We start from the raw sequence: 46,676 nt of genomic DNA on the forward strand, positions 1-46,676 counted from the left end.
TTAATTTTTTCTAGTATTTCTGGTACTGTTGCAGTAATATGCTTTTTATAATCTTCATAAGTTGAATTTATACTGTTATAGATTTCTTTATAATCATTTGAAATAAATTTACTTTCTAAATATTCATCCATACCCTTTATATTCCCACTTTCTATCTCTTCAATATTCTCCTTGAGAATATCAAACTTCTTTTGTAAAGTTTCTTCTAGCTGGTGCTTGAATTTTTTTATCATAGACACTCTGTTTCTTAAAAATTCTTCTTGAACACAAGAAGTAAGGATTATTCTGTCTTTTAAGCGACTAATGACTTCTATAAGTTTTTTTCTTTCTGTAATAGATATTTGATAGTAATCTAATAAAATACTTGTATCTAAAAATATAGGTTCATCACCCTGTAGCTTTTCAACTCTTTCTAAATTTTCAGTATAAAGTTTTAAACCTTCATTTACAGATTTGATAGAATAATTAAGTTTAGAGCCAAACCATAAACTTTCTCCTATTTTATTTTCACTCATTTTATTTTTTAGTTTAATAGATAATGTCTTTTAAGAATAGTTTTATAATGCTTTTTTGATAAATATTTTACCCCACCTGACAAACCACACCCAACTGCTCAATATCTCTTACTAAATTACTACTGGGTTCTATCTGTAAGTGATGCGAAACCGTCTTGACAAAAGTACGCCCTTGCTGTGGTGCTTGGTGGAAAAACTCCATTTTTATTTTGCAATCGCCAGCCTTGCAGTCATTGAAAAGATTTTCTAAATCCATTATGAGCGTTTCGTTGAGATTAAGCAAATTGATAGCAATGTTGATACTTGAAATCGGCTTTTGCTTTACATCACTCAAAAGTGAAATATTCTTGATTTTGAGTTCTACTTGGTCTGGATTTTTGTAGCGTTCTTCCATTCTGCCTGTAATCAACAAAAATTCGCCCTGTACTAAAAAACCTTTGTAGTGGTCGTATTCTTTTCCAAAAAGAGCAAATTTGTAGTTACCAGAATAATCTTCTAGCGTAAAGAGTCCAAAATCTCGCCCAGAGGCTGTTTTTCGGTGAGCTACTTCGGTTATCATTCCTCCTACTTTAAGTTCTGCTCCTTTTCTTGCATTTTCTAGGTTAGCAAGTGTAGAAGTACAAGAAGTTTTCATTTCTATCTTGTACTGGTCTAGTGGGTGTCCAGAGATAAAGAAGCCAACAACTTCTTTTTCCTTGTTGAGCTTATCTATTTCTGCCCAACGTTCTATTTCGGCAAGGCGAGGACGCATTACTTCCACTTTTCCATCTGCTCCTCCAAACATAGACACTTGTGCAGAGGCAGCTTCCTCTTTCTGTGCTTTTGAGTAGGCTAAAAGAAGCTCCAAATTTGTTTTTCCTGTATCCGTTTTGGCAAAAATTTGCGCTCTATGCACGTCATCAAAACAGTCAAGCCCTCCTGCAAAGGTTAAGGCTTCGAAGGTTCTTTTATTGATGACAGATAAATCCATTCGCTCCACAAAATTAAAAATATCATTGTATTTGCCATTTTCTTCTCTTTCTTTTATGATATGCGAAACGGCTGTCTCTCCTGCTCCTTTAATGGCTGCCAAACCAAAACGAATTTGTCCTTTATCATTCACACCAAAACGCTCACTACTTTCATTTACATCTGGTCCAAGAACAGGAACGCCAATGCGCTGTGCCTCATCAATGAAGAAAGTAATTTTATCAATACTGCTAATGTTGTTGCTCAAAACGGCTGCCATATATTCGGCTGGATAATGTGCCTTTAAATAACCCGTTTGGAATGCCACCACAGAATAGGCTGCCGAGTGCGAACGGTTGAAACCGTAGGCAGCAAATTTTTCCATTACTTCAAAAACCTCTTCTGCTTTTTTCTTGTCTATGCCGTGTGTTTTCTTTGCTCCCTCTACAAAAATAGATTTTTGTTTTGCCATTTCTTCGGCTTTCTTCTTACCCATTGCACGACGCAAAATATCTGCACCACCAAGCGAATAGCCTCCCATAATCTGTGCTGCCTGCATAATCTGCTCTTGGTAAATCATAATTCCAAAAGTAGGCTCAAGAATGGGTTTCAAAAGTTCGTGAGGATATTCGACGGTTTCTCTGCCGTGTTTTCGGTCGATATAAGAAGGAATAAAATCCATCGGACCGGGACGATAAAGGGCATTCATTGCAATCAAATCTTCAATATTGGTAGGTTGAAGTTCTTTGAGATATTTACGCATTCCATCAGACTCAAACTGGAACGTTCCGACTGTGTCGCCACGCTGATAGAGTTCATACGCTTTTACATCATCTATCGGAATTTCGTCTGGGTCAATCTTTACCCCATGATTTTTTTCAATTAAATCAATGGCATCTTTAATAATGGTCAGCGTTTTCAGACCCAAAAAGTCCATTTTGAGCATTCCAGCATCTTCAACAACTTTTCCATCAAACTGTGTAATGAAAAGTTCGGCATCTTTGGCTGTCAAGACTGGGATATATTCGGTAATATCGTCTGGCGCAATGATAACACCTGCTGCGTGTGTACCTGTATTTCTGACTGAACCTTCCAAGACTTTTGCATTTTGGAGAACCTGTCCTTGCAAATCTTTTCCTCTAAAAATGCGCTCCAAATCTTCTACTTCTGCAAAGGCTTTGTCTAGTGTCGTACCAGGTTTTTCTGGAACAAGTTTGGCAATTCGGTTGGATTCATCTAAAGGAAGTTCCATCACACGAGCAACGTCTTTAATAGACATTTTGGCTGCCATCGTACCATAGGTTACAATTTGTGCTACTTGATTTCTTCCATATTTTTTAACCACATAATCAATAACTGACTGTCTTCCAACGTCGTCAAAATCCACGTCAATATCTGGCATCGATACACGTTCTGGATTCAAGAAACGCTCAAAAAGAAGGTTGTAATGAATAGGGTCAATGTTGGTAATTCCGATACAGTAAGCTACCACAGAACCTGCTGCCGAATTATGCACCAAAAATGATGAAGTCAGATAATTATGTTCTTCCTCTACCTCAAAATCATAGACTAAGGTTTGGTTAGGAACAGTTTCGATGCTTCGTATTTTGAGTAAAAAACCATCGTGCGTTTCATTTTTTATAGGTTCATAAATGTAGTTCGCCTTTGCTTTCGCTTTACCTATGCGTTTATCTTTTGGAATAGTTACGTAATAAGCTATTTTAATATTTTTGAAGGCTTCTCTTTTTTCTATTCTATTATCTACTCCCAAGGAGGCAGGAATACCAATACGCCAACACAAAAAACGCACTTGGTCAGCTAATTTTCTTGAAACAGTTGTAAATTTGAATTTATACTCATCTTCATGTCCATCTGCTGCACAATATCCACTTAAAAATGCTGCTACATTTTCTTCTTTTGCAGATAAAATAAAATTAGGAACGTATTTAGTCGCTGAATTAAATTCATATTCATCATACAACTTCTTAAAAAGTAAATAAATAGGCTTACTATTTACTGAAAGTTGAATCAACTTTCTAGTTTTTGAATGATTTTCACTTACTTCGCAGCCTATTTCCTCAAACTTATTTTTTACAAAATTCAGACTTGCCTTTTCGTTTTGGTGAAAGGCAAATCCAATCATTGGACGTTCATTTTTTCGTATCCATCCATCTCCTGTAAAAATTCCGAATATCTTATACCAATCTTTATCTAAAGTAATTTTTCGTTGCTGTGGTTTTGTTCGTTGAATAGTATTGCAAAGTGTATTCTGAACATCGTGATAAATGGTTTTATCATCAAAATGCAAATCATTTAGATGTGAATTATCACACAAGTCAGCTAAGTCAAACTCCTTTACTTCTTCAACTTTTACTTTTGGTTTGGGTACAAAAAGCCAGTCGTGTTCTGAAATATCTTGTGCTTGTCTCCACTTTAAATTACCTGTTGGACGTGGTTTTGACCTTGACTTTTTAGTGCTTTCTGCCCAGTTTTCGTAGTTTTTTGGAAAAACTTGTGCTTCTGATAGAATTTTATGGTCTTTGGTAAGTGTAATACCATGCGTTTCTCCGTAATAGGTTTTTATGTTGATTAATTCCTCTTTATTGTTGGTAGGATAAACGAACGTATTTTTTACTCTTCTAATTTTTCCACTCTCTGTAATTACTCTATCTCCAATCTGGACATCACAAATATTTTTAGTCGTTCCATCGTGCATTACCACTTTTGCATCAGCTGTCAAGCAACCACGCCCCGGCCCTACGGCAACGCCAATCTTACGAGCTTCATTGATGAAATCTTGTACAATCAAGAAGTATCCAGGGAAACCCATATCCTTCATAATTTTGAGTTCGTGGTCTATGCGTTCCTTAATGGCTGGAGTAACTTCTTTATAACGCTGTTTTGCACCTTCATACGCCAAGTGAGCCAAAAAAGCATCTTCATCTGCAAATTCTGATGGAATTTCATATTTTGGAAGAAGAATATCACGCTTGAGTTTGATAGGCTCTATTTTTTCAGTTATTTCTATCGTAGTTTCGATGGCTTCTGGCAAATCTGCAAAAAGTTGGTTCATCTCTTCAGCAGATTTGAAATAAAACTCATGGTTTGGAAAACCAAAACGATAGCCACGCCCACGCCCTACAGGTGTACTTTTCGGAATACCATCTTTCACACACAAAAGCGTATCGTGTGCATCAGCATCGTCTTTTTTGAGGTAAAAACAATCGTTAGAAGCAAAATATTTTACATCGTATTTATCTGCCCATCCCAATAAAACTTCATTTACACGCTCTTCTTCTTCTAGTCCGTGGCGTTGGAGTTGAATATAAAAATCATCTCTAAATTCTTCTAACCACCATTGAAACGCCTCTTCTGCTTGCAATTCGCCTTCATTCAAAATCAAATTTGGAATTTCTGCTCCTAATCCTCCTGTTGTAGCAATTACGTTTTCCTTATATTTTACAACAAGTTCTCTATCAATACGTGGATAGCCTGCATAATAGCCCTCTACATAGCCATAGGAACACATTTTGGCAAGATTGTGATAGCCTGCTTGATTTTTGGCTAAGAACACTTGTTTGGTTCTTCGGTCTGGATTGTCTTTGGTAAACTTATGTTTGTGTCTGTCTTCTGTAAGATAAAGTTCTGCTCCAATAATGACTTTTATTCCTAACTTTTCCCCTTCCCCAACAGCATAAAAAGCTCCATGCATATTTCCAGTGTCCGTAATTGCTACGGCTGGCATTTCCATTTCTTTTGCTTTACTAACTATTTTTTTTACGTTTGCCGTACTCTGCAATATCGAAAACTGTGAATGTGTGTGCAAATGCACAAAAGGCAAAATTTCATCTAGCTTTCTGTCTTTTTTTAGTCGGTCGCTGGCTTTGCTTTTTTTCTGAATCTGTTGGAAATTCGCCTCATCAAGCTCTGGAGCTTCATAAACCACCATCTCTGGCGTAATATCTTCAACTGTCGGAACAACTTTATTTTGTAAAAGTCCGAAAAAACATTTTGCTGTTGCATCTACATCATAGGCTGCATCGTGAGCATCGGCAAATGGAACTCCGAAAAGTTTGGTGTGAAGTTCTGTAAGTGTTGGCCACTTGTAGCGTCCTCCTCTTCCCCCTGGAATGGCTACAAAATCTACAGAAGTGAGTTTTGTACAGAGCGTTTCCTTCTCCATAAAGCCACGCTCAATACTCTCACGATAAAACTCTGCTCCCATTACACTCACATCAAACTCTACATTGTGTCCGATAAGAACATCAGCTTTGTCGTAGTCGTCTGCAAATTTATTTAGTACATCAGAAAGAGGTTTGCCTTCGTCTTGCGCCCTTTTGGTAGAAATTCCGTGAACTTTCTCTGCATTGAAGGGAATGGTAAAGCCGTCTGGATAAACGATGTGATTTTGAGCAGAAAGTAGATTTCCCTTGTTGTCGTGCAACTGCCAAGCAATCTGAACCAAGCGAGGCCAGTTGTCAGAGTCTGTAACAGGAGCATTGAAGTTTTTAGGAAGCCCAGTAGTTTCGGTATCGAAGATGAGGTACATAGAGAATAGAGTTTATCGTTGGTGGGGACACCAACAATGGCAAATGATAATTATCTCGTTTTTCTCTACGAATTTACGAAAAAATATGCTTATTTTGTTAGCATATTCAGATGTTTTTAGAAATTATAATTCTTTCAGTCTATGAAAAAAATAGTAGTAGTGCTTTCGCTTTTATTGGTAGTGTTTTCAGCTTTTACTCTAAAAGAATATAGCAAAAAAGAAATTGATGAAATTACAAATGCAATAGATTATAACTCTTCTTTACGTCCACAGATTTTAGATGCCAATGATGTTTATGAAACTGCTTTTGATGGAGGTGGTAAAATAAATTTACATTGGAAACAAGATAATATCAAAAAGATATACAGAGAAATTGGAACTTCATATGGAAGGTTATCTACAATTTTCTATTTTGATGATAATAAAATTATCAAAATCATTGAAATTGAAGAAGATTTTGAGTTTGACCAAGATATGAATATAGAATATGAGAAAGGTGTAAGTGAAGTTTTCAAAGAAGAGATTTATGTTTTTGATTACGAAAATAAAAGCATCCAAATACTCAAAACTGGAAAGCGAAAAGTATCTAATCAAAGGTCTATTTCTGAATATTATCAAGTAGCCAACTTCATCCTAGAAAAAGCAAAGAATTAAACAGGTTTATAGCTATTAGAGTGTTTTATAAATTCAAATTTTTCTAGCTCTTCATAAGTTGGGTAAATAACTTCTCTACTTTCAAATATTTCAAAAAATACTTCTTTTTATAAAAAAAACAATCAGTGCAACAAGTGAAATACCATAACTTTCAGAATGATAGTAATAATATAGCTATTGAGTATGAATGTTGGGAGGTAAACCTTGTTAGTTTTTGTTATTATTAAAACGAAATTTCTTCACTCAATACTTGTCGCCAAATTGGTTGTATTATATCAGACTTAGAGGGATATAATTCCTCGTTAAACTCCAGTTTTATACTTTTTTGGTTGTCTAAATTCGTTATCGTTATGTATTGGTTACAGCCATACTCAAAAGTGTATATAGGTTGATATGTATTCTCTTGTAACTTATACAATGTTGAATTATAACATTTTCCACCACATCCACAGTATTGAAAATCATAATAAAGGTCATTCTCAAAACACATTATCATAGAACGCTGATTTAGAATGACCTTTTTCACGGTGTCCTCTTCCAATACAAACGCTGTATATTTAGCACTGAAATAATTTGGTACGTAATAAATCAACTGACTACTATCACAACTATATGAGTAGGAAACCTCAGATTTTGGATCAATCTCATAGCCTTTTTGCAAAGTAGAGTCTTGAACTATTTCTTTCCAAGAATTATTTTTTGACGATACATAAAAAGCAATATCTTGATATTCATAGCCACCATTATAGCGATATACTGCATAATAAGTCTGATGAGTTGTGTCTATAATTAAACTTCCTATATCCATACCGTCATTGGTATAATATAATTTAGTTTGTTTGCTATTGAGCATTTTTCTAATCATCTGTATGTTGTCTCCTTTACGAATATCTTGTGCAAATGATAAATGAATAAAAAAAGACAGACAATAAATTACAAAAAATATCTTCATACAGCTTCATAAGTTTCCTTACGCCCCTTATTTTGTTTGTTTCTCCATGTGTTCTATCCATTCATTTAAAACATCTAGTTTCTTTCCAGATAAAGTTTTTCTCACTTTCTCTATTTCCAATTTGAATAACTGATAAAATAGTTTTTGATTTTCTTTTTGTAGCAATAAGAACTCTTGCTGCTGCTCACTCAAATTATTTTCTTTTGAAAAAACAGGTTGATACTCTTCTTTTTCTTTATTCCACTCAAAACTGATTTTTACAGTTTTTTCAAATAATATTATGGATGATAGTTCTCTAGTTTCACTTTTATAAGGAAGATAAAATTTACTCTCTATAATAGCATCAATCTCACCAGAAGAGTGAGTGTAAAATTGAGTATGCAAATCAAAATTTAGATAAAGAATACTTCCTGAACTTACCCAATGCTTTCCTCCTAAAGTTAAAACCTTTTTGAATCCACTTTGAGTAAATCTATAAAATAAATACTCATCAACATACATGCCTGTGCCACTCCCATGACGATGTTTTACTCTAATTAGTGGTGTATCTTGGATGATATTAATACCATAATCTAAATCTAGACTATTACCTAAAGTAATATCTTCCCTGTAAATTAGAAACCATTGATTATTGATTTTATCAAAAGTCAAAATTTCAGACTCCCACACATATCCCATGAAAATAATTAACTCATTGTCTTTATCTGCATCAAAATTATCATAAAGAACTACTAAAGCTCCAAATACTGAATCTTTCTTTTGATTTGTATAACCAACTATTTCTTTTGATAATTGCTGAGTTATTTGCTCATGTTCTTCTACATTCTCTGCATACTCTTCAAATTTTAGAACACTAATTTTGTGTATCAAACTATCAGAAATAGGGATATTTTGTGCCTTTAGAGACAAACTAATGAGGAGAAATAACGCTATGATAAATATGTTTTTCATAAGAGTAATTTACTAAATATTTGAAACAAACTACTCCATCTCCTTCATAATTTTCAATCGGAAAAGCTCACGATTAGCTGGCTCTACTTCTTCCGAAGTTGGATAAACTACTTCACCTTTGTGTCCTTTCCACGTATGTTTTACCCAACGTTTTGTATAGACAATCATTCTACGCATATCGTTTACCACAAGCAGAATAACAGGGAAAATCAGTAGGATTACGAACGTTCCAAATCCAATTCCATACGCTACTGAAACAGCCATAGGAATTAAGAATTGTGCTTGGAAACTCGTTTCCATAATCAGAGGAGCAAGTCCTGCCACAGTTGTAACTGTTGTCAGCAAAATTGCTCTAAAACGAGAAATACCTGCATTATAAACAGCGTCTTTCATAGACATTCCCTCTTGAAGATTGGAATTGAATTTACTTACCAAAACCACGGCATCGTTGATAATTACTCCAGAGAGTGCCAAAATTCCCCACAAACTAAGCAGTGAAACAGGCTTATCGGCAAAGAAGTGTCCAAAAACAGCACAAAATAGCCCTAAAGGAATCAGTGACATTACTAAAAGTGACTGACTAAGCGAACGGAATGTAAGTGTAATTAGAAGGATAATCACAAAAAGCATAATCGGCAGTGCAAATTTTAAGGATTCTTGTGACTGACTACTTCGCTGCTGCTGCCCTCCAAATTCATACGACAAACTTGGATATTTGCTCTTCAAATCTATGAGTGTTGAATCTCTAAGGGTATTGATAATGTCCACAGGCGAACCGTTAGGGTCTTCTAACTCTGCCTCTACGGCAATTTCTCTTGAACCGTTGAAGTGTTTTATATCTACAATTCCTCTATCAATGGTATAAGTTGCCACTTCTGAAAGAGGGATTTCCTTACCATCTAAGGTTTTGATACGCATTGTTTCAAGCTGTCCTAAAGTTTCTCTGTTTTCTTCTGGATAACGCACCCAAACACGCACTTCGTCTGTTCCTTTTTGCAATCTCTGTACTTCTTCACCAAAGAAGCCTTGTCGGATTTGATTGGTAATATCAGCATGAGTAAGTCCTAAGAAATAAGCATTGGGTTTGAGTTCTAGTTGTAACTCTCTGCGTCCTACTCTTTTATTGTCTGTAACTTCTTTCAGACCAGCAAAATTTTCTAGCTCTCTTTTGAGTTCTTCGGTGGCTGCATCTAAAGCATCATTGTTTTTAGATAGCAGTCTAATTGAAATAGGCTTTCCAAAACGATTTCGTCCTGCCACAGTAAATAATTCTGCTTCAGGAATGTCTCCTATTTTTTTTCTAACACTATCAGCAATTTGATTACTGGTTATTTCTCTATCATCCATATCTAATAAAGAAATTGAAACATGACCAGCGTGCGAACCGTTTTCACTTCCATCAGATGTTCTGCCTAGATTTCTGAAAGTATAATTGATAAAGTTTTTTTCATCATTAAATTCCTTTTTAAGTTCGTCGTTTACCTCCCAAGCTGCTTTTTCGAAGCGTTCTAAATACGAAGTAACTTTTTCTTTTGGTGTTCCTGCTTTGAAGGCAATGCTGGCATCAAAACTATCAAAAGGGATATTTGGAAAAAATACAACTTTGATAAGCTGTCCATTGACCATTCCCAAAACAATCATCACAAAAACAACAGGTACAAAAACATACACATAACGAAAACGCAGAACATGAGCAAGTGCTGCTCCATAGATTTTATGACGTAGAAAATCAATGCCTTTGTTCAACCCTTCTCTCCATTTTCCTTCACTTTGCGTATCTGCCATATCTTTATGTGTAAGGTGAGATGGCAAGACAAAAAAGGCTTCAACAAGCGAAACAGCCAAACACAACACTACAATCAATCCCATTTCTTGAAGAAAATCAAAACCTTCAATTCCGATAGCAATAGGCATAAAGGCAACAATCGTTGTCAAGACTGATGTAAAAACAGAAGGCATTACTTCAAATGTTCCATCAACAGTAGCACGAAGAGGAGATTTTCCCATTTCAAAATGAGTAAAGATATTTTCTCCAATTACGATTCCATCATCTACCAAAATTCCGACTACGAGTATCATTCCGAAAAGTGAAATCATATTAATCGTAACTCCCATCAGTGTAGCAATAATAAACATTCCAGCAAAAGAAATTGGAATCCCTAAAGCTACCCAAAGCGAAAGACGAAGACTAAGAAAAAGCCCTAAACAAATCAAGACTAACACCAGTCCCATAACTCCGTTATCGATAAGCATTTGAAGACGTTGAGAAAGCAAATCGAAGAAGTCAAAGGAAACGACCATCTCTACATCAGAATGTTTTTTATTAAACTCTTCTACATACTTATTAGCATAAATAGAAATTTCTTCTAAATCCTCTTCTTGCAACTTTGTAAGTTCTAAGGAAACAGCTTGTTTTCCATTTAGATAAAGTTCATTAGGTACATCTGCAAATTGTTCTTTTATGGTGGCAATATCTCTCAAGCGAAGGTCGCTACCATCGTCATTAGCACGCAAGACAATATTTCCAATTTTTTCAGCTATTTTTTCTTTGGCTCTTGAACGAATCAGAATTTCTTCTTCTTTAGATTTGATTGCTCCTGCCGAAATATCACGGTTATTGAGTCTAACTGCTGCTGCAATCTGTTCAAAACGAAGTCCGTAACGTAAAAGTGTTGCTTCAGGAACTTCGATAGAAATTTCTATATCTGGATAACCACTAATATTGAGTTGAGAAATTACGCCTGAAGCCAACATTTCATCCTCAATCTGTTCAGCATATTTTTTTAAGAGAAATAAATCTACATTTTTTCCTTCTTTAGCTCTCAAACCCAAATACATCGTTCGGCTTCGTGGCTTGACTTTAAACACTATTGGACGTTCAGCATTGGTAGGAAAAGAGTTGATTCTGTCCACAGAATTTTTTACTTCTGCTAAGGCTTCGTCTGCATCTACTCCACGCTCCAACTGCACGATAATACTGGCGTTGTTTTCAGACGAAGTGGAAGTAATTTCTTTAATTCCCTCAATTCCTTTCAAAGATTCTTCTACCTTTATGGTTATGCCTTCTTCCATTTCCTCTGGCGAAGCTCCTGGCATTACCACTCCTACAGAAATAGTAGTAGGGTCGGTTTCAGGAAAAAAGGAACGTTTCATTACCCAACCATAACATAATGCTCCAAAAATAACCATCGTAAAGATGATAGCATTTGCCCATATTGGATATTTTACAAAATATTCGACAAGTTTTTTCATAATTTATTTTGTAGAACAGACATCTTGTCTGTCAAGTAGTTAATATTTTTAAGAACAAAGAGGTGAGAAGTCTGTGCTACATTAATTGGCTGATAATGTTTTTTCTGCTTTTTCTGCTTTTTCTGCTTTGCTTTCTGAATTTAATACTTTCACTATCATTTCATTATAAGCATTTATCAAAGGCTCAATAACTACTTTTTCTCCTTCTTCAATTCCAGAAATAATGAGAGTTTCTTTGTTTGCCTTTTTTATTTGAACCTTTTTTAGACTCAAAACAGAATCATTCTTGACAGTATAAACTTCATTTTCATTAAAAACAGCTCTTCTAGGCACTTCAATAGCATTCTGAATTGTTCCTCCTTGCATTTTGGCTTTCAAATACATTCCTGCATAAATAGGGTTTTTGCCTTTTTGAATCTTGACATAAACATCTAAAGACTGTGTGGCTGGATTGACAATATCACCCACTCTTGCAATTCGTCCTGTCCATTGTTGAGTTTCATCTTCTGTACTTACTTCTACTTCTGTTCCTGTTTTTATCCATTGAATATCTCTTGTTTCGACAGGAACTTTAAGCTCTAACTGGCTATTCTGCACCAAACGCAACACCTTCCCATTCGGAGGAGCAACCGAACCATTTTGCAAGTACACCTCACTAATTGACCCAGAAAAAGGAGCGATTACAACGTATTTGCTTAGTGTAGCTTCTTGTGCTTTTATGTTGTAGTAACTTGTCAAGATTCCTTTTGTAGCTAAAAATGTTTTTTCTTTTTCTGATTCGTAACTAGGAAGTTTTGGTAATGGTTTATCGACTTCCAAACTAGCAAAATAGCTCTTCCACATTTCATAACGATTAGGATAATCAATCTTCATATCTGGGAGAATCATCGCTACTTCTCTCATAAAATTACTTTTTTGTGATTGAAGTCCAAGTTCAAAAGGTTCTCTTCCGAGCGTAAACAAGACTTGTCCTCTTCTAACCGACTGTCCCACTTGTAGATTGACACTCTCACGAATTTTCCCTGAAACTTCGGCTACGATATCAACAGGTTGTTCGGATTCTACTCTACCAAAAGTAACAATTTCAGCTTGAATAATAGTAGGATTTGCCTCTTGGATTCGAACAGCTGTTTTTTGAGGTTTGGAAACTCTTTTTGGTGGGTCTTTTTGCATACTGGCAAACCACTGATTGAGTCCATAGCCAGCACCTAAAAGAATAATTGCAGCAACAACAGAAAGTAAAATTTTATTTTTCATAATGGAAGGTCAAAAAATAATTTTCTAGTAAAAAATCAGTATAAATAAGGAACTACTTGTTTTATAAACTCCTCATTTTCAATTTATAACTAATATCTATTCAATAAGCTATCAATAAAATAAGTAGTAGAAGTGTTTGCAAAGTTACGAGCTACATATTTATATTTTTGTATAATTAACACTCTTTATTGTAAAGGTTGTTAAGAAATGAAAAGGAAGTATAAAGGGCAATGAATTCAATTGGTTTAGAGCATCATTTCAACAAGGCAAGAGTCATTGGGGCAATTCAAATATGCCCATACAGACATAAAAATTGTGGCAAGAATGCGCAAAGTATTCTTCTGATGTAGAAGCCTTATCGGCTAAAAAACATATTTAGCAACCACAATAGAAATTCACAAAAATATCACTTGCTTTCTGCTGAATTTTGTAATAACAGCCAGCTTCTCCATCTTTGGGTTCTATTCATTTTCATCCTCTTCACTTACAGGTTCTTCAAAATACAAAACATAAAAAATGAAATAGGCTTCTCTTAAAGACAGTTCTTTGAAGGTAAAAGAGTCCGAACTACCAGATTCTTCGCATTTAGATTGATAGTATAAACAAAAGACGTTTTTTTCTCATAAAGAGTTTATTTTTGAGCCTCCAAACCATAAAATTTCTATAAAAATGAAAATTGGAATTATCTCAGACACACATTCGTATTTAGACCCAAAAGTAAAAACTTACTTCAAAGATTGCGACCAACTTTGGCACGCTGGAGATATTGGAAGTGAAGAAGTAGCAGATGAGTTAGAAGATTTCAAACCTACTGTTTTTGTCTATGGAAATATTGACAATCAAAAAATGAGAGTTCGTTATCCTAAAAATCAGATTTTTGAGTGTGGAGGTTTGAAAGTCTTTATGACACATATTGGAGGTTATCCACCCAATTACAAACCAGAAATTAAAAAGCAGTTAGATGAAATCAAACCAAATATTTTTGTCTGTGGACATTCACACATTTTGAAGATAATGCCAGACCATAAGCGAAAACTGATTCATTTTAATTCTGGAGCAGCAGGAAAGCACGGTTTTCACCACATCAGAACGCTCATACGTTTAGAAATAAATAATGCTAAAATCACAAATGTAGAAGTAATAGAATTAGGAAAAAGATCTACATTGTAGCACATACGTTAGTGCGTAAAAAGAACAATCTACCTAGCTTTTCTCAAATCTATCCAACCTCTTCTAACAAACTCTCTTGCAATTTCTTTAATAGAAAGAGGATTGGAAAGACATTTTGCATTTTTGTCCTGCTCTCCATTTCTGCTTACAAAACAGACTTTTTTACACGAAAAACAAATTTTCAATACAGAAACAGCAACGCCATTTTTATAAAAAACTAAAATATCTCTATAAATCGCACCACAGCGACTAACAGCATACTTCTCACAGCTATTTGATGGAAAAACTTTTATTAGCTCTTGAATATCAGAAGTTTCTGTTATGGTAGCTCGTTTTTCAAAATATTTTTTTAGTAAAGGTGTAGCATCTTGAAAGGGAAAATCATCATTTCTAAAATACACCTTCAAATTAGATGGTGTTATTTGAGTAGTGTCAATTTTTTCGGCTGCTTCTTTTGTAATAGCACCATAATACCACTCTACAGAATCTATTTCTTGCTTGGGAAAATAATCTTGATAGGAAAAGTTAGTTTGACTTTGAGCTATTAGAGGAAATAAAATAAATCCAAGATAAATAATAGTAGGTAGGACAGATTTCATAATATATTTACTATGTATGTTTTTTTATCAAAAACAAAGGTAACCATATTTTTGAGAAAATCGTCTGTATGTTGTTAAGTTTTATCAAAAAAATCTTCTCTAAGTAAAAACTACCTAGAGAAGATTTTTAAGCAAGGAAGAAAATAGAAATTATTTAACTCCCAAATCAGCAATTTGTGATTGAATTTTGTCTTGTAACGACTGTTTTACTTTGTCGTAATCTTCTTTGTTGTGGAGTTCATCTTTTACAGAAAAATAAAACTTAATTTTTGGTTCTGTTCCAGACGGGCGCATACTTATCTTGCTACCATCTTCTGTATAGAAAGCCAAAACGTTGGAAGTTGGCAAGTCTGTTTCCATTGCTTTATATGTTCCTGTCTGTACGTCTAAAACAGTTTGGTTTTGGTAATCATAGACTTTCAAAAGATTACTTCCTGCTAAGGTCTTTGGAGGATTTTCTCTAAACGTTTTCATCATCTCTTGAATCTGCTGCGCTCCCTGCTGTCCTTTTTTGGTAATGGAAACTAATTCTTCTAAATAAAAGCCATATTCCTTATAAATCTCAATCAGCCACTCAAAAAGTGAGAAGCCTTGGTCTTTTGCATAAGCAGCCAAAAGTGCAATACTTGCACACGAAGCCACACCATCTTTATCACGCACCTCATCACCAATCAAGTAACCATAACTTTCTTCTCCTCCCAAAATAAACTCTTCGTTAGAGTTTTCTTGTTTTTTCTTTTCTATCAGTGCTGCAATATGTTTGAAGCCTGTGAGCGTATCATAAATATTGACACCATACTTTTCTGCTATTTCTCTGATAAGTTCGGTCGTTACGATAGTTTTGATAACCATTTGATTTCCATCTAACTTATCAGCATTTTTCCACGCTTCTAAATTATAGGCTGCCAAAAGTGCAAAAGTCTGATTTCCATTCATCAAAACATACTCTCCTTCTGTATTCTTGACTGCAATTCCCACACGGTCAGCATCTGGGTCGGTAGCCATTACCACATCAGCATTCACTTCTTTTGCTTTTTTGAGAGCTAATGTCATCGCTTCGGCTTCCTCTGGATTGGGATAAACAACTGTTGGAAAGTTTCCGTCTGAAGCATTCTGTTCTTCTACAGTATGAACATTAGTAAAGCCTAATTCTTTCAAAACCTTTGGCACAAGCGTAATTCCTGTTCCATGAATCGGTGTATAGACGATAGAAAGGTCGCTTTGTCTTTTGATGACTTCTTTTGTTTTCTCATCTGCTAACGAATTTATAAGTTGTGCAACGTAAGGCGTATCTACCTCCTTGTCTATTTTTTGAATAAGGTCAGTATTTGCTTCAAAATTTATTTCTTCTATATTTTTTATCGCCTGTACTTCTTCGATAATATTTTTATCGTGAGGCGCAACTACCTGTCCCCCATCTTCCCAGTAGGCTTTATAACCATTGTATTCCTTCGGATTATGTGAAGCTGTCAAGACCACACCACTTTGGCAACCCAAATGACGAATAGCAAAAGAAAGTTCTGGTGTAGGACGAAGTTCTGTAAATAAAAATACTTTTATTCCGTTGGCTGAAAAAATATCAGCTACAATCTGTGCAAATTCTGGCGAGTTGTTACGACTATCGTAGGCAATGGCTACTTTTATTTCCTTTTTATTTGGAAATGACTTTTTTAGGTAATTGGCAAGTCCTTGAGTGGCTGCACCGACTGTATAACGATTCATTCGGTTTGTGCCTACTCCCATAAGTCCACGCAGCCCACCTGTGCCAAACTCTAAATCTTTATAAAAAGCATCTGCAAGGTCAGTTTCTGAGAGCTTTTTGATAGCTTCTTTTGTTTCGTTGTCGTAGTTTCCTTCTAGCCAATGATTGACTTTTTCTTGGATTGTTGTTTCTAACATATTTATTCTGTGTATTTTAGATTTAATGTTTCAAAAGTACAGAAACAAATTTTGATTTGAAGAATGATTGTATTTTTATCGAAAAAAACTAACTTATTTGTATCTATTAGATTATTAACTTTACGACTTCACTTATTCGTAATTTTTAATTCTCAATTTCTAACTAAATTATGAAATCTATATTTTTTACGCTTTCTATTTTTTGTCTTTTCCTTTCCAGTTGTGTTTCCTTTACTTCTTATGATGACTTGGAGCGTTTGAAATACGCTGATTTGGAAGGTTATCAGTATCAAGATAAAGACTATCAACCTCAAAACGATACTACTCGTTTTATGTACTTTACCAAAAAAGAAGATTTTGAAAAAGCATTTGGCAACATAAAACATGATATTAATTTTGCAGAGCAAGTTGTAGTGGCTGTTGTCAAATATGAAAAAAAGCCTACAAAAATTATTACCAACCATATTACATATTCTCAAAAAGAAATTATTTGGCTTTATGAAGATGATTATTTGGCTACTGTACAGTCAGCATCGCCTTTTGTAGGAATAACCTTGATTGACAAGCAAGATTTTGACCAAGTCGTTTTTGTGGAAAATGGAAAAACAGTGTATGTCATCACTACACCAGAGGCACAAGAACGACAAAAGAAAAAACTAGCTGAAACCTTTAATAGAAAGGAAACAGAAAAGTAGTAAATTTGCTGAATGGAAAATTTTATTCTTTCTCTTATTTTTTGGTTTCCTCTTTTGGGAAGTTCTTTGTGTTTGATTCCTTTTGGAAAAGACAAAGCTCATTTTTATAAATGGATTGGAATAGGTACACTTTCTACTCAGCTTCTTTGGGTAACAGTGATGCTATTTTTTGCAAAAACAAATTTAGATGCTTCTGTTCTTGATGCTCAAAATCTGCTTTTATCTGAAAAATTGACTTGGTGGCATATCAGTTTGGGGAAATTTGGAATCCTACACGCTGATTATTTTTTAGGTATTGATAAAAATAACATCTTGCTTATCGGACTTTCTGCGCTTATTTTGTGGGTAGGAGGTTTAGCTTCTGTTTTTTCTAAAACAGTTTTGACTCGCTCTCGTCTGTATTTTTTCTTCTATTTGCTGCTGTCTTGGGCTGTGATGGGAAGTTTTCTTTCTCTTGATTTCTTGCTTTTCTTTATCTGCTTTGAGTTTATGCTCCTGCCAATGTATTTTCTGATAGGAATTTGGGGAGGAAAAAAGAAAGAATATGCAGCCATTAAGTTTTTTATCTATACACTTATTGGTTCGGTCTTGATTCTAATTGCTGGAATTATTATTGTAAATTCTGGAACAGACATTACAAAAACAGCCTTAGAACTAAATATTTCAGTAGATGAAGTCATCGAAAAACTTAAAAATTCTACGCTAGAACCTTCTCAAGTCGTACATTCCTTTGACATGTTAGCATTTAAAGATGTAAATTATTTTTCTACTGGTTCTGCTCTTTTTGATTATGATGGCAATACACTTAGAATTGCCGTTTTCTTTCTGCTAGTCATTGGTTTTGCTATCAAACTTCCAATTGCACCTCTGCATACGTGGTTACCTATTGCCCACGTAGAAGCCTCTACACCTATTTCGATGGTTTTGGCTGGTGTACTTCTGAAAGTCGGAGGGTATGGGCTATTACGCTTGCCTTTTTCTGTTCTTACAGATGTAGCGATAGATTTTTCGTTTTGGCTGGCAGCTTGGGGTGTTTTCTCTATGTTGTATGGCTCATTTTTAGCACTTGGTCAGACAAATTTAAAGCGAATGATTGCCTATTCTTCGGTTTCACACATGGGTTTTGTCTTGCTAGGTTTGGCTGCTATCAATGTAGAAGGAACAAATGGAGCAATTTATCAGATGGTAAGTCACGGACTTATCTCGCCTTTGCTTTTTCTTTTGGTAGGCGTTTTTTATGAACAAACTAATGATTTGACTATTACAAATTATAGTGGACTTTTCCACAAACTTCCTCGTTATACAGCTTTTGTCGGTGTTGCTTTTTTTGCAGGACTAGGCTTGCCTACTTTTGCTAGTTTTGTTGCTGAACTTACTGTTTTCCTAGGAGCTTTTTCATCCGATTATATTCCTGTTTGGCTCTCTGCTTTGGCAGTCTTGACACTTATTTTTACAGCAAGTTATTTCCTATGGACATACAAGCGCATGTTTTTAGGCGAGTTTTCATTGCATCACAGTCTTAAAAATCAAGATTTACAGGATATTCCAACTTCTCAAAAAATTATTGCTATCATTTTGACTGCGTTTGCTATTTTGTTAGGAATTTTTCCAAATTTGGTTTTTGAGTGGTTGTAAAAAGGTAGTATTTTATTATTTTGAATCGAAAATTATAGGTCAGAATGGAGGATATAGAAAAAAGACTTTTCAGAAACATAGAACAACTCATTGAGGAAAGCAAGAAAGAAGTCGCAATAAGTGTAAATCAGATAATGAGTAAGTTGTATTGGAATATTGGCAAAGAAATAAAAATGGTAATCTTAAACAATCAGAAGCCTAACTATGGAAAACAAGTTATAGAGAATTTGAGTGAGAAGTTATCTGCTAGTTATGGTCGTGGGTATAGCAAAACGAATTTGTTTAATGTTATTAAAGTGTACGAAGTTTTTGACAACGAACAGATTTTCCACGCACTGAGTGGAAAATTGTCTTGGACACATTTAAGAAAGTTAATGTATATTGATGATGAGTTGAAAAGAGAGTTTTATATAGAAATGTCTAAACTAGAAAACTGGAGTACACGTACCTTACAAAATCGTATGAAATCTATGTTATACGAACGTACGTCCATATCCAAAAAACCAAACGAGACTATAAAAAAGGATTTAGAGATACTAAAAAAAGAGAAACAAATCAATCAAGATTTGGTATTTAGAGACCCTTATCTTTTAGATTTTTTAGATTTGAAAGATACTTATTCCGAAAAAGATTTGGAAACTGCCATTCTTGCTGATTTACAACGTTTTTTGATAGAATTAGGAAATGATTTTGCTTTTTTGGCTCGTCAGAAACGTATTACTATTGACCATACTGATTATTACATTGATTTGTTGTTCTATCATAGAAGATTGAAGTCTTTGGTAGCAATAGATTTGAAATTAGGTGATTTTGAGGCTGGATATAAAGGGCAAATGGAACTTTACCTACGCTACTTAGAGAAATATGAAAAAGTAGAAGGAGAAAATTCGCCCATTGGTTTGATATTATGTAGTGGAAAAAATGAAGAGCATATAGAGTTGTTAGATTTGGAAAGAAGCAATATCAAAGTAGCTGAATATTTAACAATTCTTCCTCCTCTACAACTTTTAAAAGAGAAGTTACACAAAGCTATTTTGTACGCTAAAGAGAAAAATAGCTAGATAGTCTTTGGGTTTTATAGGTCGCTCTCTTAGGTACTTTGCCGAATTTGGTTTTTGGGTGGTTGTAGAATAATGAAAATTGTAATAAGTTACTTTCCTATCTTCCAAAAAAATGACATATTGCATATCATTCTATCTCTAAACAAAAAATTGAAATAAAATCTATGTCTAAGGTTGGTTTTGGTAAATGGTTAATGATAATTGTATTGTGTTTTGGTTTACAATCCTGTTGGCTATTCACTAATAATGATACAGATTATGACAATGTAAATGACGTAATCGATAACTGCATTTCTAGTGAGCCTGTTGAAAATGCTGATTTGATAGACCCCTGCACAGGCTGCCCAAAAGATACGCTCAAAATCACTTCTGACAAGATAAATAATCTCAATGTTTATTTGGAAATTTCTGGAAGTATGAAGGGTTATATGCCTAAGCAAACAGGCAGAAGTACAGGCTTTCAGAAACAAATGGCAAGTCTTTTTTCGTGGTTTGTAACCAGTACAGAAGCAAAAAATAAAAATTTCTATGGCATAAAAGACGACCAAACCACGCTAGAGTTTGAATCTAAAGACGACGTAGCTTCAAAAATATCAAGAGCAGAATTTGAGTTTGGAGCAACTACCACTTTGCCAGATTTAGTAGAAAAAATTATCAAAAAAACAGGACAAGAAGATGTAAGTGTTATCGTTTCAGATTTTTTATACTCTCCACCTAATGTTTTGAACCTAGAAGGAACACTGGGTGTACGCCTTAGAGAAATGTTTTTAAAACGTCCAGAAATAGCTCTTTCTGTCTATGCTTTTAAGTCAGATTATTCTGGAAAGTTTTATACAGTTACAAATCAAGTGATTACGAATTGTTGTAATGACAAACGTCCGTATTATGTTTGGGTGTTGGGAAAACAACCTTTGGTAGCACAACTTGACAGACTCATTGGTGAAAAAATGAAATTTGAAGAAGAGTTGCATATTGGTAAAACGTATGGAAAAATGGAAGGCGAGATTTTGGCACAGTCAGGCAGAGATATGAATGCCTATTGGCAAAGAAAATCGGATTGTCCGAATATAATTACAGAAGCAAAAAACATTTCAGAAGAAGAGAAGCTACTTTATACTATCGGCTTGGATTTGAGCAAGTTACCCAAACAACATCAAAATTTAGAGTATCTAAAAAATAACTTGGTAGTTCGTTCTTCTAATTCAAAAAGTAACATAACCAAAATCTACACGTATAAAGATTTTGAGTCCAAACTAGCAAAAGAAGATGTAGTTCTTGCCAAAAAATATACGCATTTTGTAGAAATTCAGACCTTTTCAGTAGATACACCAAACAAAACTACTCTAAGTTTAGAGCTTCAAAACAGCTTACCTACATGGGTAGAAACTTGGAATACAGAATCTGATGAAACAGATGCAGAACGCAACGAAAAAACGGTTCTTTTGAAACGTGTTATTTCTGGAATACAGGAAGCACATGAAAATGAAACACTTTTTTCATATCCGTATATCATTACAGCAAGTGCATTGTAAAAATACTTCCTCGTTGACGGTTCTAAAACCTCAACGACGGTTAAAATTCATAATTCTAATAATTCGTAATCGATTTTCATGAGAGATTTTTTAATAGCCATTTATGAGAAATTTTTGAGGAGTGTTGCCCAAATTCCTTCCAATACTGTAACAACGTGGCGTAACGATGTTTTTCCTCTTTCCTTGTGGCTACTTTTAGCTATTACCTTTGTGGCTGCCATTCTATTTTATTTTTTCTACAACAGACTTTATTCATCTTACAATAGCGTTGGAAGCTGGTTCAGAACATTCCTACTAAGTGGATTTCTGACTGGAGTAGTCAGTTTTATTATTGCTTATTCAGCATTTTCTAAAGCCTTCAAACCTGTCTTGACACTTTCACTTTGGTATGCTGTATTGAATTTACTCTATGGTTTAATCTTGTTTTTTGTCTTTTCTCTACTTTTCAAATGGTTTTCTACCAACGGACGAAAAACGCCTTTTTAGATTCATTTTCCTCAACGACGGCTTTAGTCCTCGTTGATGGTTCAAATAAAAAATATCTACTACTCGTATCTTGCGAGTAATACAAAACAACAAACAATGAGCAGCAAAAATAATCTTTTCATTTTTGGAATAGGAGGAACAGGAACAAGAGTAGTCAAGTCATTGATAATGCTTCTTTCGGCTGGCGTAAAAATAAATGCTGAAAAAGTAGTTCCCATTCTGATAGACCCACACGAAACAAGCGACGAATACAGAAAAGTAAAAATGATGTTGGAGCAGTACGAAAAAATGTTTCAACACGCCAAAACTACTAACACTTCATTTTTTTCTACCGAAATTCTTCCATTAGGCAAACTGCATAGCGAAACGATAAATGATGCAGAAAAAATAGATAATTCTTTTGGGCTTAGTTTTAGTAAATACGCTAAAAATACCTTTGAAGAGTTTATTGGCTATAACAAGGATATGTCCAGCCAAGACCAAGCACTTGTATCGATGTTTTTCTCTGAAAAAGACCGAAAAAGTGAGATGGCTGTTGGCTTTCGTGGAAACCCCAGTATGGGAAGCGTGATTTTGAATAAGCTGGAAGATTCTGAAGAGTTTAAGTTTTTCAAAAGAGTTTTCAATACAGGAGATAAGATTTTTTTAGTTAGTTCTATTTTTGGTGGAACAGGTGCATCTGGTTTTCCATTGCTTCTCAAAAATCTACAAAGTGCTGGCGACAACATTCAGAAAGCCGTAAAAGGTGCTGTAAGTGTGATGCCTTATTTTAAGCTCAACGAAAATAGAGATAGTTTTATAGATTCTAATTCTTTCATTACCAAAACAAAGGCTGCGCTGTCTTTTTATGAAAATCAGTTGAAGGGAATTGATGAACTCTACTACATTGCTGATAGTCAGTTGGCAATGCACAACAACGATGAGAAAATACAAGAAAATGCAGCTCATCTAGTTGAAATGATGGCTGCGATGGGAATTATAGATTTTACAAGTTTGCCAAAAGGCTACGATACAAAAGTAGCTTCGACTAGCAGAGATAGTAATTTTCACGAGTGTTCCATCGAACTAGATACTAAAGAACTTTCTCTTTACAATTTGGATGAAGATACGCTCCGAATTATCCATAAACCGATTATTAAGTTTTTATTTTTGACGTATATCTATAATAATTTAGGTAGAAAAGCAGATTCGCAGCCGTGGTTTAAGGAAACGCTAGGAAATGACTTTGATGATGCGTTTAAGAAAGGAAATGGAGAGTTTGAGCCGTTAGTGAAGTTTTTGATTGATTATAATTCGTGGCTTAGAGAAATGGGGGTAAAGGAAAGAAAATTTGTTCCTTTCAATGTAGATACAGATATGAACGAATGGGTCGTCGACCATGGAAAGCTAGTAAAGAAAAGTTTTGCCAATAAATTTTTCAATACTCGTCTTTCAGATGATAGAATCAATGTAATTCTAAACGATGAGGTGCGAAGCCTTAAAACGGACAAAAAAGGATTTGATAAGCTATTAGAATTGATGGACAGAGCAACCGACTCTATTTACACAAAATATTTTAAGATATAACTCCTAAAACTTTGTCAGTAGTTTGCTTATAAACTCTGACAATAGTTGAAACAAATATTCATATAAACTATTGATAGCTTTTTAAAAAGTCTGTCAAAGTTTTAGACAAAGAAAATAATCATTTTCAATTATGGCTCAAAACAACAGTCGTCATTTACTTACACTAAGAAAAGAAAGAAATACAGATAAAAAAGGCTGGCACACGACCGAAATCTACAATGCTTCACGCATTGAGGAAATAGACGATCCCAATGGCTCAAAAGTAGCTATTCCACCAAGTTCGATTCCTACACCTTTTGCGCAGATGCACCTCTACGATGTGGCTTTCAAAATGGTTAATCGTTTAGGACACGAAGGAAATACCATTTATCATAGCTTAGTTTCGGAATGCCTTGATGCGATAGATTTGATTTATAACCTTAGAGAGCATTTACAAGCCGATAGAAACGGTCATTTTTCACTTATAGAATGGAATATCGATGAGCGAACAAAAGCACTCAAAGAATCATCAAATGATGGACATCAGCTTTTGGGAAAGACATTAGAACTTTTTACTGGAGAACTTTCGCCATTTGGTAAAGACTTACAAGGAGAGCGCAAAACGCCAAGTTTTTATATTCTGACGTATGATTCTACGCCAATTATTTCTACCTCACCTCTTACTTTTGCTTTTGTTTCCAAAACAGCAGAATACGAAAAAGAACACTTTTTAGAGTTGGTTAGTCCTATCAAGACATTAGACGGACGTTCTATGTTTACAGGTTTGAAGCCATTACATCAGCGTCCAATGGAGTTTCAAAACTATATGCATCGTCTGTTTTATTTGCATAAAGGACTTCTCAACCAAATGGATAATGTACACGAATATTTGCGTATCCAAAAAGAGAAATTTCATACAGCAAAAGGCAGTGAAATAAAAGAAATCTACGACGAAAATTCCAAAATGGGAGCTTTCGAAATGGATTATAAAGATGTTGTCATTAATGGAAAAACCCCACGTATTGAAAGAGTAGCTTGGAAAAGTTGTGCGCCAATCATTACAGATGGCGATTTGGATAGTAGTTATTTGATAAAACCAAGTCCTTCGAAAGAAAAAACAGCTCGTTTGGAAATTGGAGAAGGTAGCAATTCTAAAAAAGTATTGCCTTTGGTTTTACAAGAAGGATTTGATAATCCAAATTTCAATTATTTCAAAGGAAAGCCGTGGAGCAATAAAACACAAGTAGAGTTTTCATTACCAAAAAACAAGTGGGCAGATAGAAACTTGCCACAAATTGGCTACAATTATCCGTATTTGGTTACGACAGACTTATTAGCAGAAGATTTAGTCAGAATGCCGTATTTGATTAATCCAGATACGTTTGTTGTTCCTCAAAATCATATTCACGCTCAGAATGTAGATTTTCTATTGCCTGTAACGGATTTGTATTTCAAGTTTTTTGATGAAGAAACCCTAATTGATAACCTTACGATTGAGGAAGTAGAATCTGAACAAGGGAATATTAAAGTAACGCTCAAAGTTCCGATTAAAGGAAACTCAAACAGTCCTGCCTTCCTTACTTTTACTCGTTTTTATGATTATGGCAATCCAAGAAACGCCAATAATGGAAAAATAATCAATTTAGTAGATGATGGAAAAGACGAAACGATGGACGATATTCCGTCGCCTTTTTCTATCAGTATTTATCCTTTTGTGCGTACTGGCGATGCAGAACTAGATAATATGTACAAAATAATGCTACTTTCTTCTCAACTAGATAACGTAGAAGAATATGATTTAGTGGCTTATAATGAGGAAAAACCAATTTCTAGTAGCGATTCTGCTATCGAAAAAATAAGTAGATTCGAACGCAAAGTAGAAGGTTCACATCTTTCAGTTTACTCTGTAACAGGAACTTGTTTTGATGCCTTAGAAATTATCACACCCTATACAGGAAAAACAGGCGAAAAAGCAAGAGGTTGGGTTCTGCCACGTTGGAAAAAACCACCACACAGGGGAACGAATCCAAAACCGTTTACTGTAGCCGTCGATTTTGGAACGACAAATACATTTGTAGCTTTCACAGAAGACGACGCAGCCACAGCAGGAAAAATCAAAACCTATCCATTTTTTATTGGAGAGGAAGACATGCAAGCCGTTACGCTCAACAAGCCAACAGCCGATAAAAAACATGTAATGTTGGAAAGGTACAGTTTTGATGACAACGCCATCGGACTTGCCACGACATTTTTCCAAGATAGAATGTTTATGCCAAATTTGATTGGAAATCCTCCAACACAAGAAGCAATTTATCAAAACTGGCGCAATACTTTTCCTATCCGAACGGCTCTGATTCACTCTAACGATGTCAAATTTGATGTTTTATTAAATTCAGCTATCGGATTTTTATATGAAAAAGATAACCTAGATATTGCAAGACATGGGCAGGAAGTAACGACGAACTTAAAATGGTCTGCCGAAAACTCAAAATTGGTAGAAGTTTTTATTGAGCAAATTCTTCACATGATTCGAAACAAAGTGATTTTGAATGGTGGTGATTTGTCAAGAACTCGTTTGGTTTGGTTTAAGCCTTTAAGTTTGCCAAAAACACTAACTGACAAACTCACAAAAGTTTGGAATGAAAACAGCCGAAAAATTTTAGGTAAGAATGTAACCATTCGCCTCGTCAATGAATCAGAAGCACCTTATTTTTATTATCGTGCGACAGGTAAAATAGACAAAAGTAGTTCTGTCGTGTCGATAGATATTGGAGGTGGTTCTACAGACATTGCGCTTGTTTCTAATGGAGGAAAAAATAGACTTGCCACTTCTGCATTTTTTGGAGCAAACACACTTTGGGAAGGAAGAGATAGCAAAGACTCTAATCAGTCATCTGAAGGTGGAATTGTGGCAAAATATCGTCCTTGGTTTAAAGAGCGTATTGCACTTACAAAGAAAGGAATTAGCCAAGCAGCAGGCTCACGAATTGAGATGATTTTTAATGAAATTATGGATAGTGGGCGTTTTGATTCTGGGGATAAGTCTAGTTTTATGTTTTCGGCAGAACATATTGATTTTGCAGAAAAACTAAGCGAAGACAAAGATATGCTCTTGCTTTTCTTGCTTCATTATGCTGCTTGTGTCTATCATGCTGTGCAGCTTTTGGCTGTGAGTGGAATGCCTTATCCGAAAGATTTTTGTTTTAGTGGAACAGGCTCAAAATATCTAAATCTTTTAGACCATAGCGAAGATAAAAATGGATTGCAGAAGTTTACTGAAATTTTTGCTCAAAAAACTTATGAAAAGTATAGGGAATTGGGTATTGATGCAAAACCACAAAACGAAAATAGCTTTGATGTAGCAGAAGAAGAGGAAAATGTTTTTGAAGGCTTTGGAGAATTAGAAGGTGGTTTACCAACTCAAGATACACAAGAGACTTTCGAAATTGGTGGAAATATCAATCTTCACATGACTAAAGAACCAAAAGAAGCGACCTGTTTTGGTGGGATTCATAGTTTTGCAGACTCATATAAAGACTTAGGTTTAGGGCAAAATATAAATACCATATTTTTGGGAGAAATTGATGCAAAAGCTGACGAACTTTTGCCACAACGAAACCTAACTTATGAAGAACTTATTGATGAAAATGGAAGACCAACAGCAGCAGGAAATCAGCTTGCTATCCGAATCAATAAAAACTTAGACCAGTTTTTAGAACTCTTCTTAGATATGAACAAAAATCCTCAAACTCGTTTTGAAGATTTCAACATCGAAACTAATTTAGATGCCTTTGAAAAAGGATTTAAAGCTATTAAGGCTAAAGAACTTGCCAAAGGAATGATTTATGAGCGTAGCAATGCTTCGGGTGGTTATACGCCCGTACGTGAGACATTCTTTTTCTATCCATTGCGAATCATTATCAGAGATTTGGCTCTTGCAATGGCAAAAAATAAAACAGTAAATATGTAATTTATAAATCCTCAACGACGGCTTTATGCCTCGTTGACGGTTTTTGAAAATAGTCAAAGGCAAGCCTTTAACCTACAAAGTGACAATAAAAATCAATCTATCCCATGAAAACACGTTACATTTTTTTATCTCTATTTTTTGTAGGAATATTCTTCTGTATTTCTCAAAATGGAATAGCTCAAACACCACAAGAAAATCAAAAAGTAGTTCATAAGGCAGTTGATAAAATGAACTATGAGTTTGCGCTGGCAATTCTGAAAAGAATAAATGAGTTAGACGAAAATGTAAAGTTTTCTGCTTCAAAACTAAAAGATACTACTTTTAGAAATGTAGAGAATCTAAAGCCAAGAGTAGAGGCACAGTCATTGAAAAGAATTTTTAGTCAAGAAAAACTAAGTGATAATACCATAGGGTATATTTATGATATAAATTTCGTTAAGCAAAGTAGAAAAACATATTCTACTAATGATTTGGCTTCAAGTATAGAATCATTGGATAAGATTGAGAGAAAAATTCTACAAAGAACCAATGATTTTGGAGAGCAATACAATAAATTCAAGCTACCATATAAGCAATATCAAAATTTAAAATTACGTCTTACTAAAATCAAAAATTCGGCTGTCAGTCAGTTGAAACCAAAGGAAAATCCAGATACAGAAATCAAAACAGACACCACTACAAAAGTAGAAGAGGATTCTACAAAACAAGAAAAAACAGAAGAAATCACTAAAGTAGAGGCTACCCAAAACATTTTTTATCAAATCAATGGAGGAGAAAAAAAAGAACTTGTAGGAAATCTTGAAACCGTTGTAGAAGGCGAAAAACCAACCTATAAATTTGGCTTGGATGTAAAAAGTACGGATTCAATAAGATTTAGTAATTCAGAAATAGATACCATGTTTTTAGCTTCAAATATGTCTTCGCCTCTTTTTTTAGAAAATAAAAATAGTCGTTTTATTATAGATTTGAATATCAGCCAAATGGAAGAAAATGATACAATTATGTGGATTATTTTTGCTGCGATAGCCATTTTGGTGGGTGCGTATGTGATGTATCAACATTCAAAAAAAAAACAATCTGAAAAGCCTAGAAAAAATCAAAAGGAAGTAAAGAAAGACCCTTTGAGTAGAGATGATAAGCCTATCAAAACGCCTGTTGTTACTACTCCAAAAGTAGAAAACAAGCCTACACCAATAGATAAAACTAAAGAACAGATAGAAGCAGAAAAACAAAGGTTACAAGCTATTCTTACCAATAAAAAACTATCTAACGAACAAAAAAAGAAAGAAGCTAAGAGTGAAAATATTTTGTTAGAAGTGGCTAAAAATGCAGAAGTACAAACTCTCCTCAAAAAAATAGAAGAGTTGCCAAAAGAAGAAGTCAAAGCAGAAACTACAAATAAAGCAAATACAGAAGAGACAAAAGAAGAAGTTCCTTCTAAAAACACTACAAACTACCACGAACCTTTGTATGTTTCGCTTTCCAATGTGGAAGAAATGGGAGTAAAATCGGAGCGAAAAAAGCCGATGAGTAACACCATTTTTGTCGTTCGTCCGTATAGTAAAGGAGATGAGCAAGCCAAAGAAGCAGATTTTTTATTGCATTCAGAAATAAAAGATATGGCATTTGAATCTATTTTTCGTTCGATTGAAAAACTAGACCATTTGATAGAACATTCTACCTTTGTAGAGAGTGCAAAGAAAATTGAGCAAGTAGAAAAAGGAAAACTCATCAAAGAAGACGGCGTTTGGAAAGTAAAAAAACGTTTGAGAGTAAAATTTTCATAAATAAAAACTCCTCAACGACGGCTTATGTCCTCGTTGATGGTTGAAAAAATAATCAAAAATGGACGAACAAGAAATAGCAAAATATAAAGAACAGTTGCGCCTTCGAAAATTGGGGGTAGCTATTTATGAATTACAGACTATTTTAGGACAAAAAATAAGTGCTGCTGAAAAGACGCAAAAGGCAAAGAACTATTATCTCAAAATTGATAATGCTGTGAAAGGTGAGGGAGTGATTTTAGATTTGATGTACAAAATTACTGGAGAAAAAATAAATGCAGAAAATTATCAGAAGCCATTAAAAACACCTCCTAATCCTATCCGAAAAAATCAAACAGCACTCAATAATTATCTACAAGAAAAACAAATACAAGCCAAAACAAAGCCTACAACTCTAGCAAAACAAACAGCTTCTAAAACGACAGTTACTGCGCCAGTTACACAACCACCAAAACAAAACTCTTTTCCCATCACAACCTATCTTTCAATCAGAGATATTTATGAGGAAGATGATGAGACGTTCTTTAAGAAAGGAAGAGATAAGACTGTTAGTAACAGCATTTTTGTAATCCATCAAATTTCAGCTACTGAAGCTACTTTTGAAACCTACAAAGAAATGAAAACTAATTTTTTCAATTCGTTTTATCGCTCACTGTCTGGTTTTGTTTTTGCCTTTAATGTGGTGGGTTCTCCTTCTTTTGAAGATGACAAAGTTGAAACAATAGAAAAAGGAAAACTAACCAAAGAAAACGAGTATTGGAGAGTAACCCAAAAAGCTAAAATAGAATTTAAGAAAGCAGAAGAATAATGTTTGACAGACCAGAAGAACAACAGCCTAGAAACTCTGGAAGAGTAAATCACGATGCAGAAAATACAAGCTCTTCGAAAGCAAGCACAAAATATATTTATATAATCATTGGTATCTTCGTTTTGTGTGGACTGATTGGAGGAGGATTTTTTTTGTATGATTTGGGTAAAAGCTCATCTTCAAAGCCCTATTCTAAACCCAATAGTGAAATCATACTTTCTGAACCTACTCAAACAACTTCTTCAGAAGAGCGAAATACAGAAGAAATATCTTTTCAAGAACTTATTGGAGAATATACAGGAAACATCAAAAATGAAGTCGTTACAGTAAAAATCTTTGCAGAAGGAGAGAAAAAACGCTATTCATATTCCAAAAATAACCGTCTTTCCTATATGCTTTTTCATTTTCCAAAGACTAATGAAATCAATTTTCATAGACCCAAAGAAGGATTGGCAGAGTTTAAAGCTATCAAAGAAGGAAATAGTATTGTGTTACGTTCTCCAAATGTGGAATTACGAAAAATAAATAACTAGAATATGCCAATAATAAGAAGTAAACACCAAGCTGGTGAAACCATTGAAGAATTTTATGCAAATGAAGATGTGGGGATGGCTTTCGTAATGACAGGAAAAGTAATGTTAAAACTGATAAAATTCATCAACGATAATGTTACTGAAACCAAATTATCCGTTTTTACATCTCACTATACAATGTGTATTCAGACGAAAGACTCTAAGAGGTTGAATGATTTTATCACTATTAATGCTGACCCAATTTCAGATACATATTATTTTAGTTATAAATTACCTACTGAAAAAAGTCCTTGGAAAAATGCGTGGGTTTCTGGCACAGCCAAAGGAGTAGAAGAAGGACTAATTTTTCTTATCAAATCAATGATAGGAACAGAGAAGTGGAAAGGTAATAAAGAACTAGAACAGTTAGCTAAGAAGTATAATATCTATCAAAAGGATTGAAACTTCTCATGCAACTCCAAAACCTGCTTAATCAACGGATGAGAAGCATCATTATAAATCACAAAATCGGCTCGTTTTAATTTTTCCTCTTCTGGCATTTGCTTGGCGATAATTCCTCTTACTTGTTCCTCTGTTCGGTGCGAATCTCTTTCCAAAACTCTTTTGATACGGTTTTCTAAAGGCGAATGAACTACAATAATAGCATCTAACACTTTATACGAATCTGATTCAAACATCAAGGCTGCTTCTTTCAGAAGATAAGAACTTTTATTTTTATGTTCTTCATACCATGATGCATAATCACGTCCTACGGCTGGATGGACAATAGAATTGAGGATTTGTAGTTTAGAATTGTCATTTGGATTGGAAAACACTGTTTTTACTAAAAAATCTCTATTAACTTCATTTTCAGACAGATAAACTTCTTCCCCAAAGGCTTTTTTAAGTTCTAGTTTTAGAATATCATCTGTAACCATTACCATTTTAGCACGAGTGTCTGCATCATAGACAGCAATTCCCAATGTTTCGAAGATTTTACAGACTGTACTTTTTCCTGTACCTATACCTCCAGTAATGCCAAGTTGAAGAATATCTCCTTTTTTCTGTATCATTTTTTTATTGAATTTAGGGTGTAGGTGATGGTGTGTTACGCAAAACATCATCTGTTGGAGTATCGTCTTCATCATCCTTATTTTTTGAACCTTGTAAGAAACGATTGATATCAGAAGCAACAGTTCCTTCTATTCGCTCTACAAAAAGTCGTTTCATAGCCATTTCATTCAAACCTTGATAAGGAGGAATCTTGAACTCATAATAATACTGTTCTTTCTTTAGATTTTCAGCAATATTTCTATAATTATACCAGTTGCTCATCGGTTGTTGGAGTTTATCTAAAGCAGCTACAATAGCAATAACACCCGAAATAATAGCACTCATCAGACCACTATATTCTTTAACCCAAGAAATATATCCCCCCACAGCAACAATAATTGGAATCAAAGCTCCCAAGAAAATGACAATACGTTGATACCACATAAATAGATTTTTGTTGGCAACAGCTTTCTTGTCGTACCAAGTTACTTGTCCGATATAGCGTTTCATAAAATAATCTACATAATCGCTATGTGTCGTGATTTGGTGGTAATCCATCTGTTGTCCATATATATCTACTTTTATAGTATATGGATTGTGAGCAGAATTAGAACTGTCTTGTTTGTTATTATCTTCCATATTCTTCGATAGTTTTTGATTCGGCAGTAAAAGAAAGTCCCCAGTTAGATTCTGTACTAATCATAATGGTTTCTACCATTGGCGAAACAATAGCTTTGCTACTTCTCCATTCCAAGATAAAGTTTGCTCCTACGCCTCCCTTATCGTCATAGAGAGCAACGACGTGATTTTTTGTTTCTAAAGGATTTACTTTAATAGGCAATTCAGTAGATTTTATTTCCTTCAAAACATTCCCTTCTGTGTCGTAATATTCTAAGCGAGTAATGTAAAATTCTGCATTAGGATTTACATTTCTTATGCTTAAAGTAGAAGAAAGACGCTCAGTTCGATGGTGTCCAATACTATAAATTTCTGAATAGACAGGCACATATAAAAGTTGCCCAAAAGCTAATGAATCTTTTAATTCATCTGTAGGAAACGAATTTGAACTCAATGATTCTTTATCCTTAACATTAGAGAGCTTGATTAAACTTTTAGAATTGAGTTCTTTGATATAACTTAAATCTTCATCAGTATAGGTGGTTGTCCCTTGATTTTTAGGAATAAAATCCTTTGAGCCAGAATCGCAGGAAGAGAGTAAAAATACACTTAGGCAAATTGAAAAATTAACAATGGAAAATTTACTGACAGATTGAACATTATTTCTTTTGAATAATAATGAAAAGCTTTGTTTGAACATTTTAGGTAAAATTAAAAATTCCTAACTCAAAATAAGAGGACTTTCAGAAAATTATTTTTTGACAAAATATTGGTTGCTTTTTGCTTTTGCGAAAATCCTAAATAAAAGATGACCTAATTTACCATTTATAATTTACAACTTATCATTGGTGTTGTTATTCATCAATCAATTCTTCTCTAATTTTTGAAATCAAGCTATACACTTCTCGTTGTGGTAAGTAATAATATTGCAGGGCTTGTGTAAAGAGTTCTAAGTTAGCTTCTAGTTCGTCTGTTACAACAATATCTGCTCCTGCTTTCTCAATACCAGCCACATCTTTGGCTCTTTTGTTTCGAACCAAAACAGCTACTTCAGAATTGTAATGTTTTATCTTTTGGGTCAAGACTTTCGTAATTTCTAAATCAGTTAGTGTAATCACAACAATACGAGCTTTTTTAAAATTTACTCCATGCTGTACTTCCTCATTCATCGCATCGCCAAAAAGAATATTTTTTCTATACACACTATCTTTTTTTACTCGTCTAGGGTCAGTTTCGATGATAATAAATGGAATATTAGAAAGGCGTGCAGCTTTTGCAATCGTTTTTCCATTGTATCCAAAACCTATAATTACGATATGGTCTTCTAAGTTTTTGTCTTTAAATTCTTCTAAAAACTCTGGTATTCTTACTCTTTTGGTTGCCCAATTACTTATAAATTTTGGCTTAGGAAGTCTATAAATCAAGAAATGAGAAATTCTCTTAGAGTTAATAATTAAAATAGGAGCAAATGCCATGGTCAAAACGGAAGTAGATAGAAAATACTGATATAGTTCGATAGGCATCAATCCGATTTCTGTTCCAGATTTAGCAAGAACAAAGGCAAACTCTCCAATTTGGCAAATGGAAAGCCCTACCAATATAGCCGTTTTTGCTGTTACTTTTAGTGATTTGGCAGCCCAAAAAGCTAAAAAAGCTTGAATAATCATACTCATTACGGTAAGCAATATTATTTCCATAAGGTTTGCCCACAAAAAATTAATATCCATCAACATTCCGATAGAAATAAAGAAAATACTGGTAAAAATTTCTTTAAAAGGCAGAATATAACCTGTTGCCTCGTGTGCATAGTCAGATTCAGACATTACCAAGCCAGCCAAAAATGCTCCTAAAGCGAGTGAAAGTCCAGCAAGTGAAGTGAGATAAGCGACTGAAAAACAGATTACGACAATCGTAGAAATAAAAAGCTCTTTGCTTTTTGTCATGACTACCAAATTGAGGAAGGGCTTCAGGACAAATTTTGAAACCAAGACCAAAAAAGCAAGTACAGCAGCCGTTTTGGCTATCATCAACAATACTTCTTGTAAAATATTATCTGCCTGCCCTGCTAGAATTGGCATCATGAGCATCATCGGAACAACAGCAATATCTTGAAAAATCAAGATGGCAAGAATAATCTGTCCATGTGGACTTCCCATTTCTCCACGCATTTGCAAGAGTTTGAGTACGATAGCCGTACTACTTAGTGTAGAAAGAAAACCATAAAAAATAGCAATAGGAAGATAGTCATACGTGCCAAAATAAGTAATTGCTCCAAATACAGTGGTTGTCAAGACAAGCTGAAGCGAACCAGCTAAAAAAACAGCCTTCCTAATTCGAAGAAGGTTGGGAAGTGAAAACTCCATTCCGATGGTAAAAAGAAGCAAAACAACACCAATTTCTGCCAAAATATCAATGTGTTCTTGGCTAGTAACAAGTTTCAAAACATAAGGACCTGCAATTACACCTGTTACTAAAAAACCAACAATACTGGGCAAGTTTACTCTATATAAGACTAAAATCACAGGAATAGCAAGAGCCAAAATAACGACTACATCGCTAAGAATAGAGGGAATGGAGAGTAGCATTTAATGAAAAAAATTAGGATAAGATAATATTACAAAAACAGGGACAGAAAAAACATTTAGCAAAAACCATGATACTCTAAAAGATAATAATATGTTTTGAAATAGTGAAGTATAATCAGTTTTTTCACAAAAAAAACACTAACCCAATAGTGGTAGTAAACTATGGGGTTAGTGAGCAATTATTTAGACATATCTTGTTTATCTAAATTGGGGTTTTCAATATTGTTTTGCTTTTTCGAAAGTCCTATTAGTGTAGAACTTTTTCATTCTTTAAACGCAATGAATACACAGATTTATATTCTTTGCCTGTTTCCAAATACTTTTTGAGTTTTTGGAATAGCTTTTCATCGATATATTGTTCTAAGGCTTGCTCTACATTCTGATAATTGCTCATTGCATCTTTTATTTCATTATCCCATTTTTCAAAAAGAGAGTCAAAATCTGAAGGGGAAATACGCTTTCTACAATTTTTTGAATCACAGCCACAAGCAAAGTTTTGTTCGATATTGAAAATAGCATACTCATCTGTAATTTCTTCGTTGGGTTGAATATCACGAAGAGCAATTTCGAATCCATATCCTGTGCTTATAGTATTTCTATTGCAAGAATGGTTTACATATTTTGCAGCATCCCAACTCACAATTCTATATCCTCGCTCATCTCGGTAGGAATATTTATTTACTACACTGCGAGCATATTCATCTAATTTTAGATATTTTTTTGGAGTTACCTCAATTTCTAAGCTGTCTTTTACATAAACAACTGTACCCTTAGGAATAAACTCTTTTGCAAAAACGCCATAGCCAATTTCTGGACTTACAAAGCGAAGTTCGGTAGAAGGATGAATCATTTTCTTATAAAAAAGAATGGTAATATTTTACTTGTATAATTTTAATGAAAAGTAGCACCATAAAGCATTTTGTTATCTTGTAATACAATTATTATCATAAATAATCATACTATTTTAATGACGGATAATAACGTAAAAATTAAGATTTAGTTGTCAAAAAAGAAGAGTTTTTGAAGATATTTTGAAAAAATACATTTTCAATAAAAAATGACCTATTTTGTTATGAAAGGAGCTTCTGAAAATAGAAATCACTGATTTTTTTTCAAAGAAAAAGCCAACAAAACTAAAATAGTCTTGTCGGCTTCAAAAAATTTAAAATTAGTTTCTAAATCATTTTATGATAATCAAGAAACAACTCTAAACAAACGTTCTTTTACATATCTGATGCTTTAGCAGTAATATCAAAACCTACGTTTACAGTATTGTTGATAAACTTATCTTTTACTTTTGCTGTACCTTCTGCCATGTGGCTTACATTAAATTCTGTACGGTCAATGTTGAATTTTGCACTTGCTTTTACTTCTCCTTCTGATGGCATAGTTACATTAGCATAGAAAGTAATTGCTTTTTCAGTATCCATCATTTTTAGGTTACCAGTAATTTTGTGTGTAGGGTTTTCAGTAGAGTGTTCTCCTTCTGGAATATCTAAAGTAGCAGCATCTACTGGTTCTACACTAGCAATAGTGAAAACAGAAGTAGGGTATGTTTCCACAGCAAAGAAATCTTGATTTTTTAAATGTCCTACCAATTTTGCATTATCTTCTGCATTTTCAATATCTAATACAGTAATATCTGTCATATCAAGTGTAATAACACCACCAACTAGGTTTCCACCATCAACCATGAGATTAGAACCTTCTGCAATACCGATAGTTCCGTTGTGCTGCCCACCTGGTTTTGAACCAATCCAAGTAACTGCACTTTGGTCTGGAAGTACAGTAAGATTTTTTTGTGCAACAACAACTTCTTTTGTATCAACTGTTGCTACTGTATCTGCTACTTCTGCCTCTTGGCTTTTAGGAGCATTGTTACAACTTGTAAAAAATGATAATGAACTTGCTACTAAAATAGCACTAGCAAATAATGAAATACGTTTCATAATAAGAATGAGGTTAAGTTTTGTAAAATACACACAAAGTTAAGATAAATAATTGTACATACAACTATTTGTTTAAAAACTTGCTTATTTTTTTTGAGTTAGAAAAGAGTAAGATACCATTTTTTTGTATTATTTAGATGTCATGATTCTAAGTCAGTATTTTTGTTTTTGTATTTTTGTTCTGATTTATTCAAAAAGGCTCTTTCATCATTTTTAGTTTTAAATTCGTTTTACAAATGACAACTCTTCCTATCTTATACGAAATTTTTTTAGAATCCTCAGGCGTTTCGACAGACACTCGTAGTGTGAAAGAAAACCAACTTTTTTTTGCGTTAAAAGGAGATAATTTTGATGGAAATAAGTTTGCCTATCAAGCCTTAGAAAAGGGAGCTTCTCATGTTGTTGTAGATGATAAGAGTGTAATTCCAAGTATAGGAGATGAACACAATGCTAAAAAATTAGCTCATAAAAATCGTTATCTGTTAGTAGAAAATGTATTAGAATCGCTTCAAAAGCTCGCTAATTTCCGTAGAAAACAGTTTTCTATTCCATTTATAGGCATTACGGGTAGCAACGGCAAGACTACTACCAAAGAACTTTTGCGTTCTGTTCTTTCACAAAAATTCAAAACCTATTCTACTGAAGGTAATCTCAATAATCATATTGGAGTTCCTCTTACATTGCTAAGAATACCACAAGAGGCAGAAATTGCCATTATAGAGATGGGGGCAAACAAAGTAGGCGACATTGCAGAGCTTTGTAGTATTGCCGAGCCGAGTCATGGTCTGATTACTAATATTGGCAATGCTCATTTGGAAGGTTTTGGTGGATATGAAGGTGTTTTGAGAGGCAAAACGGAACTCTATCAGTCATTAATTAAAAATAATGGAACTGTTTTTATCAATAGTAATGATAATGTTTTGATGAATATGACCAAGCGTTTTGAGAAGGAAAAAGTAATACAATATGGAACAGATAACCAAGAAAATTATTACTCTGCAAAACTTTTACAATCTGTACCTACAATCGTTTATCAAGATGAAAAAGATAACCCAATTACGACACAACTTATAGGTGCTTACAATTTTTCTAATATTTTGGCTGCTCTTGCTTGTGGAAAATACTTTGGACTTTCAAATGAACAAATGAATAAAGGTATTTCAGAGTATTTGCCTAAAAACAATCGTTCACAAGTAGAAGAGCGCAGCAATACCAAAAACACTCTTATTTTAGATGCCTACAATGCTAATCCAGACAGTATGAAAGCAGCTCTACGACATTTGGAGGAAATGCCAAGTAAAGAAAAACAAAAGGTAGCCATTTTGGGCGATATGTTTGAACTGGGCAGAAAATCATTTTCTAAACACAAAGAAATCTTGGATTTTGCCCTTCAACTCAAGATTGATAAACTTATAGTCTGTGGAAAAGACTTTACAAAAGCTAAAACGGCAGGAAATCTTATCTCTAGCCTCATTATGAGTTTCAATGATAAGAACGAATTAGCTGATTACTTACAAAAAAATCCAATTAATGAAAGTATTGTCTTGCTAAAAGGCTCTAGGGGAATTGGTTTGGAGACAGTAGCCGATGAATTTTAAGTAAAAGATTAATATAGATGAAAACCGTAAACAGTGCTAATTATATTTTCTAACCATATCAAAACTTACAATGCCTCCATCAATTTCAGCTTTTTCTAGTATGCCATTCTTATAAGTAAAAATACTTTCTTTGCCTCTAGCATTGATTTTTTTGTATTTATGTTCTCCTAGAGGAATAATTTTATTAAAACCTCCTTCTTGTTCTGAATAGCAACGAGTGAGTTTAAGTGGTTCTTCAAAGTACATAGAAATAGTTGAGTAACGAACAGTAGCCTTGAAAGTATTTTCTACCTCTCCATCTTTTACAACTTCATACTCTCCATTTTTTAGCTGAGTTTGAGTTTGAGCATGCTGATTTCCATTGTAGTTTATATCTACATTGGCAGTTTGTAAAATTTGATTATCGTACACTACATCGTATTCATAATTGATTTTGAAGGTTTTAATAAATTTCATTTCAATATTTGTCGAACTTGTATAATAAGTTTTTGAGTCTATATGTTCTTTAGTAACCTTCAAAGTACCTACTGGACTTTTGCGCCAAACTATATCATAAGCAAGTGATTTTTCTGTTGAACTATTCAACATACCAAACAGAAAACCAACAATACATATATACCAAATCATAATTTTTGTTTTTTCTTATTTACTAAAATACAACTTGTCAAAAATTAGAATATTGCACATCAATAGATACTTGCTGTTCTGTAAGCCACAGAACAGGGAAAAGTGCCGTTCCTTTGTGTTTAAGCGACAGCGACACCAACAACTTCTTATCTCATGTCCAGTACTCTAGTCAAAAATACAAATGAAAGAGTATATATCAATTCGTAAATTTTATTATTTAGGTCAAATTCAAGAAGTATCTTAGCTTCTGCTAATATCTAAAACATCAATCAGTCCAAACTGATAAATAGACACTATTTATTGTGATAAATCCAATCAATGGATATATTTTATAAGTATTTTAACTTCTTATAAGGCTGAGGTAATAACTCAAAAAAATAAGCCTGTTTAGCAAAAAACAAGCTTATTTATAGCATCGGACTTGATTAGATATACTTAATCGCACTCATAACGTATAAATATGGTTTGCATAGAATCATTTGCATATTTTATTTCATAATTTTTCAATAGCCCATTTACTTGGTATCTGTATTCACAAGTAGAGATAGTTTTACCTTCAGAGTCATTCAAAGTTTTGTATAATACTGGACATCCCCTTTTACAGCTTGCAGCAGATAGAAATTCGGGCTGAGTAATACTCACTGCCTGTACTACGTTTTCTGATGGGAATATTGTAAAATTGGAACAATTACCATAAGATAACTTTTGATTTGATACTGTTCTACCACTTCTATCATTTATAATTCTTTCAGTTGCTTGATATGAAGATGTATGTCCTGTGTATTGAGCTACACGGTCAAGTCTCTCATCGATAAATGTTTTCGTTTCGATGAGTTGATTTTGGTCATTATAACTAAAATTAATTCTAGTGAGTTCAAAAGGATAGTAATTCTGAATTCCTATACTTTTCAAGTTTCCAGCTTCGTTGTAGGATGGAAAGTAACTTACCCTTAGGATAGTGTCGTATTCTATAATATTAGCTTGGCTTATCTGTCCAGCTCCATTATACAAGTATTCTATATAGTCGTGGTCAGTTTCCCATATTCCGTGTCTTCTGTGTAGTACTTTTTCCTCCCCTATTGTTTTGTATTCCCAAGCATAAGATTCTGTGATGTTACCTAAACTATCTGTATATTCAAGTGCTGATATATAACACTTTGGTGCATTGCATTTATCTCTTCTAACAGATGTACCTTCGCTTATTTCATTACAAGAAGTAAAAAGCAGAACGAAAGCAATGTAACATAACACCGAAGAAAGTAAATTTTTATCCATAGTTTGCATTAAATTATCTTTATTTAAATAGTAAAACTTTATGAGAATGCAAAACTACAAATTTTTCTTATTTATAACACTAATAAGTACTGATAAACAGATAATTTAGTTTGAAGTTTAAAGAAAAACATTCTTGATTTATCATAAATCAACGAACAAAAAATTTATGTATTTTACAATCAGATAAAAACACATATTAGAAACAAAACAAATGTAGGGTAAGATATTAAATGTATGCTCTATAAAATATTAGCAAAACACTAAATAAGGAGTAACTCTAAAATACCGTAGCTAGTAGTATTGGGATAGTGTCCCTATTGCTGTTGAGCTATCCAAAACTTAATTTTTTCATATACTTCCTGCATTTTCAAGAGTTTGAAATGATGCGTTGTTGCAAACTGAAATGAGTTGGTACTTTCAGTGCCTATTTTTTCTAATGTTATAAAGTGGGCATTAGCACTTTTTGTACTGACTAAAATATCTCCAAAAAAATAGTTTATCCAATGCGTTTCTTCTTTAGTTAGTCTGCCTGATATAATGAAATATCTAACATTTTCTAATTTTGGAACTTCATTTTTTGTATTTTTTAGAAAAGCATCTGGATGTTTATCTTTCCAGTCTTCTTCCATCAGATAACCATAACGCAAGTCTTTTATTCCAGCACTTCGCAGATTAATTATTTTTCCTACCAAACGAGTTTGCCAGTTGGGAACATGCTCTAAAATATTAGTTGTAACATTTGCAAAGCGCTCAAAGAATGAACCTAAATGTGGCGTACCAAGCAAAAACACATTTTCAACTTTTTCTACCCACTTTAAGCCTTTTTCCTTTGCATAATAGGCTGCACTGTGCATAAGAAGTCCTCCCATACTATGACAAATAAAGTGAATTTCTTGAATTTCTTGAGGATAATTTTTGTATAGTTTTTCCAAAAGAAGAGCTAACTCTTGTCCGTTATCAGAAATATGTAAGCCTGTATTATAACGTAGATAAAAAGGTGTACAACCAAAATCGTCTTCTAATTTTTTTCCATAATCACTTCTGTCTTTAAACTGCCAAGCCGATTCATTATAAACAAGTCCGTGAATAAGAATACAAACTTTATTTGAAGCAGGTTTTTTGTTGTAGGAATAATTTGAACGCTGTTTTAAACTTTCTTTATCTAATACAATAGCACTCTGACGATGATAAAAATTCATCTTGATATTTAGAGGTTGTAAGAAAGAATAGTCTTGAAATTTGTCTCCTACTGCGCCATTCAGAACACTTACTGTTTGTGAAGACATTTTTTTTACTTTTCTAAATATCTTCCAAACTGTTTTTGCCATGTTTTGGGTAGGCATTTCTAAATTATCAAGTGCATATTTTTCATTTTGGAGTGGAGTGGAATCTGACATAAAAACAAAAAGTTAGGGAAAAAATAAATGATAGGAAATAAGAATTTGTTTTTATGTGTAGGTAACAAGAAAACGCTGTAAAGTGTGGTAAAGTTTATTATTAGCATAAAAAAATTCGATAAGCACAAAGTACTTATCGAATCTGAATCTCAATGAAGAGAAAATAAAACTACTTAAAGCATTTATTATCCTTACTTCAAACTAACGCTCTGCCAAACGGATGCTGCCGTGTTGATTGATGACACGTACTTTTCCATTTTTACCTCCGTTTGTTTTTCCTTCTAATATTTTATCGTGGTCGTCGTCTTCTTGTCTTTGAATATTTGTATTTGGCATGGAGTTTCTTATGCTTCCATGTTCTGTTCTGACTTCAAACTGAAAGGCTGCATCCGAATCAAAACGTAATTCTATTCCTCCGTGAGCATTTTCTACGTCTATTTTATCAAAGCCTTTCTGAATTTGTTCTATTTCACAATTTCCGTGTTTGAGAACCAAAACAGCCGACTTCGATACTTTTCTAATCTCTATTCTACCAAATTTATTTTCTCCCATTATCTGTGAAACAGTTCCAATTCTCATGTTTCCGTGTTTGGCATTGATGTCTAGTTTTCCTACCTCATCAATTCTGACATTTGAGTGTTTGCTATCTATTTTTAAATCTGTATCACTTTTATCTATGTTTATACTTCCATGAGCGACGTAAATATCAGCAGAGTTGATTTCATTGATGGAAAGGTTGCCAAATTCAACGTTGATAGTATGGCGCATTCCTGTTAGATTATGAGCATTGAAATTGCCATGTTTTAAATTGACATTTAATCTTCCATTTAGGTCAGAGAGTGTAACCGAACCAAATTTATTATCTACATCTATATTTAGATTTTTAGGAATTTTGATGTCATAATTGATTTCAAAGCCCTCTCTTTCATTGCAGTTGTAGCCACTTTTTGATTCTTCGATTTCGGTCTCAAAACGCACTCGTTCTCCTGTTTTTTCTTGGTCTATCTCTACTCTATCCAATATTTTTTGAGCTTCTTTTTCGCTTCTCGCCCACGCCAAAACAGTTACTTGAACAGAAACTTCATTTTTATTATGAGTACTAAAATTGACATGTCCATATTTATTAGCTATCTGTAAGACATCTTTAGCATCTACTCTAAAAGTTGCTTTAATGACTTTTTGTTTTTCTTCCTTAGGTTGGTAGTATGGGTCATCTAAGTTATTAGCATTCGATGGTGTTATACCTATACAGAGTAATAAAAATGCAAGGAGAACAAGTTGGGTTTTATATAGATTTTTCATTTGTTTTGTTATTTTGATGGGTTTCTGAATTAGATTGTTCTAAAATTTGGATGCTCTCGTCCAAAATTTGTTTACGCAGTTTTAGATTTTCAAGCATTTCATCGATAAGCACTTTCGGATTTTGTTCTTCCAAAAGGTCGCTTTTCATAATTTTATAGGCTTCATCTAGTTCATCTAAAGTCTGTATTGTTTCTGGAGTTACCCAGTTTTCAGTGTCTTTTTTCTTGAGTTCTTGTTTTTCTTTAGCAATAACAGACGTATAATAGTTTTCAGCTTCTACTAGTTCGGCAGGCAGTGCTACTGTTTGAACTACATTGTTTTGATGCTCTTCTTCCCAACTACCAACATTTCCTTCTTCATACATAGATATTAGTTGTTCATTTTCGTGAGAAAGAACGCTTACCGTATCAAAGTGATAGCCCAAAGTTGCCACCAAAAGAGCGACTAAAGAAGCAGCCACAAGCCTAAATTTTCGAAGAGAGACTGTTTTGGCAGGTTTGTTCTCTTTCTCTTCTTTTACTTTTAAAGCACTAGAAGAATAATTTATAGGCGATGGCTTTACCCAGTCGGTTACTTCTCGCTTGACTTCTACTGAACCAAACTGAACCGATTTTGCCATTTTTTCAGAAACAGGTGAAGGCTTTACCCAGCTTTTTGTTTCTTCTTGTTCTGCTTGTAAGAGTTTTTTAGCTTTTGCTTCTACACTATTTTTAGCTTCTGAACGGTATTCTTTTTCAGCTTTCAGTTTTTGCTGAATAGCCAAAAAGTTTTTTTCCATAGAGAAAGAAGCATCAAACTCTTCGTCGATAGATTTTTGTTCTTCCTTTTGCAATTTACTTCGGTGTGTGAGTAAGAATTTTTCAAGCTCATCTAGCTTTCTTTCTTCTTTATTATAATTTTTATTCTGATTTGCCATTTTTACATACTGTTTTAAGTCTTTTTTCTGATTAATTAGTTAATCGTTAGTTTAGAAACTTAGGCTGCCAAATACTGTCTCAATCTTTTCTTAGCTCTGCTATACTGCGATTTTGAAGTAGAACTAGAAATCCCTAATATTTCCCCAATCTCTTCGTGGTCGTAGCCTTCAAAAAGATATAGACTAAGTACAATTCTATAACCGTCGGAGAGCCTATTGATGGCTTCTTTTACTCGGCTAATTTCTGTCTTGTGCTTCATATCTTTTTCTGAAACTCCTGTTTGAATATTTACCTCTACAAAATCATTCTCACAATCATTTTCAACTTTTGGTTCTACCAACATTTCATCTAAGGAAACCAAATCAACTTTATTCTTTTGAAGAAAATTAATAGATGTATTGATGACAATTCGCTTTAGCCAAGCTCCAAACGAAGCATCTCCACGATATTCTTCAATTCGCATAAAAGCTCGTACAAACGCATCTTGCAAAACTTCTTCTGCTTCGTGTCCTTTACCCACTATTCGTACACAGACATGATACATTGCCCTTACATACTTTTGGTAAAGCTGGTATTGCGCCTTCTGACTGCCCAACTTGACTTTTTCTATCAGTTCGGCGTTCGGTTCTTCGTAGTGAGTATCAACAGTAGGAGTAGACATTGAAATAATTGCGATTCTTTTCGTTAGTTGTTGGTGTGTGGATAAACAAATCGTTTTTGTTATCGCTTACATTAGAAAAGACAAGGTAAAAAATAAAAGGTTGCAACTGCGTCAGAAAAAAAATAGAGAAATTATGGAAAGTGGGTTACTTTAAAAATCTTGTATCTTTGTAGCCAATTTTATGATAAGCAAATCAAAATAAATGAAAACACTCTTACTCATTAGGCACGCCAAGTCTTCTTGGAAAGATGAAACCTTGCCAGACCGTGAGCGTCCTTTAAATTCTAGAGGAAAAAGTGATGCTCCACTGATGGGAAAAGTTCTCTTTGAAAAAAATATTGTTCCAGATTTGGTTTTGTCTAGTTCTGCCAAGCGAGCAAAAAAAACAGCCCAAAAGATTTTTTTTGATGTGTATGGATTTATGGAAAGTCAAGTGCATCTGACAGATGACCTTTATTTTACAGGTGTTCCCTTTCACATGAGGATTATAAATACGATTTATGATACAAAAAATACAGTTGCTTTGATTGGACATAACCCTGATTTTAATAATTTGGTAGATTTTTTAGCAAGCGAACCTGTCCAAGAAATGCCAACTGCTGGAATTTACTGCTTAGATTTTGATGTAAATTCTTGGAGTGAAGTAACAAGACATTCTGGAAAAATTCGTTTTTTTGAATATCCTAAAAAGTATAAAGTGAGCTAAATATATAGTACCTCAACGACGGTTTTACACCTCGTTGACGGTTGATTGAAATATGAAAAAAAAGACCATCAAATTTCTTGTTCCTTATCCTTACGATATTGCCCCTGGGCAACGATTTCGTTATGAGCAGTATTTGGATATTCTGACAGAAAAAAACTTTGAGTATGAGTTATTGTCTTTTTTAGATGAAGACACAAATAAAATTCTTTACAAGAAAGGACATACTTTACAGAAAGTAACAGGAGTTTTGAAAGGTTTTTTAAGGCGTTTTTGGCATATTTGGAAGGCAAGAAATGCAGATTTTGTTTTTGTGTATCGTGAAGCAACTCCCGTAGGTTTTCCTTATGTAGAATGGATTCTGACAAAAGTTTTTAATAGAAAATTAATTTACGATTTTGATGATGCAATATGGATTCCTGCTACTTCCTCTCAAAACAAACTGATAGCCTTTTTAAAATCGCCTGATAAAGTCAAGAAAATATGTAAATGGGCGTACAAAATAAGTGTAGGCAATGAATATTTACAAAAGAATGCGAATCAGTTTGCTAACTCTACCACGAAAGCAGTTTTGAATCCGACGACGATTGATTTAGAAAAAAAACACAATATTTTACATCAACACAATCCAAACAAAAAACCGATTATTGGCTGGACAGGTTCGCATTCTACGCTGATTTATTTAGAGATGATAACTCCAATCTTGAAGGAGTTAGAACAGAAATACGATTTTACATTTCGTGTTATCTGTAATCAAAACCCAAATCTAGATACAGAGAATCAATTACAAAGTTTTGAATTTGTAAAATGGAATAAAGAAACAGAAATACAAGATTTATCAGAATTAGATATTGGCATCATGCCACTTACGGCAGATGCATGGGCAGAAGGAAAGTGTGGTTTTAAAGCCTTGCAATATATGGCACTAGGTACTCCAGCTGTAATTTCTCCGATTGGTGTCAATAAAAAAATTATCAGTCAAAATGAAAACGGTTTTTTGGCAGATACAGAAACTGAATGGAAAGAATATCTATCTCTTCTCTTAGAAAATCCTCAAAAAAGGCAAGAAATGGGAATTCTAGCTTTAAAAACTATACAAAATGAATACTCTGTACAATCTAATAGGGAGAATTTTTTGGGGTTGTTTACTTAGTAGAAAAGTTATTTTAAGTAATTATCTACTACAATTTTGTTAAATTTGATTTATTTTTTCATAA

General features: G+C 33.9%; 36 protein-coding genes. 16 read left to right on the top strand and 20 right to left on the bottom strand.

The features are described 5' to 3' along the window. The coding region (locus tag QZ659_RS11655) for a PIN domain-containing protein (protein ID WP_291725995.1) at positions 1-515 on the bottom strand (515 nt) is incomplete at its 3' end. 67 nt (positions 516-582) lie between these two features. Beyond that, positions 583-6,012, bottom strand: a complete 5,430-nt coding sequence (gene dnaE, locus QZ659_RS20535; protein ID WP_366935866.1) for a DNA polymerase III subunit alpha — start codon at positions 6,010-6,012, stop codon at positions 583-585. A gap of 141 nt (positions 6,013-6,153) precedes the next feature. Between dnaE and QZ659_RS11670 the strand changes: the two genes are divergently transcribed. Continuing rightward, on the top strand, positions 6,154-6,666 hold the full coding sequence (locus QZ659_RS11670; protein ID WP_291725996.1) for a hypothetical protein: 513 nt from the start codon (positions 6,154-6,156) through the stop codon (positions 6,664-6,666). Positions 6,667-6,889: 223 nt separating this feature from the next. On the opposite strand, the gene QZ659_RS11675 is transcribed toward QZ659_RS11670, so the two are convergent. The 4 genes from QZ659_RS11675 to QZ659_RS11690 form a co-directional block, all read right to left on the bottom strand. After that, positions 6,890-7,618 (bottom strand): hypothetical protein, encoded by a 729-nt coding sequence (locus QZ659_RS11675; RefSeq protein WP_291725997.1) that lies wholly within the window; start codon positions 7,616-7,618, stop codon positions 6,890-6,892. A 27-nt stretch (positions 7,619-7,645) separates the two neighbouring features. After that, positions 7,646-8,569, bottom strand: a complete 924-nt coding sequence (locus tag QZ659_RS11680) for a hypothetical protein (protein WP_291725998.1) — start codon at positions 8,567-8,569, stop codon at positions 7,646-7,648. A 30-nt stretch (positions 8,570-8,599) separates the two neighbouring features. Further along, positions 8,600-11,821, bottom strand: a complete 3,222-nt coding sequence (locus QZ659_RS11685) for an efflux RND transporter permease subunit (RefSeq protein WP_291725999.1) — start codon at positions 11,819-11,821, stop codon at positions 8,600-8,602. A gap of 81 nt (positions 11,822-11,902) precedes the next feature. After that, positions 11,903-13,078 (bottom strand): efflux RND transporter periplasmic adaptor subunit, encoded by a 1,176-nt coding sequence (locus tag QZ659_RS11690; RefSeq protein ID WP_291726000.1) that lies wholly within the window; start codon positions 13,076-13,078, stop codon positions 11,903-11,905. Positions 13,079-13,747: 669 nt separating this feature from the next. Here QZ659_RS11690 and QZ659_RS11695 point away from each other — a divergent pair. Further along, entirely contained in the window at positions 13,748-14,248 is a 501-nt protein-coding gene (locus tag QZ659_RS11695) for a metallophosphoesterase family protein (protein ID WP_291726001.1), read from the top strand. 29 nt (positions 14,249-14,277) lie between these two features. Here QZ659_RS11695 and QZ659_RS11700 read toward each other — a convergent pair whose 3' ends face one another. Then, positions 14,278-14,847 (bottom strand): hypothetical protein, encoded by a 570-nt coding sequence (locus QZ659_RS11700; protein ID WP_291726002.1) that lies wholly within the window; start codon positions 14,845-14,847, stop codon positions 14,278-14,280. Between the two features lie 150 nt (positions 14,848-14,997). After that, positions 14,998-16,746, bottom strand: coding sequence for a phospho-sugar mutase (locus QZ659_RS11705; RefSeq protein ID WP_291726003.1), 1,749 nt, complete (start codon positions 16,744-16,746; stop codon positions 14,998-15,000). A gap of 170 nt (positions 16,747-16,916) precedes the next feature. Here QZ659_RS11705 and QZ659_RS11710 point away from each other — a divergent pair, with 170 nt between their 5' ends. The 11 genes from QZ659_RS11710 (at position 16,917) to QZ659_RS11760 (ending at position 31,236) form a co-directional block, all read left to right on the top strand. Further along, positions 16,917-17,441 carry a hypothetical protein gene (locus QZ659_RS11710; protein WP_291726004.1) on the top strand — a complete coding sequence of 175 codons (525 nt, stop codon included), beginning with the start codon at positions 16,917-16,919 and terminating at the stop codon, positions 17,439-17,441. A 12-nt stretch (positions 17,442-17,453) separates the two neighbouring features. Further along, complete coding sequence (locus tag QZ659_RS11715; protein ID WP_291726005.1) at positions 17,454-19,076, top strand: complex I subunit 4 family protein; 1,623 nt, start codon at positions 17,454-17,456, stop codon at positions 19,074-19,076. A gap of 44 nt (positions 19,077-19,120) precedes the next feature. After that, complete coding sequence (locus QZ659_RS11720) at positions 19,121-20,137, top strand: PDDEXK nuclease domain-containing protein (RefSeq protein ID WP_291726006.1); 1,017 nt, start codon at positions 19,121-19,123, stop codon at positions 20,135-20,137. Positions 20,138-20,301: 164 nt separating this feature from the next. Then, on the top strand, positions 20,302-21,669 hold the full coding sequence (locus QZ659_RS11725; RefSeq protein WP_291726007.1) for a hypothetical protein: 1,368 nt from the start codon (positions 20,302-20,304) through the stop codon (positions 21,667-21,669). A 78-nt stretch (positions 21,670-21,747) separates the two neighbouring features. Continuing rightward, on the top strand, positions 21,748-22,155 hold the full coding sequence (locus QZ659_RS11730; RefSeq protein ID WP_291726008.1) for a hypothetical protein: 408 nt from the start codon (positions 21,748-21,750) through the stop codon (positions 22,153-22,155). A gap of 96 nt (positions 22,156-22,251) precedes the next feature. Further along, positions 22,252-23,721, top strand: coding sequence for a hypothetical protein (locus tag QZ659_RS11735; RefSeq protein ID WP_291726009.1), 1,470 nt, complete (start codon positions 22,252-22,254; stop codon positions 23,719-23,721). 130 nt (positions 23,722-23,851) lie between these two features. Continuing rightward, positions 23,852-27,670 (top strand): hypothetical protein, encoded by a 3,819-nt coding sequence (locus QZ659_RS11740; protein ID WP_291726010.1) that lies wholly within the window; start codon positions 23,852-23,854, stop codon positions 27,668-27,670. A 104-nt stretch (positions 27,671-27,774) separates the two neighbouring features. Next, complete coding sequence (locus tag QZ659_RS11745; protein WP_291726011.1) at positions 27,775-29,457, top strand: hypothetical protein; 1,683 nt, start codon at positions 27,775-27,777, stop codon at positions 29,455-29,457. Between the two features lie 58 nt (positions 29,458-29,515). After that, positions 29,516-30,262, top strand: coding sequence for a hypothetical protein (locus QZ659_RS11750; protein ID WP_291726012.1), 747 nt, complete (start codon positions 29,516-29,518; stop codon positions 30,260-30,262). Continuing rightward, positions 30,262-30,795, top strand: a complete 534-nt coding sequence (locus tag QZ659_RS11755; protein WP_291726013.1) for a hypothetical protein — start codon at positions 30,262-30,264, stop codon at positions 30,793-30,795. Before QZ659_RS11750 ends, QZ659_RS11755 begins: the two co-directional genes overlap by 1 nt. Before the next feature lie 3 nt (positions 30,796-30,798). After that, the gene (locus QZ659_RS11760; RefSeq protein WP_291726014.1) at positions 30,799-31,236 is read left to right on the top strand and encodes a hypothetical protein; all 438 of its coding nucleotides are present in this window, start codon (positions 30,799-30,801) and stop codon (positions 31,234-31,236) included. On the opposite strand, the gene coaE is transcribed toward QZ659_RS11760, so the two are convergent. The 6 genes from coaE to QZ659_RS11790 form a co-directional block, all read right to left on the bottom strand. Next, positions 31,224-31,847, bottom strand: coding sequence for a dephospho-CoA kinase (gene coaE / locus QZ659_RS11765; RefSeq protein WP_291726015.1), 624 nt, complete (start codon positions 31,845-31,847; stop codon positions 31,224-31,226). The genes QZ659_RS11760 and coaE overlap by 13 nt on opposite strands. A 13-nt stretch (positions 31,848-31,860) precedes the next feature. Continuing rightward, positions 31,861-32,466: a DUF4231 domain-containing protein gene (locus QZ659_RS11770; RefSeq protein ID WP_291726016.1), complete on the bottom strand. Its 606-nt coding sequence runs from the start codon at positions 32,464-32,466 to the stop codon at positions 31,861-31,863. Next, positions 32,456-33,145, bottom strand: coding sequence for a DUF3124 domain-containing protein (locus QZ659_RS11775; RefSeq protein ID WP_291726017.1), 690 nt, complete (start codon positions 33,143-33,145; stop codon positions 32,456-32,458). The genes QZ659_RS11770 and QZ659_RS11775 overlap by 11 nt, the downstream gene beginning before the upstream one ends. Positions 33,146-33,299: 154 nt before the next feature. Beyond that, on the bottom strand, positions 33,300-35,030 hold the full coding sequence (locus QZ659_RS11780) for a cation:proton antiporter (RefSeq protein ID WP_291726018.1): 1,731 nt from the start codon (positions 35,028-35,030) through the stop codon (positions 33,300-33,302). 247 nt (positions 35,031-35,277) lie between these two features. Next, entirely contained in the window at positions 35,278-35,880 is a 603-nt protein-coding gene (locus QZ659_RS11785; protein WP_291726019.1) for an SET domain-containing protein, read from the bottom strand. A gap of 373 nt (positions 35,881-36,253) precedes the next feature. Then, positions 36,254-36,979 carry a YceI family protein gene (locus tag QZ659_RS11790; RefSeq protein ID WP_291726020.1) on the bottom strand — a complete coding sequence of 242 codons (726 nt, stop codon included), beginning with the start codon at positions 36,977-36,979 and terminating at the stop codon, positions 36,254-36,256. Positions 36,980-37,215: 236 nt separating this feature from the next. On the opposite strand from QZ659_RS11790, the gene QZ659_RS11795 reads away from it, so the two are divergent. Continuing rightward, positions 37,216-38,577 (top strand): UDP-N-acetylmuramoyl-tripeptide--D-alanyl-D-alanine ligase, encoded by a 1,362-nt coding sequence (locus QZ659_RS11795; RefSeq protein WP_291726021.1) that lies wholly within the window; start codon positions 37,216-37,218, stop codon positions 38,575-38,577. A gap of 36 nt (positions 38,578-38,613) precedes the next feature. Here the strand turns inward: QZ659_RS11795 and QZ659_RS11800 are convergent, their stop codons facing one another. The 6 genes from QZ659_RS11800 to QZ659_RS11825 form a co-directional block, all read right to left on the bottom strand. After that, entirely contained in the window at positions 38,614-39,204 is a 591-nt protein-coding gene (locus QZ659_RS11800) for a DUF6134 family protein (protein WP_291726022.1), read from the bottom strand. 435 nt (positions 39,205-39,639) lie between these two features. Next, positions 39,640-40,479, bottom strand: coding sequence for a hypothetical protein (locus QZ659_RS11805; RefSeq protein WP_291726023.1), 840 nt, complete (start codon positions 40,477-40,479; stop codon positions 39,640-39,642). Between the two features lie 314 nt (positions 40,480-40,793). After that, entirely contained in the window at positions 40,794-41,876 is a 1,083-nt protein-coding gene (locus QZ659_RS11810; RefSeq protein ID WP_291726024.1) for an esterase/lipase family protein, read from the bottom strand. A 201-nt stretch (positions 41,877-42,077) separates the two neighbouring features. Beyond that, on the bottom strand, positions 42,078-43,178 hold the full coding sequence (locus QZ659_RS11815) for a DUF4097 family beta strand repeat-containing protein (protein WP_291726025.1): 1,101 nt from the start codon (positions 43,176-43,178) through the stop codon (positions 42,078-42,080). Beyond that, entirely contained in the window at positions 43,162-44,094 is a 933-nt protein-coding gene (locus QZ659_RS11820; protein ID WP_291726026.1) for a hypothetical protein, read from the bottom strand. The genes QZ659_RS11815 and QZ659_RS11820 overlap by 17 nt, the downstream gene beginning before the upstream one ends. 59 nt (positions 44,095-44,153) lie before the next feature. Next, the gene (locus QZ659_RS11825; protein WP_291726027.1) at positions 44,154-44,756 is read right to left on the bottom strand and encodes an RNA polymerase sigma factor; all 603 of its coding nucleotides are present in this window, start codon (positions 44,754-44,756) and stop codon (positions 44,154-44,156) included. 202 nt (positions 44,757-44,958) lie between these two features. Here QZ659_RS11825 and QZ659_RS11830 point away from each other — a divergent pair, with 202 nt between their 5' ends. Further along, positions 44,959-45,462, top strand: coding sequence for a SixA phosphatase family protein (locus QZ659_RS11830; RefSeq protein ID WP_291726028.1), 504 nt, complete (start codon positions 44,959-44,961; stop codon positions 45,460-45,462). A 52-nt stretch (positions 45,463-45,514) separates the two neighbouring features. Continuing rightward, positions 45,515-46,612 (top strand): glycosyltransferase, encoded by a 1,098-nt coding sequence (locus QZ659_RS11835; protein WP_291726029.1) that lies wholly within the window; start codon positions 45,515-45,517, stop codon positions 46,610-46,612. The last annotated feature ends 64 nt before the right edge of the window (positions 46,613-46,676 follow it).

Origin of the sequence: Bernardetia sp. (genome assembly GCF_020630935.1) — a bacterium.
Classification (GTDB): Bacteria; Bacteroidota; Bacteroidia; order Cytophagales; family Bernardetiaceae; genus Bernardetia.

Coding starts and splice junctions, on each gene's coding strand:
- dnaE (WP_366935866.1), bottom strand. CDS start 6,012: ATGTACCTCATCTTCGATACCGAAACTACTGGGCTTCCTAAAAACTTC.
- QZ659_RS11670 (WP_291725996.1), top strand. CDS start 6,154: ATGAAAAAAATAGTAGTAGTGCTTTCGCTTTTATTGGTAGTGTTTTCA.
- QZ659_RS11675 (WP_291725997.1), bottom strand. CDS start 7,618: ATGAAGATATTTTTTGTAATTTATTGTCTGTCTTTTTTTATTCATTTA.
- QZ659_RS11680 (WP_291725998.1), bottom strand. CDS start 8,569: ATGAAAAACATATTTATCATAGCGTTATTTCTCCTCATTAGTTTGTCT.
- QZ659_RS11685 (WP_291725999.1), bottom strand. CDS start 11,821: ATGAAAAAACTTGTCGAATATTTTGTAAAATATCCAATATGGGCAAAT.
- QZ659_RS11690 (WP_291726000.1), bottom strand. CDS start 13,078: ATGAAAAATAAAATTTTACTTTCTGTTGTTGCTGCAATTATTCTTTTA.
- QZ659_RS11695 (WP_291726001.1), top strand. CDS start 13,748: ATGAAAATTGGAATTATCTCAGACACACATTCGTATTTAGACCCAAAA.
- QZ659_RS11700 (WP_291726002.1), bottom strand. CDS start 14,847: ATGAAATCTGTCCTACCTACTATTATTTATCTTGGATTTATTTTATTT.
- QZ659_RS11705 (WP_291726003.1), bottom strand. CDS start 16,746: ATGTTAGAAACAACAATCCAAGAAAAAGTCAATCATTGGCTAGAAGGA.
- QZ659_RS11710 (WP_291726004.1), top strand. CDS start 16,917: ATGAAATCTATATTTTTTACGCTTTCTATTTTTTGTCTTTTCCTTTCC.
- QZ659_RS11715 (WP_291726005.1), top strand. CDS start 17,454: ATGGAAAATTTTATTCTTTCTCTTATTTTTTGGTTTCCTCTTTTGGGA.
- QZ659_RS11720 (WP_291726006.1), top strand. CDS start 19,121: ATGGAGGATATAGAAAAAAGACTTTTCAGAAACATAGAACAACTCATT.
- QZ659_RS11725 (WP_291726007.1), top strand. CDS start 20,302: ATGTCTAAGGTTGGTTTTGGTAAATGGTTAATGATAATTGTATTGTGT.
- QZ659_RS11730 (WP_291726008.1), top strand. CDS start 21,748: ATGAGAGATTTTTTAATAGCCATTTATGAGAAATTTTTGAGGAGTGTT.
- QZ659_RS11735 (WP_291726009.1), top strand. CDS start 22,252: ATGAGCAGCAAAAATAATCTTTTCATTTTTGGAATAGGAGGAACAGGA.
- QZ659_RS11740 (WP_291726010.1), top strand. CDS start 23,852: ATGGCTCAAAACAACAGTCGTCATTTACTTACACTAAGAAAAGAAAGA.
- QZ659_RS11745 (WP_291726011.1), top strand. CDS start 27,775: ATGAAAACACGTTACATTTTTTTATCTCTATTTTTTGTAGGAATATTC.
- QZ659_RS11750 (WP_291726012.1), top strand. CDS start 29,516: ATGGACGAACAAGAAATAGCAAAATATAAAGAACAGTTGCGCCTTCGA.
- QZ659_RS11755 (WP_291726013.1), top strand. CDS start 30,262: ATGTTTGACAGACCAGAAGAACAACAGCCTAGAAACTCTGGAAGAGTA.
- QZ659_RS11760 (WP_291726014.1), top strand. CDS start 30,799: ATGCCAATAATAAGAAGTAAACACCAAGCTGGTGAAACCATTGAAGAA.
- coaE (WP_291726015.1), bottom strand. CDS start 31,847: ATGATACAGAAAAAAGGAGATATTCTTCAACTTGGCATTACTGGAGGT.
- QZ659_RS11770 (WP_291726016.1), bottom strand. CDS start 32,466: ATGGAAGATAATAACAAACAAGACAGTTCTAATTCTGCTCACAATCCA.
- QZ659_RS11775 (WP_291726017.1), bottom strand. CDS start 33,145: ATGTTCAAACAAAGCTTTTCATTATTATTCAAAAGAAATAATGTTCAA.
- QZ659_RS11780 (WP_291726018.1), bottom strand. CDS start 35,030: ATGCTACTCTCCATTCCCTCTATTCTTAGCGATGTAGTCGTTATTTTG.
- QZ659_RS11785 (WP_291726019.1), bottom strand. CDS start 35,880: ATGATTCATCCTTCTACCGAACTTCGCTTTGTAAGTCCAGAAATTGGC.
- QZ659_RS11790 (WP_291726020.1), bottom strand. CDS start 36,979: ATGAAACGTATTTCATTATTTGCTAGTGCTATTTTAGTAGCAAGTTCA.
- QZ659_RS11795 (WP_291726021.1), top strand. CDS start 37,216: ATGACAACTCTTCCTATCTTATACGAAATTTTTTTAGAATCCTCAGGC.
- QZ659_RS11800 (WP_291726022.1), bottom strand. CDS start 39,204: ATGATTTGGTATATATGTATTGTTGGTTTTCTGTTTGGTATGTTGAAT.
- QZ659_RS11805 (WP_291726023.1), bottom strand. CDS start 40,479: ATGGATAAAAATTTACTTTCTTCGGTGTTATGTTACATTGCTTTCGTT.
- QZ659_RS11810 (WP_291726024.1), bottom strand. CDS start 41,876: ATGTCAGATTCCACTCCACTCCAAAATGAAAAATATGCACTTGATAAT.
- QZ659_RS11815 (WP_291726025.1), bottom strand. CDS start 43,178: ATGAAAAATCTATATAAAACCCAACTTGTTCTCCTTGCATTTTTATTA.
- QZ659_RS11820 (WP_291726026.1), bottom strand. CDS start 44,094: ATGGCAAATCAGAATAAAAATTATAATAAAGAAGAAAGAAAGCTAGAT.
- QZ659_RS11825 (WP_291726027.1), bottom strand. CDS start 44,756: ATGTCTACTCCTACTGTTGATACTCACTACGAAGAACCGAACGCCGAA.
- QZ659_RS11830 (WP_291726028.1), top strand. CDS start 44,959: ATGAAAACACTCTTACTCATTAGGCACGCCAAGTCTTCTTGGAAAGAT.
- QZ659_RS11835 (WP_291726029.1), top strand. CDS start 45,515: ATGAAAAAAAAGACCATCAAATTTCTTGTTCCTTATCCTTACGATATT.